This is a genomic window from Streptomyces sp. NPDC042336, from assembly GCF_055581985.1.
In genome coordinates this window covers 242,676-298,106 of record NZ_JBVJEA010000003.1, presented here as the reverse complement: position 1 = coordinate 298,106, position 55,431 = coordinate 242,676, and the positions used below count along the sequence as shown (strand labels likewise).

Below are 55,431 nucleotides of genomic sequence, written 5' to 3'. Positions count from 1 at the left end.
GCTGGAGGATCACGAGGTCGATGTCCTCGTCCCGCAGCCGCTGCGGCGGTACTTCCACGACGGAGTCTGGCCAGTCCCAGGTGCGGGCGCGGCCGAGGCCGTCGGGGCCGCGGTCCTCGGTGACGGGGACGAGGTAGGTGTGCGGGCCCTGCACGAAGGCCGTGGTCCACGACCCGTGCACGTGCCAGATGAGGATCCTCATGCATCCCCCAGCAGTTTCTCGACGGCGGCGGCCACGTCGGTGGCCGTGACGGTGTTCAGGCAGGGGTGGCCGGGGACGGGGCAGTCCCGGGCCCTGCTGTCGGCGCAGGGCGCGTCCTGGTCGCCCAGCAGGACGTAGGGGACGCCGTACGGCCGCCAGCGCTCGGCGGGGACGACGGGGGCGAACAGGGAGACGACGGGGGTGCCGACGGCGGCGGCGAGGTGGGCGGGCGCGGTGTTGCCGGTGACGACGACGGCCGCGCCCGCGAGGACGCCGGCCAGTTCGGGGGCGTCGGTGCGGCCGCCGAGGTCGGTGCCGTGCCGGCCTGCGACGTGTGCGGTGAGGTCGCGCTCGTCGGGGCCGCCGGTGACCAGCACGCGGTGTCCGGCGGCGGCGAGTTCGCGTACGGCCTCGGCGGCGCGCTCGGGGCTCCAGGCGCGGGCGGGGACGCTGGCGCCCGGGTGCAGCACGACGTAGGGGCCGGGGCCGGTGAGGGCGTCGGCGCGCGGCGGCGTGCGCACGCGCAGCCGTCCGTCGTCGGGCGCGGGGAACCCTGCCGCCTCGGCGAGGTGCAGCGCGGCCTCGGCCTCGTGGTCGTGCGGGGCGCGGTGGTGGCGCAGGTCGAGGAGCGAGCCGGGGTAGTCCACGCTGTCGGCGGCGATGTACCGGACGCCGGCGAGGCGCAGCACCAGGGCGGTGGGCAGCGGGGACTGGTGGAAGGAGGTGAGGATCAGCGCGGTGTCGGCGTCGATCCGGTCCACGAGCGCGTCGATGTCCTCCCGCCGCACCTCGGGCGGTGCGAAGCCGCCCCACGGCGCGTCCCACACGACCACCTCGTCGACGCCGGGCAGCAGCCGGGCGGCGGGCGCGCCGCGGGACCCGCACAGCAGGGTGACGTGGTCGGCCCGCGCGGCGACGGCCCGCACGGCGGGCCCGGCGAGCAGTACGTCGCCGAAGCTGTCGAGCCGGGTGACGAGCGCCTTCATGACGACCTCCCACGACTGTCGCCGGCGCCGGAGTCGCGCACCGGCCCGGTGTCCGGCACGGCATGCGTCCGCGCCACCTCGACGTCCGGCACCGCACGGCTGCGTGCCGCCTCGGCGGGGTCCGGGGCGCGGGTCTCGCCCGCGGCGGCGATCCGTCGGCCGGGCTCGTGCCCGCCCGGCTCGGCGTCACCGGGAGCGCGGCCGTCGCTCCGGTCGCGGCCGTCGCCGTGGGCACGGCCGTCGCCGGGAGCGCCGCCGCCGGAGTCGGTGGGCTGCTTCGCACCGCGTCCCGTGGGCCCGGCACAGAGGCCGTCCCGGCCGGAGCCGGCCCCGTCCGGGTGGTGTCCGGGGGGCGGCCGGTGGGCGGCGTGACCGGCGCGGAAGACGCCCCGTCCGGGGGCCGTGGCGAACGACGTCGCCACGGGACCGTGCCGGTCGTCGTGGTCGGCGACGGCGGTCCGCGGACCGGTGCTCTCCGGGCCCGGCCCGTACGCCGCCTCGATGGGCCGCTCGTTCGCCAGGACACGGCCCGTGGGCGGGCCGTCGAGCAGGGCCCGTACGGCGGTGAGGAGGTCCGGGGCGACGTGGGCCGCGGCGGCCGTCTCCTGCGGGCGGGTGCGGTCGTTGGGGACCAGGACGCCGTGGGCGCCGGCGCGTTCGGCGGCCTCCATGTCCGCGCCGATGTCACCGATGACGACGCAGTCGGCGGGAGGGGCGCAGACGCGTCCGGCGGCCCACAGGACCATGCCGGGCTGCGGTTTGCGGCAGTGGCAGCCGTCGTCGGGGCCGTGCGGGCAGACGGCCCAGACGTCGAAGGGGCCGATCAGGTCGTCGATGCGGCGGTTGACGCGCCGGACGTCGCCGTCGCTGATCAGGCCCCGGGCCACGCCGGACTGGTTGGTGACGACACCGACGCGGATGCCGTGTTCGCGCAGCAGCGCCACCGCCTCGCGGGCGCCGTCGACGGGGCGGACGCGTTCCGGGTCGCCGTTGTAGGGGACGTCGTGGACCAGGGTGCCGTCGCGGTCGAAGAGGACGGCCTTCACCGGGCTGCCGCCGGGGCTCATGCCGCCACCTCCCGCCAGGCGGGGGCGTTCCGGTGCCGCCACAGTCCGCTGAGCCGGTGCCAGGTCGCGGCGGGCGGGATGAGCGCGCTGGTGACCAGCATGGTCGTGACCTCGTACCGGGTCCGCGGTCCGGGCGCGATGCGGGCCCAGGCGAACTCGGCGGTGCCCGCGGCCCAGCCGGCCCCGGCGACCGCGGCGGCCCGGGGGCGTCCGGCCGCCGCGAGGGCGAGGGCGGCGGCACCGGCGGCGGTGATCGCCGCGTGGCGCCGGATCCGGCCCCGGGGCGCGACCGCCTTGGCCCACCAGTCGGGGCCGTGCAGCCGTCGCATCAGGGCGTCGTCGGCGTTGCCGCGCTGCTGCTTCAGGGACACCCAGCGTGCGGCGGGGCGTACGGGGTGGCGGGTGGTGCGGCGGCCCCGCCGGATGCGCCAGCCCGCGTCGAGGACGCGCAGCGCGAGGTCGGCGTCCTCGCGGAAGGCGCGGGTGAAGCGTTCGTCGAAGCCGCCGACGTGTTTGAGCACGTCGGTCCGGTAGGCCATGTCGGCGGTGATCCACCGGGCCTGCGCGAGACCGGCGGTGCCGCGTTCCCAGTCGGTGGGGCGGCGCTCCCCCGGCAGCGGCACGGCGATCACGCCCTGCACGGCGCCGGTGTCGGGTGCCGCCTCGGCGAGGTCCTGGATCAGCTGGTCGCACCAGTGCGGGCCGACCTGGACGTCGTCGTCGAGGAACGCGGTCCAGGGCGAGGTGACCGCGCGGACGCCGGTGTTGCGGGCGGCGGCGGGCCCGCGGCCCCCGCTGCGCAGCACCACCGTGCGCTCGCGCAGGTCGCCGAGGACGGTCAGGGCGTGCTCCAGCGCGTCCGGGTCGGCGTCCGGGTCGGGCCGGTCGTCGACCAGGACGATCTCGTCGGGGTCGGGACCGTGCGCGGCGACCAGCGCGGCCAGGCAGTCGGCCAGCGTGTCGCGCACGAGGGTGGGGACGACGACGGCGTAGCCGGTGCGCGGGCCGCCGGTTCCGGGGGCGGTGCTCATGCGAACGCCCGTCCCCGGCGCACCGCGAAGGGGCCGATGGCCAGCAGGTCGACGGGCGCCGAGCCGAAGCACTCCAGTGCGTCGCGCGGGTCGTCGACCATGGGGCGGCCGGCGGTGTTGAGGCTGGTGTTGACGACGACCGGCAGCCCGGTGCGCCGTTCGAAGGCGGCCAGCATCCGCGCAACCAGCGGCTCGCGCCGCTCTTCGACGGTCTGGATGCGGGCGGTGCCGTCGACGTGGACGACGGCCGGGATCCGGTCGCGCCAGGCGGGGTCGACGTCGTGCACGAAGAGCATGTACGGGCTGGGGACCGGCCCGGTGAAGATGCCGGCGGCCCGGTCGGCGAGCACCATGGGCGCGACCGGGCGGAACTCCTCGCGGCCCTTGACGTGGTTGAGGCGTTCGAGGTTCTCCGCGCGGCCGGGGTGGGCCATCAGGGAGCGGTGTCCGAGGGCGCGCGGCCCGAACTCGCTGCGGCCCTGGAACCAGGCGACGACGCCGTCGCGGGCCAGTTCCTCGGCGACGGTCTCGGCGATGTCGTCCGGCTCCTCGTAGGGGATGGCGGCGGTCTCCAGCCAGGCGCGGATCTCGTCGTCGCCCCAGCCGCGGCCGAGGTCGGCGCCGGGCATCGGCTCGGGTGCGGCGCCCTCCTGGGCGGCGGCCACGTGCAGGGCGCCGCCGAGGGCCGTGCCCGCGTCACCGGCGGCGGGCTGCACCCACACGTGCCGGTACGGGCCGCGGGCGGCGATCTTGGAGTTGGCGACGCAGTTCAGCGCGACGCCGCCCGCCATGGTCAGGGCCTCGCCCCCGGCCTCGCCGTGCAGCCAGTGGACGAGTTCGAGGAGCAGTTCCTCCAGGACGGCCTGGGTGCTCGCGGCCAGGTCCGCGTGGTCGCGCGTCCAGTCCTCGCCCTTGGCGCGCGGCGGGGCCAGGGCCGCCCAGTCGACGCCGTGGGCGCGGAAGCCGCCGTCGCCGGTGGCGTGGACGTGCTCGCGCAGCCGGTCCACGAAGCGGGGGGTGCCGTAGGAGGCGAGGGCCATCACCTTGTACTCGTCGCTGCTGCGCAGGAAGCCGAGGTGTTCGGTGAGTTCCTCGTAGACGAGGCCGAGCGAGTGCGGCAGCGCCTGGGTGGCGAGGACGTCGAGCTTGCCGTCGCGGTAGCGGCCGGCCAGGTGGGAGGCGGACTCGCCGCGGCCGTCGAGGACGAGGACGTCGTTGTCCGGGTGCGGTGAGGCCGGTCCCGCGGAGGCGGCGTGCGCCACGTGGTGCGGCACGAAGACGACCTGGTCCGGGTCGAGTCCGGGCAGCGCCTCGGCGAGGAACTCGGGGGCCCGGCGGGCGTACTCGAGCCGCAGCGGGTCCCATGGGTCGTCCAGGCCCAGGTCGCGGGCGGGCCGGGCGAGCTTGGGGTCGAAGGAGTAGGCGACGGCGTCCAGGTCGCCGGGCCCTATCCCGGCGTGCTCCAGGCACCAGCGCGCGGACAGTTCGGGGACCTCCCACGCGGAGAACGGCACCGGGCGCTTGCCGTGCTTGCGCCGGCTGAACCGCTCTTCCTCGGCGGCCGCAACGGTCCGGCCGTCGACGACGAGCGCGGCGGCCGGGTCGTGGAACAGGGCGTTGATACCAAGGATGCGCATGGGGCGGACTCCTCTCTCGGCGTGGCGGGTGCCGCGGGCCAGTTGCCTCAAACACTTGGAGACAGGTCACTTCCGGAGATAAGCCGGATTGTCACCGTAAGTAACCTTTTCGGCCCGCCTCAGGCGGCGATGGCGTGCGCGAACCAGCCGATGGTCCGCTCCAGCCCCTCGTTCCAGCCCACGCTCGGCCGCCAGCCGAGCCGTTCCCGGGCCAGGGTGGTGTCCGGCTTGCGCCGGCCGGGGTCGTCGACGGGGCGTTCGACGAAGCGGATGCGGGAGCCGGAGCCGGTGAGGTCGACCACCCGGCGGGCCAGTTCCAGCATGGTGATCTCGTCGTCGCCGCCGATGTTCATCGGCCCGGTCTCCCCGGAGGCGGCGAGGGCCAGGACGCCCGCCACGGTGTCGTCGACGTAGCACAGGGAGCGGGTCTGGCCGCCGTCGCCGGCGACGGTGAGCGGCATGCCGTCCAGCGCCTGCGCGATGAAGGTGGGGACGGCCCGGCCGTCGCCGGTGCGCATCCGGGGGCCGTACGTGTTGAAGATCCTCACGATGGCGGTGTCGGTGCCGTGCACCTGGCGGTGGGCGGTGACCAGGGCCTCGGCGAAGCGCTTGGACTCGTCGTAGACGCTGCGCGGGCCGACCGGGTTGACGTTGCCCCAGTAGGTCTCGCGCTGCGGGTGCTCCAGCGGGTCGCCGTAGACCTCGGAGGTGGAGGCGAGCAGGAAGCGGGCGCCGTCGGCGTGGGCCCGCTCCAGGGCGTTGCGGGTGCCGGTGCTGCCGACGTCGAGGGTCTCCAGCGGCAGCCGGAGGTAGTCGGCGGGCGAGGCGGGGCAGGCGAAGTGCAGGACCAGGTCGAACCGGCCGGGCAGGCCGCGCAGGGCCGCCGGGTCGGTGGCGTCGGCCCGGACGAACCGGAATCCGCGCCGGCGTTCCAGGTCGGCCACGTTGGCGCGGGAGCCGGTGGCCAGGTTGTCGAGGCAGACGACGTCGGTGCCGCCGTCGAGCAGGCGGCCGCACAGGTGGGAACCGACGAACCCGGCTCCGCCGGTCACCAGGGCCCGGCGCCAGGTGCGTCCGTTTCGGGGGCCGGTGGTGGCCCCGGGGCTCTCGCTCACAGGCTTCTCCTCTCACCGTCACGTGTGTGCCGGTGTGAGTAGCCCGGTCGCCGCGCCACTATCTCGAACGGTCATTCGAGGGGCCGCTATGAACCGCGTATATACTCGCAGCGTATAGTCCTCGCATGCCTTCGCTGACCAGGAAGATGACGAAAACGGGGACCAGGTTGCGTGTGTTCGCGACCTTCGCGGCCGCGGCCTCGCTGACCCTCGCGCTGAGCGGCTGCACGAAGCTGGAGACGCACTCCCCCAGCTCCGTCCGCAACGCCGCCGACACCCAGGCCGACGCGGCCGGCACCGGGACCGGCACCGCCGGCACGGCCGGCACCCAGGCCCGCGCGGGCGGGCTCGGCACCGTGGACTGCGCGCACGCCAAGTGCATCGCGCTGACCTTCGACGCCGGACCGAGCGAGAACTCCGCCCGGCTGCTCGACATCCTCAAGGAGAAGCGGGTCCCGGCGACCTTCTTCCTGCTCGGCAAACGGCACATCGACACGTATCCCGAGCTTGTCAGGCGCATGGCCGACGAGGGCCACGAGGTGGCCAGCCACACCTGGACCCACAAGATCCTCACGGACGCCGAACCGGACCAGATACGCGAGGAGCTGGAGCGCCCCAACAAGGAGATAGAGCGCCTCACGGGCGAGCGCCCCACGCTGATGCGCCCGCCGCAGGGCCGCACGGACGACACGGTGCACGACATCTGCCGTGAGCTGGGGCTGGCGGAGGTGCTGTGGACCGTGACCGCCAAGGACTACAAGACGAACGACTCCGACCTGATCACCGAGCGGGTCCTGGACCAGTCGTCCCGGGACGGCATCATCCTGCTGCACGACATCTACGACGGCACCGTGCCCGCCGTGCCCGGCATCATCGACGCGCTCAAGAAGCGGGGCTACGTCTTCGTGACGGTCCCCCAGCTGCTGGCCCCGGGGAAGGCCGAGCCGGGCAAGGTCTACCGGTAGGACCGGCACGACCGGCACCGGCAGGACCGGCGGGCGCGTCGCCCGTTGCCTACGATCGTCCGGTGGCCGTCTTCTCGCTCGAACGCACCGTTCCGCTCGTCCCGGACGAGGCCTGGCGTCGCCTCACCCGGTGGGAGCGGCACGGCGACACCGTGCCGCTGACCCGGGTCACCGCCGAACCGCCCGGCCCCACCCGCCGGGGCACGGTGGTCGTGGCCCGCACGGGAGCCGGACCGGTCGTCTTCGCCGACCCGATGGAGGTGACGGTCTGGCAGCCCCCGCGGGAGGACGCCCCCGGCCGGTGCCGGCTGGTCAAGCGCGGCCGGGTGGTCCGGGGCTGGGCGGAGATCGAGGTCGGGACGGGCCCCGACGGCCGGGCACGCGTCGGGTGGCGCGAGGAGCTGGACGTCCGGCTGCTGCCGCCCCTCCTCGACGGCCTCCTCGGCCGCGCGGGGCGCCATGTCTTCGGCCGCACGGTCGACCACCTGCTCCGACAGCCGTGAACCGTGGGTTGCGGGCAGGGGACGGCTCGCGGACGAGATCGCGCCGCGCGCCGCGCGGACGCCGTTTCCCGCGTACCGTGCCGGCATGTCTCCCAAAGCGCGCACCTTGACCCAACTGTCCCTCGCGGGTGCTTTGTTGACCCTGGCCGTGGCGGCACCGCCCGCCTCCGCCACCGCCGGCCGGGGGCACTCGGTCCCGTTGCGCATCGCCACCTACAACATCCACGCCGGGGCGGGCTCGGACGGCGTCTTCGACCTCGACCGGCAGGCCGCCGCGCTGCGCGCCCTCGACGCGGACGTGATCGGCCTCCAGGAGGTCGACGTGCACTGGGGAGCCCGCAGCCAGGGACTCGACGTGGCCGGGGAGCTGGCCCGGCGGCTGGGCATGCGGGTGTCCCTCGCGCCGATCTACAGCCTCGATCCCGTGACGGCGGGCGGACCCCGGCGCGAGTACGGCGTGGCGGTGCTGTCCCGCTTCCCGGTCCGTTCCGCGGCGAACCACGAGATCACGCGCCTGTCCACGCAGGACGAGAACCCGGTACCGGCCCCCGCGCCGGGATTCGGCGAGGTGACGCTCAAGGTGCGCGGGGTGCCGGTGCAGGTCTTCGTGACCCACCTCGACTACCGGGCGGACCCGGCGGTGCGCGAGGCCCAGGTCGCCGACACCCGGCGGATCATGGCTCGGGAGCGGGCCGAACTGCCAGGCGCGCGCCAGTTCCTGCTGGGCGACTTCAACGCCGAGCCCTCGGCACCCGAGCTGGCGCCGCTGTGGAAGGAGCTGCGCGACGCGGGGCCCGGGACCCCCGCAACGTATCCGGCCGAGGCCCCCGTGAAGCGGATCGACTACGTGGCCGCTGACAAGGACGTACGGGTACGGAACGCCACGGTCCCGGCCGAGCCCACGGCCTCCGACCACCGCCCGGTCGTCGCGGACGTGTCCCTGCCCAGGAGGACCCCCGGCCGGGACTGAGGCACGGCGACGACGGACCCCGTGACTGGACCCCAGGGCTTCGGGCCACTCGACGGTGCCCCGGCCCGGACCACCTGACCGGACTCGCCCGAAAGCGGCGCGTACGACGGGGCACGGGACGCCCGAGCGGCCGGCGGACGGCGGACGGCGAGCCCGATGCCCTGGACCGGGCCCTCTCCGGCGCGGGCCCACGCCCGGGCCCGCGCCCGTCGCGGGATGCGTACCAGTCGGCGCCCCCTGGTCCTCCGGTCGCTACGCCACCGAGCCGATGCGTCCCGGCGGGGTCGTCGGCGCCGTCGGCTCGTCGTGGTGGATGGGGGTGTGGGCCCCGGTCAGGGAGGTGCCCGTGCCGCCGTGGCGGGTCGCGACGATCTCGGCGGCGATGGACAGGGCCGTCTCCTCCGGAGTGCGGGCGCCGAGGTCGAGGCCGATCGGCGACCTGAGGCGGGCCAGCTCCAGGTCGCTCGCCCCGGCCTCGCGCAGGCGGGCCTCGCGGTCGAGGTGGGTGCGGCGGGAGCCCATCGCGCCGACGTACGCCACCGGGAGGCGCAGCGCCAGCCGGAGCAGCGGGATGTCGAACTTGGCGTCGTGGGTCAGGACGCACAGCACCGTACGGGCGTCCACGGCGGTGCGCGCCAGGTACTCGTGGGGCCACTCGGTGACGATCTCGTCCGCCTCCGGGAAGCGGGCCGGGGTGGCGAAGACGGGGCGGGCGTCGCACACCGTGACGTGGTAGCCGAGGAACTTGCCGGCCCGGACCAGCGCCGAGGCGAAGTCGATCGCGCCGAAGACGATCATGCGGGGCGCCGGGACCGAGGACTCGACCAGCAGGGTGAGCGGTGCTCCGCAGCGCGAGCCCTGCTCGCCGATCTCCAGTGTGCCGGTGCGCCCGGCGGCCAGGAAGGCGCCCGCCTCGGCGGCGGCCGTGCGGTCCAGCTCGGGATGGCCGCCGAAGCCGCCGGTGCGGGAGCCGTCCGCGCGGACCACGAGCGCGCGGCCCACCAGCTCGGCCGGGCCGCTCACGATCCGGGCCACGGCCGTCGTCCGTCCGTGCGCGGCGGCGGCGAGCGCGGCGGCCACGGCCGTACGGACGGGATCGCCCGTCCGTACCGGGGTGACGAGGACGTCGATGACCCCGCCGCAGGTCAGCCCCACGGCGAAGGCGTCCTCGTCGCTGTAGCCGAAGCGCTCCAGCACGGTTTCGCCGTCCTGGAGCGCCTGTCGGCACAGCTCGTACACGGCGCCCTCCACGCACCCGCCGGAGACCGAACCGACCACCGTGCCGTCGGCGTCCACCGCGAGGGCGGCGCCGGCCGGCCGGGGGGCGCTGCCGCCGACGGCCACCACGGTGGCCACGGCGAAGTCGCGCCCCTGCTCGACCCACCGGTGCAGCTCTTCGGCGATGTCCAGCATCTTCCGGTCCTCCTCGGGCGACGGGTACGTGAAGGGTTCCCGTCGTGGCGCCTAGTGCACGCCCAGCCAGCTCTCGATCGGGTTGAGGGCGAAGTAGACGACGAAGATCACCGTCAGGGCCCACATGAACGCGCCGATCTCCCGCGCCTTGCCCTGCGCGACCTTGATGGCGACGTAGGAGATGACACCGGCGGCGACCCCGGCCGTGATGGAGTACGTGAACGGCATCAGGACGACGGTCAGGAAGACCGGGATCGCGGTGGCCCGTTCGGCCCAGTCCACGTGCCGGGCGTTCATCATCATCATCGCGCCGATGACCACCAGGGCCGCCGAGGCGACCTCCTGCGGCACGATCGCGGTGATCGGTGTGAAGAAGAGGCAGGCCGCGAAGAACGCGCCGGTGACGACCGAGGCCAGCCCGGTACGGGCCCCCTCGCCGACGCCGGTCGCGGACTCGACGAAGACGGTCTGGCCGGAGCCGCCCGCCACGCCGCCGATGGCACCGCCGGCGCCGTCGATGAACAGCGCCTTCGACAGGCCCGGCATGCGGCCCTTGTCGTCGGCGAGCTTCGCCTCGGTGCCGACGCCGATGATGGTGGCCATCGCGTCGAAGAACCCGGCGAGCACCAGCGTGAAGACGATCATGCCGACCGTCATCGCGCCGACCTCGCCCCAGCCGCCGAACTCCAGGTCGCCGAAGAGCGAGAAGTCCGGCATGGAGACCGCGCTGCCGTGCAGTTCGGGCGCGCCGTTGGCCCACTGCTCGGGATCGATGACCCCGGTGGCGTTGAGGATCGCCGCGACGATCGTGCCGGTGACGATGCCGATCAGGATGGCCCCGGGCATGTTGCGGGCCTGGAGCATGAAGATCAGCAGCAGGGTGCCCGCGAAGAGCAGGACCGGCCAGCCCGCGAGTTCCCCGGCCGGGCCGAGGGTGAGCGGGGTCGCCTTGCCCGCGTGGACGAAGCCGCCCTTGACCAGGCCGATGATGGCGATGAACAGACCGATGCCCATGGTGATGCCGTGCTTGAGGGCGAGCGGGATCGCGTTCATGATCATCTCGCGGAGCCCGGTGACCACGAGCAGCATGATCACCACGCCGTACATCACACACATGCCCATGGCCTGCGGCCAGGTCATCTGCGGGACGACCTGCCCGGCGATCACGCCGGACACCGAGAGCCCGGCGGCCAGGGCGAGCGGCACCTTGCCGACGAAGCCCATCAGGAGCGTGGTGACCGCCGCGGCGAGCGCCGTCGCGGTGATCAGGGCCTTCTGGCCCAGGGTGTCCCCGGCGGCGTCCTTGCCGGAGAGGATCACGGGGTTGAGCAGGACGATGTACGCCATCGCCATGAAGGTGGTGATGCCGCCGCGCACCTCACGCGCGACCGTGGATCCCCGGTGGGATATGTGAAAGTACCGGTCGAGCCAAGACCGTCCGCCGGGGACGCGGGAACCCGCGCCCGCGTCTTCCGCGGTGATCTTGGGCTCCACTGACTGCTGGGTCATGGGGCCGTCTCCCAAGGTTCATAGGTGCACCCGGCCGGCCGCTGGGGCGGCCGCGGGATTTGGGATATGCACGACCCGGGGGACGGCCCGAGACGAACGCATCTGTGGTGGCACTGGTTGTACTGGTGGTACTTCAAGTACCGCGAGCGGAGCGGGACTTGGTCGGTGCTCCGGGCGGCGCGGAGGGTGTGACGTTCCGTGCGCCGCCCGGAGGGTCCTGGGGGTGCCGATCGGAGCCCGCCGTGCCGGTGAGGTGTTCCGGCCGTACCGGCGTGCGGTCGAGCGCCAGCCCCGTCGCGTCCCGGATGGCCGCGAGGACCGCCGGGGTGGACGACAGGGTGGGGGCCTCGCCGGCGCCGCGCAGCCCGTAGGGCGCGTGGTCGTCGGCGAGTTCGAGCACGTCGACCGGTAGGGCCGGCGTGTCGAGAATCGTGGGGAGCAGGTAGTCCGTGAAGGACGGGTTGCGGACCTTGGCGGTCACGGGATCGACGACGATCTCCTCCATCACCGCGATGCCCAGGCCCTGGACGGTGCCGCCCTGGATCTGGCCGATCACGCTGAGCGGGTTCAGCGCCTTGCCGACGTCCTGGGCGCAGGCCAGCTCGATCACCTTGACCAGGCCCAGTTCGGTGTCGACCTCGACGACGGCGCGGTGCGCGGCGAAGGAGTACTGGACGTGGCCTTTGCCCTGGCCGGTGCGCGGGTCGAAGGGTTCGGTCGGCCGGTGCCGCCACTCCTCCTCGACCTCGACCGCCTCGTCCTCCAGGACGTCCACGAGGTCGGCGAGCACCTCGCCGCCGTCGGTGACGACCTTGCCGTCCTCCAGCAGCAGTCCGGCGGTGGCCCAGGCCGGGTGGTGGGAGCCGAACTTGCGGCGCCCGGTCTCCAGGACCCGCGCGCGCACCAGCTCGCAGGCGTTCCTCACGGCGCCGCCGGTGACGTAGGTCTGCCGGGAGGCCGAGGTGGAGCCGGCCGAGCCCACCCGCGTGTCGGCGGGCTGGATGGTGACCTGGGCGACGCCCAGCTCGGTGCGGGCGATCTGCGCGTGGACGGTGACACCGCCCTGGCCGACCTCCGCCATCGCCGTGTGCACGGTGACGACGGGCCGGCCGCCGGCGACCTCCATGCGGACCTTCGCGGTGGAGTAGTCGTCGAAGCCCTCGGAGAAGCCGACGTTCTTGATGCCGACCGCGTAACCGACGCCCCGCACGACGCCCTCGCCGTGGGTGGTGTTGGACAGGCCGCCGGGCAGCTGCCGTACGTCGGCGCCCTCGCTGGACTCCCACTGCCGCTCCGGCGGCATCGGCATCGCCTTGACGCGGCGCAGGAGTTCGGCGACCGGCGCCGGGGAGTCGACGGGCTGTCCCGTGGGCATGAGCGTGCCCTGCTCCATGGCGTTGATCCGGCGGAACTCCACCGGGTCCAGGCCGAGTTCCGCGGCCACCTTGTCCATCTGCGCCTCGTAGGCGAAGCACGCCTGGACCGCGCCGAAGCCGCGCATGGCACCGCAGGGCGGGTTGTTGGAGTAGAGGGCGAGGGCCTCGATCTCGACGTCGTCACACACGTACGGTCCGACCGACAGCGAGGCGGCGTTGCCGACGACCGCCGGGGAGGCGGAGGCGTAGGCGCCGCCGTCCAGGACGATGCGGCACTTCACGTGGGTGAGCCGGCCGTCCCGGGTGGCGCCGTGCTCGTAGTGGAGCCGGGCCGGGTGGCGGTGGACGTGGCCGAAGAAGGACTCGAAGCGGTTGTAGACCATCTTGACGGGCTTGCCGGTGCGCAACGCGAGGAGGCAGGCGTGGATCTGCATCGACAGGTCCTCGCGTCCGCCGAAGGCGCCGCCGACGCCGGACAGGGTCATCCGCACCTTGTCCTCGGGCAGGCCGAGCACGGGGGCGATCTGGCGCAGGTCGGAGTGGAGCCACTGGGTGGCGATGTAGAGGTCGACGCCGCCGTCCTCGCCGGGCACGGCGAGTCCGGACTCGGGGCCGAGGAAGGCCTGATCCTGCATGCCGAAGGAGTAGTCGCCCGTGACGATCACGTCGGCGCGCGCGGCGGCCGCCCCGGCGTCGCCGCGCACGATCGGCTGTCGGTGCACGATGTTGGGGTGCGGGACGTGGGGGGCATGGTGGTCGTCGCGGTGCTCGTGGAGGAGGACCGCGCCGGGGGCGGTCGCGGACGCCTCGTCGGTGACGAGGGGCAGCTCCCGGTACTCCACCTTGATCTTCGCGGCGGCGCGGCGCGCGGTCTCCGGGTGGTCGGCGGCGACGATCGCGACCGGCTCCCCGTGGTGGCGGACCTTGCCGTGGGCGAGGACCGGGGTGTCCCGGATCTCCAGTCCGTAGTGGCGTACGTCGGTGGGCAGGTCGTCGTAGGTCATGACGGCGTACACGCCCGCCGTGGCCAGCGCCTCGCTCGTGTCGACGGAGACGATCTCGGCGTGGGCGACGGTGGAGCGCAGGATCTGGCCCCAGAGCATGTCCTCGTGCCACATGTCGGACGAGTACGCGAACTCTCCGGTGACCTTGAGGACGCCGTCCGGGCGGAGCGTGGACTCGCCGATGCCGCCCTTGGTCCGGGTGCCCTGGGTGAGGCCGGTGGGTGCGCCGTTGGCGGTCATGTCCGCTCCCCCTCGGACCGGCGGGCCGCGGCCAGGCGGACGGCGTCCATGATCGTCTCGTAGCCGGTGCAGCGGCACAGGTTGCCCGACAGCGCCTCGCGGATGTCCTCGTCGGCCGGGTCCGGGTGGCGCTCCAGCATCTCGTCGGCGGCGACCAGCAGCCCGGGCGTGCAGAAGCCGCACTGGACGGCGCCGGCGTCGATGAACGCCTGCTGGATCGGCGCCAGTTCGATGCTCCCGCCGGTCTGGGAGTCGGTGCCCCCGGCCTGCCACCGCTTGGCCGCGTCCAGCGAGGCGCTCTCGCCGCGGCGGACGCCGGTGGTGGCGCCGCCCTCGGCGCGTCGCCGGGCGAACTCCGCCAGGCCCTCGACCGTGACGACCTCGCGGCCCTCGGCCTGTCCGGCCGCGACCAGGCAGGAGCACACCGGCACGCCGTCCAGGCGGACCGTGCAGGAGCCGCACTCGCCCTGCTCGCAGGCGTTCTTGGAGCCCGGCAGGCCCATCCGCTCGCGCAGCACGTACAGCAGGGACTCGCCCTCCCACACGTCGTCGGCCTCCTGCGGACGTCCGTTGACGGTGAAGTTGACGCGCATCACGCGGCTCCTTCCGTGGTGCGGCGGGCGCCGCGGTACGACTCCCAGGTCCAGGTGAGCGTCCGGCGGGCCATGACCCCTACCGCGTGGCGGCGGTAGCTCGCGGTGCCCCGGACGTCGTCGATCGGGTCGCAGGCGGCGGAGCACAGGTCGGCGAACCGCTTGACGGCGGACGGGGTGATGATCTTCCCGTTCTCCCAGAAGCCGCCCTCGTCGAGCGCCGCGTTCAGGAACTCCTCGGCGGTCGTGGCCCGGACCGGGGTGGGCGCGGCCGAGCCGATGCCGGTGCGGACGGTACGGGTGCCGGGGTGCAGGGCGAGGCCGAAGGCGCACACGGCGATGACCATGGCGTTGCGGGTGCCGACCTTGGAGAACTGCTGAGGTCCGTCGGCCTTCGCGACGTGCACGGCGCGGATCAGCTCGTCGGGCTCCAGCGCGTTGCGCTTCACGCCGGTGTAGAAGGCGTCGATCGGGATGCGGCGCGTGCCGCGCACCGACTCGGCCTCGACCTCGGCGCCGGCCGCCAGCAGCGCCGGGTGGGCGTCGCCGGCCGGGGACGCGGTGCCGAGGTTCCCGCCCACGCCGCCGCGGTTACGGATCTGCGGGGAGGCGACCGTGTGCGAGGCGAGGGCGAGACCCGGCAGCTCGGTGCTCAGGTTCTCCATGATCCGGGTGTAGGACACGGAGGCACCGAGCCGTACGGTGTCCGCTCCGACCTCCCATTCGGCCAGGTCGCCGATGCGGCCCAGGTCCATGAGGTACTCGGGCCTGCGGTGATCGAAGTTGATCTCGACCATCACGTCGGTGCCGCCCGCGATCGGCACGGCGGTGGGGTGCTCGGCCTTGGCGGCGAGCGCCTCCTCCCAGCTGGCGGGGCGAAGGAAGTCCATGCCCGGCTCTCTTCCTCGTGTGCGTGCGGCGGTGTCGGCGGGCGGCGGTCGTGGAGATCGAGCCAATCCCGTGGTCCGGGGTCCGGCTCGTTCATGTGTTGTTCACGTGGAATGGCCTCAGTACACCGTCGTGTGCTCCACCAGGGTCAGTCGCAGAAACCATGAAGGAGTTGGCTGGCCAGGGCGGGCATCTTGTAGATTCGTATGAACGGAGGTGCTCAATTGCCTCCCTGTTCTCCTCTGGAATCGGGCGACACAGCCGCGTGACCTGGAACACTTCGAGACAAAGAACGGCGGCGACGAGAATGCGGCTGCGCGCACTGCTGGACACCGACGCGCTGGGCCTCAAGCTGCTCGGCGGCGAGGACGAGCTGGACCGCACGGTCCGGGGCGTGATGACCACCGACCTGCGGGACCCCAGCCGCTACCTCTCCGGCGGCGAGCTGGTGCTCACCGGCCTGGCCTGGCGCCGCGACGCCGCCGACTCCGAACCTTTCGTCCGCCTGCTGGTGCAGGCCCAGGTGGCCGCGCTGGCCGCCGGCGAGGCGGAGCTGGGGAGCGTGCCGGAGGATCTGGTGGTGGCGTGCGCGCGGCACCGGCTGCCGCTGTTCGCGGTGCACGAGTCGGTGGCCTTCGCGACGATCACCGAGCACGTCGTGCGCCAGGTCTCCGGCGAGCGGGCGGGTGACCTCGCGGCCGTGGTGGACCGGCACCGCCGGATGATGACCTCGGGACCGGCGGGCGGCGGCCCCGACGTGGTCCTGGACCTGCTCGGCTCGGATCTCGACCTGCGGGCCTGGGTGCTCTCCCCCACCGGACGGCAGGTCGCCGGGCCGAAGGACGCGGAGCCCGCGCTGTCCGCCGAGGTCCGCGCCAAGCTGGCGGCCGAGCACCTCGCGGCCACCCGCACGGGCCGGCGCGCGCCGCACCGGGTGCCCCTGGGCTCCACGACGTACAGCCTCTTCCCGGTGCGCGGCCGGGGGCAGCCCCCGGTGACGCCCCCGGGGGCGCGGGCATCCCAGGGCGCGGGTGCGGGGCGGGACGTGCGCGAGACGGTGCTGTCCGACTGGCTGCTGGTGGTGGAGGCGGACGCCGGGGACTGGGCCGAGGAGCGCCTCGACCTGCTGTACGGCGTCACCCAGCTGATCGCGGTCGAGCGGGACCGGCGGGACGCGGCACGCACGGTACGGCGGCGCCTCGCCCATGAGGTCCTGGAGCTGGTGCAGACGGGCGCCGCGCCGGCCGAGATCGCGGCCCGGCTGCGGGTGGCGGCGCCGGTGCTGCTGCCGGGCCTCGGCGCGGCACCGCACTGGCAGGTCGTGGTGGCCCGGGTGGAGTGGGAGGACGGCGACGAGCAGACCGGCCGCGTCGCACAGACCCTGCTGGAGGAGATGCTCGTCGACCCGCACGCCACCGGACCCGAGCAGTCGGACCGCATCGCCGTGGCACACACCGGCGAGGAGGCGGTCGCCCTCGTACCGCTGCCGGCGGTCTCCAGCGAGCACGACGGCTCCGAGGCCGGAGTCCTCGCGGAAACGCTGCTGGAGTCCGTACGGGAGCCGCTGTCGGCGGGGCTTGACGGCGACGGGCGGGTCACGCTCGGCGTCAGCGCGGCCGTGCACTCGGCGGAGGGCCTGCGCGGGGCACTGGAGGAGGCCCGGCACGCGCGCCGGGTCGCCGCGGCGCGCCCCGGCCGGGTCTGCGCGGCCGGCCACCAGGAGCTGGCCTCGCACGTGCTGCTGCTCCCCTTCGTCCCCGACGACGTGCGGCGCGCGTTCACCGCCCGGCTGCTCGACCCGCTGCGGGACTACGACCGCCGCCACCGCGCCGAGCTGATCCCGACGCTGGAGGCGTTCCTCGACAGCGACGGCTCCTGGACGCGCTGTGCGAACCGGCTGCACCTGCACGTCAACACGCTGCGCTACCGCGTCGGGCGGATCGAGCAGTTGACGGGGCGTGATCTGTCGCGCCTGGAGGACAAGCTGGACTTCTTCCTTGCCCTGCGGATGAGCTGAGGCCCGGGGCGCGCGGAGGCCCCGGGCGGGCCCGGGGCGCTCCCAAACCTCGACGGTACGAAGTCCACGACTTTGTGAAATCTTTCACCCATCCCCTTGGCCGGGCCGCCGGATCCGTGCTGAGATGCGGCCACCACTCGAGAGCTCGATGGCGTGCTAAGGGGAGGGCGACGTGGCGCATTCCGCCATGGCTGGTTCTGGCTGGGGAACGACCGAAGGTGACGATCCGCTCCAGACCGCGGTATGGCGGTTGCGCTCGCGCGGCTGCTGGGCCGACGCGGCTGCCCTGCTGGAGCCGGTCACCGCGGACACCGCCCTGCAGCGGACCGCGCTGCTGGTGGAGCGGTGCCTGTACACGGAGCAGGGCTGGGCCGAGGCCGAGGACGCGCTGCGCACCGCGGAGGCCCTGGCGCACACCGACGACGAGCGCGGGGCCGCCGCCTGTGAACGGGGCCAGCTCGCCTACGCCGCCACGGTGCACGGGGTGCGCGACCGGGCCGACGAGGCGCGGGCCGCGCTGGGCCGGGCGGCGGCGCTGATCGCGCCGGGCGCCGGGGGGCGGGCGCTGCTGGACTTCCGGCGCGGGCTGCTCGCGGAGAACCTGACCCGCTCACCGCAGGCCGCCCGCGCGGCGTACCGGCGGGCCCACGCCGGCGCCACCGCGCACGCCGACCCGCTGCTGCAGTCCTTCACCTGGCGGCATCTGGCCGGACTCGCCCTGCGGGAGGGTGAACTGGCCGAGGCGCGGCACGGTTTCACCGAGTCGCTGCGGATCCGTGAGGAGCTGGGGTACCTCGTCGGTACGGCCCCGGCGCTGGCCTCGCTCGCGGACGCCGAGTCGGAGCCGGAGGCGTCCCGGCTGCGGGAGGAGGCGCGGCGGCTGTTCCGGCTGCTGGGCGGCGTACCGACGTGGCTGGCACGGCAGTTGGCGCCGCCGGCGGCGGGCGCGGCGACGGCGTGAGGGGCCCGCACCCGGCGGGCGTCACGGGAATCTGCTCCAGCGCGGGGCCGTGTTGGCCCAGGCCGCGTCCCACTGGGCGAGGTTGCGACGGTGCAGCACGAGGCCGGTGGCGGCGTGGGCCGCGAGGCCGGTGAGGACGACGCCCAGGAAGGCGAGGATCGCCCAGCCCATGGTGCGGCTGCGGATCTGCTCGGTGGTCAGCGGCGGCCCGGTGATCCGGCCCTGCGCGTCGACCCAGACCAGGACGGTGCTGTCGGCCGGCAGCCCCGGTGCGACCTCGGTCGTCACGGTTCTGCTCACCCCGTCGGGGCCGGTGTAGCGGACCGGGGCGGGATAGCGGGCCTTCCTCGCCTCGTCCGACCCCGGCTCGGGGTGGCGCGGGGCGTCGTGGGTCAGCACCGCGGGACGCTGGTCCCGGCTCCGCGCCTCGTGCTCGGCGGTGTTCCGGTAGTGCCGGTAGGCGCTGTCGCCGACCCCGAACATCGCCGCCGGCGCCGCCACCAGCACGGCCAGCACGATCCCGAGCGAGAGCCACGCCCCCAGCCGGTCGCTCGGCCGCCGCAAGGGGTTGCGCCGCCACCGCCACAGCAGGAGATACGGGTGCCGCACGGGCTCGGGATCGGGAACGGCGGGTGGCGGCTGGGCCCGGGGAACCTCTCCGGCCACGGGGGGCCTCCTTTCGGCGGATCGGGTGGGGACGGGGGTGGGTAGGGGGCGCGGGGGTACGGCCGGCACCGGGGCGGGCGCCGGCCGACGGGGCGGGCGGGCACCGGCCGTACGAGCGGGGCCGGGGGCCGGTGCGGGGCTGGGGCGGGCGACGCCGGGCCGCCGGACACCGGAGTGACGGCGCCGCGCCCGCCCGGCCGGCATCCCGCGCCGGTGCCCGGCCCGACAGACCCCGGGCCCGGCACCGTACGGCGGCCGGGACGGGCCCGTCCGCCCCGGCGAGGGACCGTCCCGGAACACCCGGCCCGACCACCACCGCACCGAACAGCACGACCGCACCCGGCCGACCGGACATCCCGAGCAGCCGTCCGGACGAGCGGTACCCATCCGCCCCGGCGAGGAACGGCACCGGAACACCCGGCCCGCCCACTACCGGACCGAACGGCACGACCGCACCCCGCACCCGTGCCGGCCCCGGAGACCCGAAGCGGCGGTCGGGACGCGTGGTGCCCGTCCGCCCGGGTGGAGGCCGGCGCCGGGCACCCGAGTCCCGCCGCGCCGAACAGCCCGAACAGCGGGCGCGGGCATGCCCGTGCCGGGGACCGGCATCGTGGCCGTCGGGACGAGCGGTGTCCGTCCGGCCCGTCGGGGGATGCTGCCGGGCCCGGGGTTCCGCCGGCGGCCCGGCACCGGGTCAGTGCGGGTGGCCGGACGGGGGGTCCGTGCCCGTGGTCGACGGGTGGGTGTGCGCGGCCTCCAGGAGCTTGGCTGCGCCGCGTACGGCCGCCGTGTGCGGTGCCGGCACCGCGCGCAGCGGCACGTGCAGGCGGTCGGCGAGGTGGCAGGTGATCTCGGGGCGCAGCGCGCCGCCGCCCGCCAGCAGCGGCCCCCGGGCGAGCGCGTCGACCGTGAGGGACGTGCCGTCCTGCCGCAGCATCGAGGTCGTCATCTCGGCCAGCGCCTCACCGATCCGCGCGGGCGGGGTCGTGTCGTCGATGTCCCCGGTGCCCAGCGCGGTGCGGCGGGCGTCGAAGACCGCGCCGTCCACCAGCAGCACCACCTCCGTGAGATGGGCGCCGATGTCCATCACGAGCAGCGGCCGGGACAGGTCGGCGCCCGCCGCCAGGGCCACCGCCCGCGCGCTGGGAACGGTCAGCACACTGCGCGGGCGCAGCACCTGAACGGCCGTACGGGCTTCGGTCCGGTAGGCCAGCCCGTCCAGCACCGGCGCGGTCACCACGACCACGGGCCGGGCGAAGCGGGGCAGCCGGTGCCCCAGCAGCCGCTCCAGCATCCGGGCCGTGCCCTGGGTGTCGACGATGGAACCGCGCTGGATCGGGTACACCGCGCCCGCGCCGGGGAAGGTCACCGTCGGCACGTCGAGGATCATCCCCCGCCCGGCGACCCAGGCGCGGGTGCGGGCGCTGCCCATGTCGAGGGCGACGCCGCTGCACTGCCGGCACAGCGGCCAGGGCCGGTGCCGGGACAGGGCGGCACGGGGCCGCCGGAGCAGGGTCATCGTCCGGCCTCCCGCATCTGCTGGCAGCGGGCGCAGTAGCGGGCCTGCGGCACGATCATCAGCCGGTCGCGGTCGATGGCGCGCCGGCACAGCTGGCAACGGCCGTAGCGGCCCTCGGCGATGCGGTCGAGTGCCGCTTCCACGTCGGCGAGGACCATGCGCGCGGAGGCTGCCAGCTTGACCCTGACCTCGGTCTGCGCGGCGGACCGCCGCTGGACCGGCTCGTCGGTGCGGGCCGGGGCCGCGGCGATCTGCCGCAGCTGGTCCTCGCGGAACAGCCGCTGCTCCCGGAGGTCCTCCCGGAGCGCGGCGAGGTCCTCGGGCGACAGGGGCGCCGGACGCGTGTCGCGGTCGCCGATGGTCTGGTTGTTCACCACTTCACCCCTTGGTCAGGGCGGGAGGGACGAGTTACGGGACTTGAAGGCGCGCGGTCAGGCGGCGGCGCGGCGCTGGCAGGCGACGCAGTACCGCGTGTAGGGGAGGATTTCCAGGCGCTCCCCCGGGACGGGCTTGCCGCAGCCCAGGCAGGCGCCGTAGGTGCCGGCCTCGACCCGGGCGAAGGCCTCGTCGATCTCCTTGAGCACCCGTTCGATCGCTGCCTTCTGCGCGGACATCAGCTGGTCGTCCGCCTGGCCGCTCTCGTCGAGGGCCTGCAGCTGGGTGATGCGGGTGTTGCGGGCGTGTTCGAGGCGCTGGCGCGCCTCGTGAGCGGTCAGCCGCTCGGGGCGGGGTTCGATGCGGGAGGCGTCGAGCGACACGGTGACTGGTCCTTTTCTCGGAAGGTGCTGCGGGTATGCCGAGCGCCGGGCCGATCGGGCCCGGTCGTCCTCAACCCTGGCCGGGCCGCCCGGGGAAACCCATCGGGCTCAGGACCCATTTGCCCGGGGGCGCGGGATCCACTCGGGGGTGTGCCGGGGCGGCCGTATGGGTGCGCCGCGAGCCGGAAATGGGGGTCGGGCCCCATCGACCGGACGGGTCCGGGAGGGGCACGCTGGTCGCTTGCTCGGTCGCTACCTGGGCCGCAGCTCCCACCGAGGGTGCGCGATGACCGACAGTAGAGGCGTACCAAGTCGACACGTCGCCGAAGGAGGCGTACCCCCGGTGTCCCTGTTCTGGCGGATCTTCGGGCTCAACGCGGTGGTGCTGGGCTTCGCCACGGCGCTGCTGCTGTGGGCTCCGGTGACCGTCTCCGTGCCGATCCTGCTGACCGAGGCGGTCGTCCTCGTGGTCGGCATGGGCGTCATGCTGGTGGCCAACGGCGCCCTGCTGCGCTGGGGGCTGGCACCGCTGGAGCGGCTCACCCGGCTGATGACCACCGTCGACCTGCTGCGCCCCGGCCAGCGGCTGCCGGTGTCCGGGGGCGGCGAGGTCCCGGAGCTGATCCGCACGTTCAACGCGATGCTGGACCGCCTGGAGAACGAGCGGGCCACGAGCAGTGCCCGCGTCCTGCTCGCCCAGGAGGCGGAGCGGCGCCGTATCGCGCAGGAGCTGCACGACGAGGTCGGGCAGAGCATGACCGCGATCCTGCTGGTCCTGGGACGGGCGGCGGACGACGCCCACGAGCCGCTGCGCGAGGAGCTGCACCAGGCGCAGGAGATCACCCGGGAGAGCCTGGACGAGGTCCGCCGCCTGGTGCGCCGGCTGCGGCCCGGCGTCCTGGACGACCTCGGTCTGATCAGCGCGCTGTCCTCGCCCACGCACGACTTCGCCACCCACACCGGTCTGCGGGTGGTGCGCCGCTTCGACGCCGACCTGCCGGCCCTGGACCACGAGACCGAACTGGTCCTCTACCGGGTGGCGCAGGAGAGCCTGACCAACGCCGCCCGCCACGCGGACGCCGAACGCCTCGAGGTGGGTCTGGCCCGCGCCGACGACGCGGTGACGCTCACCATCGCCGACGACGGCCGCGGCATCGAGGCGGCGCACGAGGGCGCCGGCATCCGCGGCATGCGGGAGCGGGCCCTGCTCATCGGGGCCGCCCTCGACATCAGCTCGGCACCCGGCGCCGGCACCCGCATCCGGCTCACCGCACCCCTTCCCAGGAAGTAGCCCCGACCATGTCCGACCCGTCCCTGTCCGAGCCGTCCCAGCCGTCCGCACCGGCCGGACCTCCGGCGTACGGCCGGTCCGCGCTGCCCGCCTCCGGCCCGTCCCCGGCGTCCGCCCCGGCGAAGATCCGCATCCTGCTCGCCGACGACCACGCGCTGGTGCGCCGCGGTGTGCGCCTCATCCTCGACCGGGAACCTGACCTGGAGGTGGTGGCCGAGGCCGGGGACGGCGCGGAGGCCATCGACATGGCACGGGCCCACGAGGCCGACCTCGCGGTCCTGGACATCGCGATGCCCCGCCTCACCGGTCTCCAGGCGGCCCGTGAACTGGCCGCGCTGAAACCGGGGTTGCGCATCCTGATGCTGACGATGCACGACAACGAGCAGTACCTGTTCCAGGCGCTGAAGTCGGGTGCCTGCGGATACGTGCTCAAGTCGGTCGCCGACCGGGACCTCGTCGCCGCCTGCCGGGCCGCGATGCGCGACGAGCCCTTCCTGTACCCGGGTGCGGTGACGGCGCTCATCCGCAACTACCTCGACCGGGTACGGCACGGCGAGGAGACCTCCGACCACATCCTCACCCCGCGCGAGGAGGAGGTCCTCAAGCTCGTCGCCGAGGGCCACTCCTCGAAGGAGATTGCCGAGATCCTCTTCATCAGCATCAAGACCGTCCAGCGGCACCGGGCGAACCTGCTGCAGAAGCTCGGCCTGCGCGACCGCCTGGAGCTGACCCGGTACGCCATCCGCGCCGGGCTCATCGAGCCCTGACGGTCCCCACCAACCGCCCGTGGCTTCGGCCGCCCACTCCCCGGCCGGAGCCCCGGGCTCTCCTCTCGGCCCGCTCACCCACCTCGGAAGGGAACGGTGCATGCGCCACCGCCTGGCGACGGTGCTCACGGTGCTGCTGGCCGTTCTGCTGCCCCTGGTCCCGGCCTGGCCCGCGGCCGGCGTCCAGGTGGGCCCCGGCGGCCCCCTCGCGGCGGCCGCCGCCACGGCCGTTCCCCATCCGGCCCTCGACCTCCACGCGGACGACGGCTGTACGCCGGTGTGCGCCGCCCAGCTCCGGGCCCGCCACGACCAGGTGGGCGAGCGCCCGGCGGCCCCCGACCAGCACGCGGCCACCGCGGCGCGCCACGCGGGTACCGTCCCCGGTGCCCGCGCACGGACCTCGGCCGCGCCCGGTCCGGTGCCGGTCTCCCCCGGCCGCGCGAGCCACGACAGCGGCCGGGCGCCGCCCGTCTCCTCCGGCAGCTGAGACGCACACCCCGACCCCTGTCATCTTCTTCCGCCGCGGCCGCGCTCGGCCGCCGCCGCGGCGTGCCCGCCGGAGGCCCGTGTTGAAACGCACCCGTCCCCCTTCCCGCACCCGTCCCCCTTCCCGCAACCGTCCCCCGTCCCGCAACCGTTCGCGGTCCCGCTCCCGTGCTCTGCCCGTCCGTGCGCTCGTCGCACTCGCGGTGCTGGCCGCGTCCGTGGCCATAGCCCTGACCATGCCGGTCCGCCTCGGGCTCGACCTGCGCGGCGGTACCCAGATCGTGCTGGAGACCAAGTCCACCGAGACCACCGAGGCCGACCGGGAGGCCACCGACCGCACCGTGGAGGTGCTGCGCGGCCGCATCGACGCCCTCGGTGTCGCCGAGCCGACCATCGTCCGCTCCGGCGAGAACCGCGTCGTCGTCGAGCTGCCGGGCGTACAGGACCCGGAGAAGGCCGCCGCCGTGCTGGGGCGCACCGCGCAGCTCACCGTCCACTCGGTGCTCGGCCCGGCGGAGAACGCCGGTGACGGGGCCGGGGGCGAGGACCGGCAGGCGTCCGGCGCGGACGGCGAGCGGGTGCTGCCCGACGAGTCCGGGCAGTCGCTGCGGCTGAAGGCGGCCACGCTGACCGGGCAGGACGTCAAGGGCGCCGACGCCCGCTTCGACCAGCAGGGCGGCGCGGGCTGGCACGTCACCGTCGACTTCGAGGACGCCGGCAGCGACCGCTGGGCCCGGGTGACCGGCGAGGCGGCCTGCCACCCGGCCGGCGATCCCCAGCGCCGGGTCGCCATCGTGCTCGACGACAAGATCATCTCCTCGCCGCAGGTCGACCCCTCCGTGTCCTGCGGGGCGGGCATCACCGGCGGCTCCACGCAGATCACCGGCTCCTTCGACGACGCCGAGGCCCGCGAACTGGCCCTGCTCGTCAAGGGCGGCGCCCTGCCCGTGCCGGTCGAGACGATCGAGCAGCGCACCATCGGCGCCACCCTGGGCGACGAGGCCATCTCGGCCGGGGCCTGGGCCGCCGTCATCGGCACCGCGCTGACCGCGCTGTTCATCATCGTCGTCTACCGGCTGATGGGCGCCCTGGCGACCGTGGCCCTGCTCTGCTACGGCCTGATCTCCTACGCCGCCCTGGCCGCGGTCGGCGCGACGCTGACCCTGCCGGGCCTCGCGGGCTTCGTGCTGGCGATCGGCATGGCGGTGGACGCCAACGTCCTCGTCTTCGAGCGGGCCCGCGAGGAACAGGCGGCCCGCACCCGTCCGAGCACGCGGTCGGCGCTGACCGCCGGTTTCCGCAGCGCGTTCAGCGCGATCGCCGACTCCAACATCACCACGCTGATCGCGGCCGCCCTGCTCTTCTTCCTGGCCTCAGGACCGGTGAAGGGCTTCGGCGTCACCCTCGGCATCGGTGTGCTGGCGTCGATGGTCAGCGCCCTGGTGATCACACGGGTGCTCGCCGAGTTCGCCGCGAGCCGCCCGGCGGTCTTCCGCCGCCCCCGCATCACCGGCATCTCGTCCACCGGCCCGGTCCGGGACGCGCTGCTGCGCCGCGATCCGTTCCTGATGCGCCGGCCGCGCCGCTGGCTGGCGGCCTCGCTGGCCGTCCTCGTGGTGGCGGGCTCCGGGATCCTGGTGCGCGGCCTGAACTTCGGCATCGAGTTCACCGGCGGCCGGCTCATCGAGTACTCGACCGCCACGCAGGTCGATCCCGAGCGGGCCCGGGACGCGCTCGCCGACGCGGGCTTCCCGCGCGCCGTCGTCCAGTCCTCCGGCGACGGCGACCTCACGGTGCGCACGGAGGAGCTGTCCGACGCCGAGGCGGCGACCGTCACGAAGGCCGTCGCCGGGCTGGGCGGCGAGACGGAGAAGGTCCGCGACGAGCTGATCGGCCCGAGCCTCGGCGAGGAGCTGCGCCGGGACGCCCTGATCGCCCTCGGCCTGGCGCTGGCCGCCCAGCTGGCGTACCTGGCGGCCCGGTTCCGCCTGCTGTTCGGCACCGCCGCGGTCGGCGCGCTCGCCCACGACGTGGTCATCCTGGTGGGCGTGTTCGCCTGGCTGGGGAAGCCGATCGACGGGGTGTTCCTGGCCGCGCTGCTCACCGTGATCGGCTACTCGGTCAACGACTCGGTGGTCCTCTTCGACCGGGTCCGGGAACTGCTGGGCAAGGAGCGGAAGACGCCGTTCGACCGGCTCACCAACGACGCGATCCTTCAGACCCTGCCGCGCACGGTCAACACGGGCATGGGCGCGGTGCTCATCCTCGCCTCGCTGGCGGTCCTGGCCGACGACTCGCTCACCGACTTCGCACTCGCGCTGCTGATCGGCGTGGCGGTCGGCACGTACTCCTCGGTCTTCACCGCCTCCCCTCTGGCCATCGAGTTGCACAACCGCGGCACCGGGTCCCGCCCCGGGCGTCGCGCGGGCGCCAAGGGCCAGGGCACGGGGAAGACCGGGCCCCCCGGAAAGCAGTCGCCCGCGAGCCGCACGGAACGACAGGAGGTCCCGTGACGGAGAAAGCCCCGTAGCGGAGGAAGGTCCCGTTAGCGGGGGAAGGTCCGCACGGCGTCGGCCCGGCGTCGGCGGGCACCCCGCCGGGCGGGCGGACCGGTGACGGCGGGTGATCCCACCGGGCACGGCCCCGCGACCGCGAGCAGCCCCGCCGGACGGGCAGCCCGCGGCAACGGCGGCTCCGCGCGGCAGGCAACCCCGCATCGGCAGGTGCGTCCCGCCGGGACAGGAGGAGGTGGCGGCGAACGGCCCCAGCCCGCGGCCGGCCCGCGAGGCGGACCCGCCAGGCGCCCTCGCGCAGGGGAACGCCCTCGGTCAGAGGGTGACCGTGAAGTGTTCCCCCACCAGGGTCCGCACCACGTCCGGGTCGCCGGCGATCAGCGCGTCCAGAAGGGCCGTGTGCTGGTGGGCGTCGGCGACCAGGTCGGCCCGGCCGCGCACGGGGGGCGAGCCGGCCGGCGGCCACTGGGCGCGGCGGTGCACGTCACCGGCGATCCGAATGAGCTGTTCGTTGCCGGCCAGCGCGAGCACCGCGCGGTGGAAGGCGCGGTCGGCCTCGGCGTAGGTGGCCGGACAGCCGGACGACGCGGCCCGGACGGTGGCCTCGGCGAGGGGGCGCAGCTCGGCCCAGCGCCCGGCGGGCACCGTACGGCCCAGCCGGAGCCACACCGGGGCCTCGATCAGGGCCCGGACCTCGGCCAGCTCGGCCAGCTCGCGGTCGCCGCGCTCGACGACGCGGAAGCCGCGGTTGGGGACGACCTCGACGGCGCCCTCCAGGGCGAGCTGCTGCATGGCCTCCCGCACCGGAGTGGCCGAGACGCCGAACCGCTCGCCGAGCACCGGCGCCGAGTACACCTCGCCGGGCCGCAACTCACCGGTGACCAGCGCGGAGCGCAGGGCGTCGAGGATCTGCCCGCGCACCGAGGAACGCTGGACCGGGGTCCGCGGGCGGGATACGGAGGGGTCGGGTACGGCGGGGCCGGGTACGGAGGGACCCGGCGCGGGCGGTTCGCCGTGGGTGTGCTCGCCGCGTGCCCCGCCGTCCGGCTCCCCGGCACCGCGCGCCCGGCCCCGGGCGATGTCCGCCGCTCGGGGCTGCACCGGGATCCGCACCGACTCGGCCGCCGCGGCCGTGACCGTCCCCGTTCCTGCGGCGCCCTGCGCGCGGTGCTTCACGGGTCCTCCTGCGGGACGTGTCGGTACTTGGGGTCATTACGACGGGTTGTCACCTGTCCGTCAAGCACCATAAGCGCAGGGGCCGCCAGTTCAAATCCCCGACAGCATGGGTAAGGTAAGGCTTACCTTTAAGCAGCCCGTTGTCCCGACGTGGATCGGTGGTCCCGCATGCCTGTCGCCCGTACGGCCTTCACGGACGCCTACACGCGCCTGACCGAGGTCCTCCCCGGGCTGGGCGTCACTGAACTGTCCCCGGCCGACGAGGTGCCGAGCGGCGGCGGCTGGGTCACGGCCGCCTCGCTCGCCGACGGCGGCGACGAGCTGGCGTCGTTCCTCGCCTGGGACGAGGCCCAGGTGCTGCGGGACTACGGACAGCGGGCCCGGCCCGACGTGATCGCGAGCTTCGGCCTGCACCGGTACGCGTGGCCGGCCTGTCTGCTGATCACCGTGCCGTGGTTCCTGCACCGCCGGGTGCCCCGCCACCCCGCGGCCCACGTGGCCTACGACCGCACGGCCGCCGGGCTCCCCCTCGGCCGGATGGCCGTACGCGCCACCTCCTTCGCCTGCCTCCCCGGCGACCCCGCCGCCGGTCTGCCCGGTGCCCGGGTGGTCGCCGACGAGGAGGCGCTGCGCGCCGAGGTGCGGGCCTCGGTCGCCGAGCACCTGGAGCCGGTCCTGGCCGGATTCGGCCCCCGGATGCGGCGGCGCGGGCGCGCCCTGTGGGGCATGGCGACCGACGAGGTCGTCGAGGGCCTGTGGTACGTCGCCCATCTGCTCGACGAGCAGGAGCGGGCACGGCACGAGCTGGAGCTGCTGCTGCCGGGCGCGACCAAGCCGTACGTCGGGGACGCGGCGTTCCGCGAGCTGAAGGGACCGGACGGCGAACCGCTGCACACCCGGGACCGGGCGAGCTGCTGCATGTTCTACACCCTGCGCCCCGAGGACACCTGCGCCACCTGCCCGCGGACCTGCGACGCGGACCGCGTCGGCAAGCTGCTCGCCACGGCGGGCTGAGCCTCCCCGGCCGCCGGCGTGCGGCCGGCCGGGTGCTGACGGGTGGTCAGCCGGGCCAAGATCGTCGACTAGGATCGTCGGCGGCGTTTCACAACTTCCCCACCCGTCGCGGGAACTTTCCGTGGAACCACTCGTACGGGTAGTCTTATTCGAACTCAACTCCCGCCCCTCATGCGGCAGTTCGAGCAGAACGCCGCCTGGGCACCCCCTCTGCACTCCCTTGGCGGCCTCTTGCCCCGAAACCCCCTGAGGGCCGCTGGGTTTGGGCCACCATGGCGGGCGTTACGCCCTATCCCACTGCAAGGGACCCCTGATGAGATTGACCGACATATCGCTGAACTGGCTGCTTCCGGGCGCCGTGCTGCTCCTGGGCATGCTGGCGGCGGTGGCGGTGCTCGCGCGCGGCAAGCGTTCCCCGGGGAAGGACGCGGGCGCGGACGACTCGTGGGAGCGCATGGAGGAGCGCCGCCGGCGCAAGGAGGCCCTCTACGGCACCTTCTCCTACGTCCTGCTCTTCTGCTGTGCGGCGGTCGCCGCGGCGCTCTCCTTCCACGGTCTGGTCGGCTTCGGCGAGCAGAACCTCGGCCTGAGCGGCGGCTGGCAGTACCTGGTCCCGTTCGGGCTCGACGGCGCGGCGATGTTCTGCTCCGTCCTCGCGGTGCGCGAGGCCAGCCACGGTGACGCGGCGCTCGGCTCGCGGATACTGGTGTGGGCCTTCGCCTTCGCCGCCGCTTGGTTCAACTGGGTGCACGCGCCCCGCGGCCTGGGACACGCGGGTGCCCCGCACTTCTTCGCGGGCATGTCCCTGTCGGCGGCGGTGCTGTTCGACCGGGCGCTGAAGCAGACCCGCCGGGCCGCGCTGCGCGAGCAGGGTCTGGTGCCGCGTCCGCTGCCGCAGATCCGCATGGTCCGCTGGCTGCGCGCGCCCCGGGAGACGTACCGCGCCTGGTCGCTGATGCTCCTGGAGGGCGTGCGCAGCCTGGACGAGGCGGTCGAGGAGGTGCGCGACGACCGGCGCCAGAAGGAGGAGAAGAAGCTGCGGCGGCGCGAGCAGGAGCGGCTGGAGCGGGCGCAGCTCAAGGCGATCAGCCGAGGCCACGGCCCCCGCGGCTTCCCCGGGCGCGGCGGCCGTCAGGTCGAGGTCGAGGTGCAGCAGGTCGAGCGCGGCTCGGAACACGCCACCGCGGAGCCTGCCATATCGGCCCCGGAGCAACTGCCCGCGGCGAGCCGGCGGCCCTCCCTGCAGCCCGTGCGCAGCGGGTCTGACCAGATGTCGGTAGAGACCGTCGACCTCACGGCGGAGGACGACACCCAGGCCCTCCCCCGCCTGGACTCCCTGGAGCGCAAGCTCAAGGACCTGGAGCAGCAGTTCGGCTAGGCCGACCACGGTGCACGCGACCGACTGATGATCTGAGGCGCCGGGCTCCCCGGCGCCTCAGGCCGCTTCCGCGCCCAGTTCGAACCAGACCGACTTGCCCGCCTCGCAGGGCCGCACCCCCCAGTCGTCGGCGAGTGACTCGACCAGGACCAGTCCCCTGCCGTTGGTGCTCTCCTCGCCCTGGGGTGGGCGCGGCCGGGGCTGCCGCCCGTGGCCCGCGAAGTCCCGTACCTCGACCCGCAGGGCGCGCGGTCCGACCGTCGCGGTCAGGACGGCGCCCTCCTCGGTGTGCACGAGCGCGTTGGTGACCAGCTCACTGGTGAGCAGCTCCGCGACCTCCGACCGGCCGGGCCCGCCCCAGTGCCGCAGCAGTTCACGCAGCGCCCGCCGGGCCTCGGGCACCGCCCGCAGGTCCGCCCGGCCGAGCCGTCGCCTGAGCTGTGGCACCGTCTGCTCCTTCATGTCCCCCGTCGGCGCGCTGATGTCGTCTCCCCCTGTCTGTCCCGCTACGGTCGAACATCTTCACGGGGAGAGCCTTGCCCGTTCGGACCCTCGGCAGTCATCCGGTTTCGGACCGGCTGCCCGTACGGTCACGGCCGGGGGACGTTGCGCAGGTTCGAACGGGCCATCTGGACCATGCGTCCGACGCCGCCGTCCAGGACGATCTTCGAGGCGGAAAGGGCGAAGCCGGTGACCATGTCGGCGCTGATCTTCGGCGGGATGGACAGGGCGTTGGGGTCGGTGACGACGTCGACGAGGGCGGGTCCCTTGTGCTTGAACGCCGCCTTCAGCGCCCCCGCGAGGTCCTTGGGCTTCTCCACCCGCACGCCGAAGGCGCCGCAGGCCTCGGCGACGGCGGCGAAGTCGGGGTTCTTGTTGGCCACCCCGTGCGAGGGCAGGCCCGCGACCAGCATCTCCAACTCCACCATGCCGAGCGAGGAGTTGTTGAAGAGCACCACCTTCACCGGCAGGTCGTGCTGGACGAGGGTGAGGAAGTCGCCCATCAGCATCGTGAACCCGCCGTCGCCGGACATCGACACGACCTGCCGGCGCCGGTCGGTGAACTGGGCGCCGATCGCCATCGGCAGGGCGTTCGCCATCGATCCGTGCGAGAAGGAGCCGATGATGCGGCGGCGGCCGTTGGGCGAGATGTAGCGGGCGGCCCAGACGTTGCACATTCCGGTGTCGACGGTGAACACCGCGTCGTCGTCGGCCATTTCGTCCAGCAGGGCGGCCACGTACTCGGGATGGATCGGGACGTGCTTGTCGACCTTGCGGGTGTACGCCTTGACGACGCCCTCCAGGGCGTCCGCGTGCTTCTTCAGCATCCGGTCGAGGAATCGGCGGCTCTTCTTCTCCCGCACGCGCGGGATCAGGCAGCGCAGTGTCTCCCGCGCGTCGCCCCACACCGCGAGGTCCAGCTTGGAGCGCCGCCCCAGGTGCTCGGGCCGGACGTCGATCTGGGCGATCTTCACGTCGTCCGGCAGGAAGGCGTTGTACGGGAAGTCGGTGCCGATCAGGAGCAGCAGGTCGCACTCGTGAGTGGCCTCGTAGGCGGCGCCGTAGCCGAGGAGTCCGCTCATGCCGACGTCGTACGGGTTGTCGTACTGGATGAACTCCTTGCCCCGCAGGGCGTGCCCGACCGGTGCCTTGAGCTTGCCTGCGAACTCCATGACCTCGGCGTGCGCGCCCGCGGTGCCGCTGCCGCAGAACAGGGTGACCTTGTCGGCGTCGTCGATCATCCGCACCAGCCGGTCGATCTCCTCGTCGCCGGGCCGGACGGTCGGCCGGGAGGTGACGAGTGCGGTCTGGGCGGCCTTGTCCGGGGCGGGCTCGTCGGCGATGTCGCCGGGCAGCGAGACGACGCTGACACCGCCCTGGCCGATGGCGTGCTGGATGGCGGTCTGGAGCAGCCGGGGCATCTGCTTCGGGCTGGAGATCAGCTCGCTGTAGTGGCTGCACTCGCGGAACAGCTGGTCGGGGTGGGTCTCCTGGAAGAAGCCGAGGCCGATCTCGCTGGACGGGATCTGGGAGGCGAGGGCGAGGACGGGGGCCATGGAGCGGTGGGCGTCGTAGAGCCCGTTGATGAGGTGGAGGTTGCCGGGGCCGCAGGAGCCTGCGCACGCCGTCAGCTTCCCGGTGATCTGCGCCTCCGCCCCGGCGGCGAAGGCGGCGGTCTCCTCGTGCCGCACGTGCACCCATTCGATGCCGGAGTGGCGGCGCACGGCGTCCACGACCGGGTTGAGGCTGTCCCCGACGACTCCGTAGAGGCGCTCGACCCCGGCACGGGTGAGGATGTCGACGAACTGTTCCGCGACGTTCTGTTTGGCCATGGCTCCAGCTATGCCACAGCGAGCGGTCTCACGCCTCCCAAACGGCGGCGGCCGTACGGTCGTCCGCGTATCCCTTGACCCGGACGCCGCTGTCGGCGAGGAACTCCCCCGGCCCGGGCGCCGGGCGGTCCGCCCATCGCCGCGCGAGGAGTTCGCCCAGCTCGGGCTCGTTCAGCAGTGGCTCGGCGAGGCCCGCGGTGCACATCAGGAGCACATCACCCGGGCGGGCTACGGAGGCCCGGAAGCGGAAGGGTTCGCGGGGCGGCTCGGCGGGCGGGCCGTCGTACGGGCCCGGTGGCGTGGTGATGCCGAGGTCCATGGTGAGCCGGTCGCCCTCGGGCGTCTCGCTCGGCGTGTCCGCGGGCGCGGAGCCGAAGCCGAGGACGGGCGCACCGGAGACCTCACCGGCGTCCGGCTCCATGTCCTGCCAGGCACCGTCGCGCAGCCGGAGCAGTCCGCCCGCGCCGACGCCGAAGAACACGCGCGTGCGGCACTCGGGGTCGGCGGGCAGCAGCAGACAGCGCAGGGTGGCCGCGTACTCGTCCGGGGCGAGGCCCTGTTCGGCGGCGCCCGCCCGGAGCCGGCCGAGGCTGCGGTCGGTGAGGCGGTGCAGGCCGGACTTCAGATCGCCGCGCCGGGCAGCCCGCAGGTCCTCGGCGAGCCGGGCGTGGCTGCGGCCCACGGCACGTCCGATCCACCGGCACACCTCGGCCGCCGCCCGGTGCGCCCCGGCGGTGGCGCGGGCGCCGGTCGCCATGGCCACCAGGACCAGCGCCTGCTCACCGGCGCCGAACCGGGCGACGAGCAGCGCGTCGCGCCGTGGCTCGCCCCGGTAACGTGCGGAGTCCCCGCGCACGGAGACGGCCCGCAGCGTGCAGGTCCCGTAGCGGGCGCCCTCCAGCACGGTGTCCGGGACCAGCCCGTCCAGCCCGTCGGGATCGGCGGGCGGCAGCGCGGTGGGCTCGGCGTCGTAGGTGGGCGGCCCGCTGCCGACGTAGTCGCGGTCGTCGCCGTCCGGCGCGCCCGACGAGGGCAGGAACGGCGGCGGCAGCGGGGGCAGGTCGGCCACGGTCCGGGGCGGCGGTCCCGCCTCGGGCGGCTCGCTGAGGTCGGCGGGCCCGATCCCCGAGGTGGTCAGCCCGCGCGGGCCACCGCCCTTGCGCCGGCCACCGGACCACGGAGCCGACGCGGGCGGGACGACACCGGGCCGCTCGCCGTCCGGCGACGGGCCGGCGGTCCCGTCCTTCCCGTCCTGCGACGAGGCGGCGCCGGGCCGCCCCGGCCGCCCCGGCGGAAAGCTCACCGGCCCCGTCGGTGTCGCGGGTGGCGGCTGCCAGGGTGCCCTGGGCGGGGGCGGCCCCGCGGGACGCGAGGGGCCGTCGCCGCGCGGGGCGTCGTCCCGACGTCCCCCGGAGCGCGGGGGCGACGCGAGCCCCTCCGCACCGGAGGTCCGCCCGGCCGCCCCGGCACCGGGCCGTTCGCCCCCGGGCGACGCGGCGCCGGACCGCCCCGGCGGAAAGCTCACCGGCCCGGTCGGCCCCGCGGTCGGCGGCTCCCAGGGGGGCCCGGGCCGGGACGGGGTGCCAGCCCTCGGGATGTCGTCCTCGGCGGGCGGCGGGACGACCGCGGGACCCGGAGTGACGTTGCCGGGCGGGGCATCCTCGGCACGTGACGGGCGCGCGGGACGCGACCCGTCGCCACCGGGCGGGCCGTGGTCCTCAGCCTCCGGCAAGCGCTCGGGCCTCGCCGGGGCGCCGGCGCGCGGGGCGTCGTCGTCGGTTCCAGCGGTGCGGGGGCCGGGGAAGGCGGGCGGTTCCGTCCGGGACCACCAGGGCTGCCCGGGTGCGGGCCGGGCGGGGTCCGGGTGGGGCGGGGCCGTCGCGTCGCCGGTCCCGGGGGCCGGTCCGCGGGCCACCGTGCCGGACGCCGAGGCGAAGCGGTCGTCCAGGGAATCGGGTGCGGCCGTGGGGCCGGTGTCGTCGGTGGAGTCGTCGTACAGCTGCCCCCACCAGTCGTCCTCAGGATCAGTGGGACCGGTGGGCCTTCCCCCCTGCTGACTCATGCTCCTGATTGTCCACCGAGGGGGCCGGATGAAAACGGGGCATCGGGAAATTCGGGCGGACCCGCGTGCGCCGGGCGGCGTGTCGGGGGACGCGTCGAACAGTCCTCCGAGGTGGGTGGCCGAGCGGCCCCACCCCCCACGGGAGGACCGCTCGGCGACGCCACCTTGGCAGAGTGACCGCCGGTACGGCGATGATGTCCGGAGGCGGGTTTACGCCGTGGCCGTTTTCCGCCATGGACGTCCCCGTGACTGGAGATGATCATGGTTCTCGGGGAGGGGCGACGCCTGATGCTGGGAGTGCTGGGGCTGGAGGACACGCACGAGGCGGCGTACCGGGCGCTGGTGTCGGTCGGCGCGGCCGACGTACCCGACCTGGCGCGGCGGCTGGCGCTCGGCGAGCCGGACACCGAGCGCGCGCTGCGCCACCTGGAGCAGAACGGGCTCGCCGCTCAGTCCTCGGCCCGCCCGGGACGCTGGGTCGCGGCCCCGCCGGGCGTGGCGCTGGGCGCCCTGCTCACCCAGCAGCGGCACGAGCTGGAGCGGGCGGAGCTGGCGGCGGCGCTCCTCGCGGAGGAGTACCGGGCGGCGGCGGCCGAGCCGGCGGTGCACGACCTGGTGGAGGTGGTGACCGGCGCCGCGGCCGTCGCCCAGCGCTTCCTCCAGCTCCAGCTCGGCGCGAGCGAGGAGGTGTGCGCGCTGGTCACCGACAAGCCGGTGGCCGTGACCGGCATGGAGAACGACGCGGAGGAGCAGGCCACCGGGCGAGGTGTCCGCTACCGGGTGGTGGTCGAGCGGCCGGTCCTCGACCTGCCGACCGGCATCACCGAGCTGACCGCCGCGCTCGGCCGCGACGAGCAGGTGAGGGTCGTGGACCGGGTGCCGACCAAGCTGATCGTCGCCGACCGCTCCCTGGCCCTGGTGCCGCTCACCGCGCACTCCTCCGAGCCCGCGGCGCTGGTCGTGCACGCCAGCGGCCTGCTGGAGCTGCTGTCGGGACTGTTCGAGGCCGTGTGGCGGGACGCCCTCCCGCTGCGGCTGGGCGGTTCCGGAGTGACCGAGCACGGCCCGGACGCCCCCGACGGCACCGACCTGGAGATCCTCTCCCTGCTGCTGGCCGGACTGACCGACGCGAGCGTGGCCAAGCAGCTCGACCTGGGCCTGCGGACCGTGCAGCGGCGGGTGAAGCGTCTGATGGAGCTGACCGGGGTCACCACCCGGCTCCAACTGGGCTGGCACGCCTACGAAAGGGACTGGGTGGCCAGAAAGCCCTGAGAAGCCCCGCTGCGGGGGCCGTCCCGGGCCGCCTCCGGGCCGGACTTCTGCGGAGTGGGCCGGACTCCTGCACCCTGGACAGATGGGAGCGGGAGACCTCCTGCTGGCCGGCCTGGTCATCGTGCTCGGGCTGTGCGGCGTCCTGCTGCCCGGCGTGCCCGGGTCGTGGCTGGTGTGGGCCGGGGTCCTGTGGTGGGCGCTGAAGGACCCGCAGCCGCTCGCGTGGGCGGTCCTGGTCGGCGCCTCGGTCACGCTGCTGCTGTCCCGGGCGGTGCGCTGGGCGCTGCCGACCCGCAGGAGACGCCGGGACCAGGCCATGCGCCGGCTGACGGCCTACGCGGGCGCGGGCGCCGTCCTCGGCTTCGTCCTGGTCCCCGTGCTCGGCGCGATCCCTGGGTTCATGGGCGGCATCTACCTCGCCGAGCGGCTGCGGCTCGGGCGGCACGGCGAGGCGATGGCGTCCCTGCGGACGGCGATGCGGCACGGCGGCGCCGACCTGCTGACCGAGCTGTTCGCCTGCCTGCTGATCACCGGGGCATGGCTGGGAGCGGTGCTGGCCGGCTGAGTGGGGCGCCCTCCAGCGACAGCAGCCGCGTCTTGCGTTCCAGCCCGCCCGCGTACCCGGTCAGGGAGCCGTCGGCACCGATCACCCGGTGGCAGGGCCGCAGGATCAGCAGCGGGTTGGCGCCGATCGCGCCGCCGACCGCGCGCACCGCCGGTCGCGAGGCCCCGATGCGCGCGGCGATCTCGCCGTACGTCGTCGTCACCCCGTAGGGCACCTCGTCCAGTGCGGCCCACACCCGCTCCCGGAAGGGGGTGCCCTCGGCGCGCAGCGGCAGCCGGAACCTGGTCAGTTCCCCGGCGAAGTAGGCGCCGAGCTGTTCCTCGGCCGTCCGGAAGGGCCCGGCGTCGTGCCGCCAGCCGTCCTGGACGCTCCGGCCGCCCTTCTGCCCGGGCACGGAGAGGGAGGTGAGCGCGCCGTCGGGGGCGGCGGTGAGGAGCAGCCGCCCGACGGAGCTGTCCACCTCGTACCAGTACGTCATGGTCGTCATCGGTCGTTCTCCCACTCTCCTGCTGCGCGCAGGTGGTTCAGTGCGTACGAGCGCCAGGGGCGCCAGGTGTCGGGGACGGCGGCGCCGGGCGGGGCGACGTCCGGGTCGCCGAGGGCGCGGGTGCGCACGACGGCGGCGGTACGGGCGTCCACGCCGGGCACGGCGAGCAGGGCACGCTCGGCGTCGTCCCGGTCGGCGCCCGGGTCCAGGCGTACGGCGCCGTCGGCCAGGGCGACGGCGAGCCCGCCCGGGGTGCCGTCCGGGGCGGCCTCGGCGAGGACGGCCGGTTCGGGGAAGAGGTGGGTGAGGGTGCCGCAGGGCGCGTCGAGCGCCTTGCCGTACCGCTGGACGAGCCGCTCGGCCTTGGCGCGTCCCACCAGCGCCCGCACCGCGAACTCCTCCGGATCGGCGGTGCCCGGTGAGCGCAGCCCGGGGCGGGCGGCGACCAGCGGAGCGAGCCGGGAATCGGCGCCGAGCCGCTCGTCGACGGCGTACGGATCGGCGTCGAGGTCGAACAGCCGCCGCAGCCGCTGCACGGAGGTGGTCAGGTCGCGCAGGTCGGTGAGGTGCAGGCGGGCCTCAAGCCAGCCGCCGCTGCCGGTGTCCGGCGAGCCCGGCCGTTCCTGGACGGCGACGATCCCGGTGCCGTACGGCAGGCGCAGGGTGCGCCGGTAGACGCGGCGGCCCGGCTCGCCGCCCACCTCCTCGATACCGGCGACGGCCTCCCGCTGGAGCAGGTCGAAGACGGGGCCGGGCTGGTAGGGGCCGCGGTGGGCGAGGCGCAGCGGGACACCGGCGGAGGGGGTGGCCGCGCGCCGGGCGGCCCGGTCCCGGGCCGGGGCGGCGGCGCGCAGTTCGCTGGGGGTGGCCGCGTACACGGCCCGGATGGTGTCGTTGAACTGCCGCACGCTGGCGAACCCGGACGCGAAGGCGATCTCGGTGACCGGCAGGCCGGTGGTCTGCAGCAGGACCCGGGCGGTGTGCGCCCGCTGGGCGCGGGCGAGGGCCACGGGTCCGGCGCCCACTTCCGCGGTGAGCTGGCGCTGCACCTGGCGGGCGCTGTAGCCGAGCCGGTCGGCGAGCCCGGCGACGCCCTCGCGGTCGACGACGCCGTCGCCGATCAGCCGCATGGCCCGGCCGACGACGTCGGCGCGCACGTTCCAGTCCGCGGAGCCCGGCACGGCGTCGGGACGGCACCGCCGGCAGGCCCGGAAGCCCGAGCCCTGCGCGGCGGCGGCCGTCGGGAAGAACCGCACGTTGCGCCGCTTCGGTGTGACCGCGGGGCAGCTGGGCCGGCAGTAGATGCCGGTCGTCTCGACGGCGAAGAAGAACGCGCCGTCGAACCGGGCGTCCCGGCTGCGCACGGCCTCGTACCTGACGTCCTCGTGCGGGTTCGCGTGTTCCGCGGTCCGCGCTGTCTGTGGTGTCACGCTGTCCAGTCTCCGCCAGCCCGGCGGACCGGGCTGGCGGAAATCGGACATCGCGTCGGAACGACCGGCCCTAGCGCAGGCCGCCCCTCTTGGCCTCCATCGCCGCCTTGCCGATGGCGCCCCGGCGCTTGTACTCCTTGCGGATCTCGGCCCGCACCCGGGCGTCGGTCTTGGCGACGATGCGCTGGTTCTCCCGCATCAGCTTGCGGTAGCTCTCCAGCCGCCGCTCGGGCAGTTCACCGCTGTCGATGGCGGCGAGGACGGCACAGCCCGGCTCGCTCTCGTGGGCGCAGTCGTGGAACCGGCACTCCTCGGCCAGCTCCGCGATCTCGGCGAACACCTGGTCCACCCCGCTGCCCGCGTCCCAGAGCCCGACGCCCCGCAGCCCCGGGGTGTCGATCAGGACGCCCCCGCCGGGCACGGCGAGGAGGTTGCGGGTGGTGGTGGTGTGCCGGCCCTTGCCGTCGACGTCCCGGGTGGCCTGCACGTCCATGGCGTCCTCGCCGAGCAGTGCGTTGGCGAGGGTGGACTTGCCGGCGCCGGACTGTCCGAGCAGCACGGCGGTGCCGTCGGAGACGACGGCGGCGAGCACGTCGAGCCCTTCGCCCCGCTCGGCGCTGACGGGCAGCACCGGCACGCCGGGCGCGGCGGTCTCGACGTCCCGGACGAGGTGGGCCAGGGTCACCGGGTCGGGCACGAGGTCGGCCTTGGTGAGGACGACCAGGGGCTGGGCCCCCGATTCCCAGGCGAGGGCGAGGAACCGTTCGATCCGGGCGAGGTCCAGCTCGACCGCGAGCGACACGGCGACGATCGCGTGGTCGACGTTGGCGGCGAGGATCTGCCCCTCGGACCGCTTGGAGGAGGTGGAGCGCACGAAGGCCGTACGGCGGGGCAGATACGTGCGTACGTAGCGCGGGTTGCCGTCCGGTTCGACGGCGACCCAGTCGCCGGTGCAGACGACGCGCAGGGGGTCGTGCGGCGTGACGAACGCGGTGTCGGCACGCAGGACGCCGTCCGCGGTGACGACGTCGCACTGCCCGCGGTCGACCCGGACGACCCGGCCGGGCACACAGCCCTGCTCGGCGTACGGAGCGAACTCCTCCTCCCACTGCGCGTCCCAGCCGTACGGGGCGAGCGGGTGCGAGGAGGAGGAAGAAGAAGAGGAGAAGGAGGAGGAAGCGAGATTCAAGGGGGACCCTTCACAGGGCGGCCCCGGCGTCCGCGTGTCGTACGCGGGAAGAATGAGGTGTCAGCCGGAGGCCACGGAGGTGGACTTGACGAACTTCCGGATACGGGCAGCACCCGTCGCAATGACAGTCATCAGTCACACCTCCTGCTCTCCGCTCGGCTGTGGCCACATCCTAGGAGCACCCGCGTCCCGGACGCCACTGAATATCGCTCACCCGCGGGCACTCCTGGGAGTGCGCCGGGTTCAGACCTCCACCGGCGCGTCCTCCGGCAGGCTGTCCATGAAGGAGCTGACCGAGAAGACCGCGTTGCCGGCGCCGGGCGGGCCGTAGCCGGGGGGCGAGGAGAGGCCGAAGTCCTCCATGGTCTGGCGGTAGGCCTGGAGCAGGCGGATGTGGTACTCCAGCGGGGCGCCGTCGGGGTTGGTCTTGCCGAGCGGGGTGGTGGGCTCGGGGCACCAGGTGGTGAAGCGGGGCGTGATGCCGTGCGACATGAAGAAGCGCAGGCCCTCGGTGGTGGACGCGATGGCCTCGTCGACGGTCTTGAAGCCGAAGGGCTCGGCCATCTCCACGCCCGCGACGAAGTTGGGGATGACGTTGCGGGCGCCGAAGACCTCGGTGGAGTCGAGGATGCGCCTGTGCCACTCGTCGCGGCCGACGTAGCGCTCCTTGCCGGGGCAGTACATCTTGAACAGGTACTCGTCCCACACCTCGAAGTTGGGGTGGTAGATCTGCACGCCGTAGTCCTTGAAGCGCTGGACGTCCGGCTTGGGCAGGGCCTGGGCGACGACCTTGCCGATCCAGCGGCCGGGGAAGTGCTCCTCGATGGCCTTGGCGTACCGCCCGTAGAAGTCCGCCTCGTCCAGGCCCTGGACCTTCGACGTGATCGCGCCGCCGGTGAGCGTGTACGCGGTGGAGATCTTGGCGGTGTCGTACTTGTCGATGATCTCCAGCGCCTCGAGGACCTCGTCGACGTCCTTCACGCCGGTGTACGGCCGCCCGGCCGCCTTGTGCTGCCGCCAGTTGTGGTTGATGTCGCAGTACTGGCACTCCTCCTTGGCGCCGAAGTACTGGCAGACGCGGAACGCGGTCAGGTAGATCAGGTAGCCCCACTGGATGGTCGGGGCCACCTCCATGACCGACTTCCCGTTGGAGAGCTTGTGCCGGTAGTACTCGGGCATGGGCGGCACGCCGACGTCGGCGATGCGCTTGCCGTCGAGGTAGAGACCGAGCTGGTTGTGCTCGTCGGCCGCCACGCGGTAGGGCGAGGCCGGGTTCACGCGCACCGAGACGACGGTGCGGCGCAGGTCGTAGGGGCCGCCGGTGAGGATGATCTCCTCGGGCGGGCGGCGCAGGGCGGCCTCGCCCAGCTCCGGCAGTGTGCCGTGGTCGAAGGAGAAGATGAAGTACGACTTCGGCTTGACCTCGCCGTCCTCGTTGTCACTGAGGGCGGAGGGGTCGAAGGCGACACCGCCGCGCAGCAGGTCCTCCTTGAAGACGGCCTCGCGCGGTACGTGCGGGAACCGCTCCATCAGATCCTCGACCAGCGCGGTACGGCTGTCCATCCCGTGTCTCCTCCCGGGTCCGGCGTTCGACTTCTCACGGTATGCCCCCGCCGGAGCGGCTTCCCGCGCGGGGCCCCTCCAGGCGCGCCGGGTAGGTTTCCGCGCTATGAGCGACATCACGGTGACCAACTGGGCCGGCAACATCACGTACACCGCCAAGGAGCTGCTGCGGCCGCGCTCCCTGGACGCCCTGCGGGCCCTGGTGGCCGACAGTGCCAGGGTGCGGGTGCTGGGCAGCGGGCACTCCTTCAACGAGATCGCCGAGCCGGGCGACGGGGGTGTCCTGCTGTCGCTGGCGGACCTGCCGTCCGAGGTGGACGTGGACACGGCGGGCCGTACGGTGCGGGTCGGCGGCGGTGTGCGGTACGCCGAGCTGGCCCGGCTGGTGCACGCGCGGGGCCTGGCGCTGCCGAACATGGCCTCGCTGCCGCACATCTCGGTCGCCGGGTCGGTGGCGACCGGCACGCACGGCTCCGGGGTGGCCAACGGTTCGCTGGCGTCGGTGGTGCGCGAGGTGGAACTGGTCACGGCGGACGGTGCGACCGTGGTGATCGCGCGGGGCGACGAGCGGTTCGGCGGGGCGGTGACCTCGCTCGGCGCGCTGGGCGTGGTGACCAGGCTCACCCTCGACCTGGAGCCGGCCTACGAGGTGGAGCAGCACGTCTTCACCGAGCTGCCGCTGGCCGGGCTGGACACGGCGACGTTCGAGACGGTGATGGCGGCGGCGTACAGCGTGAGCCTGTTCACCGACTGGCGGGCGCCCGGTTTCCGGCAGGTGTGGCTCAAGCGCCGTACCGACCGGCCGCTGGACGGCTTCCCGTACGCGGCGCCGGCCGCCGAGAAGATGCACCCGGTGCCGGGCATGCCCGCGGTCAACTGCACGGAGCAGTTCGGGGTGCCGGGGCCCTGGCACGAGCGGCTGCCGCACTTCCGCGCCGAGTTCACGCCCAGCAGCGGCGCCGAGCTGCAGTCGGAGTACCTGATGCCCCGGGAGCACGCCGTGGCCGCCCTGCACGCGATGGACGCGATACGGGAGACGCTCGCGCCGGTGCTGCAGACCTGTGAGATCCGCACGGTCGCCGCCGACGAGCAGTGGCTGAGCCCCTCCTACGGCCGGGACACCGTGGCCGCGCACTTCACCTGGGTCGAGGACACGGCGGCGGTGCTGCCGGTGGTGCGGCGGCTGGAGGAGGCCCTCGCCCCGTTCGCGGCCCGCCCGCACTGGGGGAAGGTGTTCACCGTCCCGGCGGGCGGGCTGCGTGCGCTGTATCCGCGGCTGGCCGACTTCGGGGCGCTGGCCGGGGCGCTGGACCCGGCGGGGAAGTTCTCCAACGCGTTCGTGCGCGGGGTGCTCGCGGGTTAGGCGGCCCTGAGCACCCCGCACGCCCTGCGGGTCCGGGCCGGGTCAGTGGTCGGCGCAGCAGGGGGTCGGGGCGGGGTCCTCGAACGGTACGAGGGTGCCGCCGGCCGCGGGCATGGCGGCCAGGACGAGGCGGCCGTCCCGCCAGTGCGGACGGACGTGGTTCCTGGTGACCAGCCGGGTGTCCGGGCCCGGCGCGTCCGGCGTGCCGAGGACGGTCACCCGGTCGATCGCTGAGCGGGCGAGCAGCTCGGCGAGTGTCAGGGTGCCGGTGAGACCGGCCGCGCCCGGGTAGAGGACGGCGCGGCCGGTCTCGTCCCAGGCTCCGTCGCGGACCTGGTACCCGCGGGCGGTGAGCCGGTCCCGGGCGGTGCGCAGGACCGGCTCCGCCCCGGCGGCGAGGGACAGGGCGACGCGCGGGCGGCCGTCCCGCACCAGGTGCGTGCAGCCGAAGACACCCTCGGGGAGGGCGAGTTCGGCCGCCAGTGCCTGGAGCAGGTGGTCCGCCTCGCGCAGGGTCGTCGCCTCGGTGTCGACGCCGAGGACGTGGGGCGCGGCGGGCGTTGTCACGAGGGCAGGACCCATACGGGGTTGGAGTAGAACCACAGGTCGCGCCACGGGTCGGCGTCGCCCACGACGTCGATGGCGGGACCGGCCGGGTCGACCTTGGCGCCCAGCGAGCCGACGGCCGACCGGTTGCCGTCGGTGCCGCGGGTGCGGAGGTAGACGGGGCGGTCGACGCGGCCGAGGTCGTAGGTGAGGCGGACGGTGCCGCGGTCCTTGTTCACCTCGTACGACTTGACGACCCGGGCGGTCGGCGCGGTGAAGGTGTCCTTGTCGGCGGCCGGGCCGGTCACGTCGCCCTGGATGACGTCCACGCGGGCCAGCTTGGGGACGAAGCCCGCCCAGTTGGGGCCGCCGGCCAGGGCGACGTCGATGGACAGGGTGACCCGGGTGCCCTTGCGGACGTGCAGGGCGCCGCCGAGCGTGGCCCAGCGGCCGCCGCCCGAGACGCGGACGTCGAGGCCGCTGACGAGCTGCCCGTGGTCGACCCAGACGCGTCCGGCGCGGATGCCGTCCATGACGGCGGCGTACGAGAAGCCGTCGGAGCCGACGTGGGTGCGGCTGTACTGGCCGGGCCAGAAGTCGTTCTGGGTGATGTCGATCTGCCCGGCGTAGACCGGGTCGTCGTAACGGCCGTTGGCGTTGAAGTCGCCGCCGCCGCGGGCGCCGGTGTCGGCGTAGACCTGGTGGGAGTCGGAGTTGGCGGTGATCCACCAGGGGCGGCCCTCGGCGATGAGGCTGTCCCACAGGCCGCCGACGGTGGCGGTCATCCAGTCGAAGCCGCCCCAGGTGCGGTAGCTCTCCAGGGGGTATCCGGCGAAGGAGTTGGCGCTCGGGCTGCCGTCGTAGATGCCGCGGGCGCCGCCCGGACCGAGGGGCTTCGGCAGACCGCCCGCCTGATGGCCCGGGGCGCCCTCGAAGCCGACGGCGATCTGGTGGCCGCGGGAGGTGGCGTCGCGCCAGGCGCGGATCTCGTGCGGGGAGTCGATGCCCTTGCGCGCCGGGTGGTTGGCGAGCATCAGGGCGTCCTTGACCTTGCGCCGCTTGACCTGGTCGGCGAGGAAGGAGAGTCCGGCGATGGCGAGGGCCTCGTTGGCGGGGGTGGAGTCGCCCGCGCCCTTGACGCTGCCGTCGTAGTCGGTCTCGAACTGCTTGAGGACGGAGACCTCGTGCTGGCCGGGGTGGACGAAGACGGTGCCGTGCTCGGCGGCCGGGATGTTCCACTCCAGGCCCTGGAAGACGAGGGTGTCCTCGTGGGCGTCGCGGGCCTCGCGGATGTCCGGGTTGACCTTCTCCACACCGATCCTGGCGTGGGTGGCGCTGCCGTGGTCGGTGATGACCAGCCAGTCCATGCCGTGCCGGGCGCCCTGGCGGACCTGGTCGACGACGCGGTACTTGCCGTCGCTGCTGTACTGGGTGTGGATGTGGTGGTCGCCGGCCAGCCAGAGGAAGCCCTTGCCGCGGCGGCCGTTGCCCGCTGCCCGCGCGGGGGCGGCGGTGGCGGTCTGGGCGAGGACGGTGCCGGCGGCCAGTCCGGCGCCGAGCAGACCCGCGCGGCGCAGCAGGCCGCGGCGCGACTGCTGTTCGGGGCTCAGGGCCTCGTCGGGGACGCTGGTGTCGAAGGCGGCGGGCAGGTCCGGCGCGCTGTCGTGCCCGTGGTCGTGCGGGTGCCCGTGGTGGTGGCCGTGCGGGTGTCCGTGTCCGTGCCCCATGCGTGTCCTCCTGGATACCGCCGCCGTGCGCGGCTCCGAGGAGAATCGGCGTGGAAGATGAACGTTGAACGTCTTGCGGGTGATCCGCGACTGCCGCCCGTCCTGACCTAGCATGAAACCTAGGAATCCTAGGTTCTAGAGTGCGGGAAGGCGGCCCATGCCCCGAGCGGGTCTCAGCACGGAGCGCGTCGTCGCCGCTGCCGCCGACCTCGCGGACGAGTCCGGGTTCGACGCGGTCACCGTCTCCGCCCTCGCCCGGCGCTTCGGGGTGAAGGACGCCAGCCTGTACACGCACGTGCGCAACCTCCAGGACCTGCGCGTCCGGGTCGCGCTGCTGGCCGGCGGCGAGCTGATCGAGGAGATCGCCGGGGCGGTGGCCGGCCGGGCCGGGAAGGAGGCGCTGGCCGCCTTCGCGGGGGCCTACCGGGCGTACGCCCTGCGCCACCCGGGACGCTACGCCGCCACCCAGATCCGCGTCGACCAGTCCCTCGTCGCCGGCTCCCCCGCCCTGCGCCGCACCGCCGAGATCACCCACGGCATGCTGCGCGCCTACGGCCTGGCCGAGCCCGACCTGACCGACGCGGTGCGTCTGCTGCGCTCCACCTTCCACGGATACTGCGCGCTGGAGGCCTCCGGCGGCTTCGGCGCCCCGCGCGACGTGCAGGCGTCCTGGGACAAGGTGGTAGACGCCCTGCACGTGGCCCTGGAGAACTGGCCGCGCGCCTAGGGCAACGCGGCCGGGCAGCCGTCAGCTCAGTGCGCGTACCTCGTCGTACGTGGGTGTCGTACCGTCCGGTGACCGGCCCGCCCGGATGCCGGCGGCCGTCTCCAGGGCGGCGCCCAGCGCGCGCCGGTAGAGCAGCGAGCCGAGGCTGACGCGGCGGACGCCGAGGTCGGCGAGGTGCGCGAGGGTGGGTCCCGCGGGCGAGTACAGGACGTTGAGGGGCACGTCGAAGTGGGCGGCGAGGGACGCGATGCGGGCGGGGTCGGTGAGTCCGGGGACGAAGACGCCGTCGGCACCGGCCTCGCGGTACGTCTCCAGGCGCCGCATGGTCTCCGCGGGGTCGCCGTCGCCCGACCAGTAGGTGTCCGTACGGGCGTTGACGAACAGGCCGGGGGCGGCCGAGCGGACGGCGGCGATCTTCGCGGCGTGCCGGTCGGCGGGGCCGAGGGCGTCCTCCAGGTTGATCCCGACGGCGCCGACCGCCGCCAGCTCCCGCGCGAACTCCCCCACCTCGTCGGGGTCGTCGCTGAAGCCGCCCTCCGCGTCGACGGAGAGCAGGAAGGGGGCCGAGCCGAGCGTGAGGGCCAGGCGCAGGGTCTCGTCGCGGGTCGCGGACGCCCCGTCGGGCAGCCCGCCCGCCGCCGCGACGCCGAGGCTGGTCGTACCGACGGCGCGAAAACCCTGTCCCGCGAGGGCGAAGGCGGAGGCGTGGTCCCAGGCGCAGGGCAGCAGCAGGGGGTCACCGGCGCGGTGCAGGGCGGCGAAGGCGGTCCGGGTCACCGTCACGAGAGGTCACCCACCGCGTCGGCGTAGTACGCGGACTCCGCGAGGTGCGCGGCGAGTTCGCGGAAGCTCCAGCCCTCGCCGGGCGAGTGGTCGAGCTGCTCGTCGGTGAGCGCGTCGAGGCGGTTGGCCCAGATCCGGGCGAGCCGGGTGAGGCGGCTGCGGGCCTCGTCGAGGTCTTCGGCGGTGAAGCGGGCGTGGTCCGCGTCCGTGGTGACCAGGGAGGCGTGCCAGTGGTCGGGCTGCGTCTGTTCGCCCGCCAGGCGGGCCTCCAGCTCCGCGAGGTGGTCGACCATGTGGTCGGCGACCCGCCGGACCGCCTTGTGCGGGGTGTAGACGCGGCCGTCGACGTGTGCGGGCGTCCCGTCCCAGCGGGTCCAGGTGGCGGCCAGGGCCAGGACGTGGTCGACCATGCCGGTGACGGCGTCGGCGGGTGCGGGTGCGGTGACGGTGTTCGTGTCGTTCATGTCCCGCACGCTATGGGCCGGTTGTTTCGGCCTCGGCCGAAGTGTTCCGGAGGTTCGGGGGTATCCGGTCCGCACCGGAACTTCCCCGTCTTCCTCAGGAGAGGTGACATGGCGAGCGCAGGCAGAGGCGACGACCGTCCGCGGCCGCGGTGGCAGGACAGGCTCTGGGCCATCGGGGCGATCGCGCTGGTCGTGGGCGTCGGGATACGGCTGCTCATGAACGGCGCGTCGGCGTGGCCGTCGGCCGTGGTGGGCGCGGTGCCGGCCGCCGCCTGGATCGTGTGGTGGGTGCGCCGTCGGCGGGTGCGCGACGCGGGGGCGGCCGGTGCGGAACCGGCGGACGTGCCCGGCATGGAGCGGCAGATCCTCAAGGGCGGAGCGGCGCCCCGGGACCCCGAACGGCGGCGGGCGATGGCGGCGCTGGTCGACTCGCGCCAGGAGCGGCTGCGGCGCCACCGCTGGTGGGCGTTTCCGATGCTGGCCCTCATCTTCTTCGGTACGTCGGCCCTGTGGTTCGCCTCGGGTTCGGTCGCCGCCGGGAGCCTGATGCTCGCCCTGGCCGTCGTGTTCATGGGCTGGCTGGCCTGGTACAACCTGCGTTTCGACCGGCGTCTGTCGCAGATGCGCAGCCGGTTGCAGGGCTGAGCGGCCAGAAGCCGGGCGTCAGGTCACCAGCCCGTGGCGGTAGGCGAAGACGACGGCCTGGACGCGGTCGCGCAGGTCGAGTTTGGTGAGGATGCGGGAGACGAAGGTCTTGACGGTCTCGGGGCTGATCACCAGGGCCGCGGCGATCTCGCTGTTGGAGAGGCCGTCCGCGATCAGGCGCAGGACCTCCATCTCCCGGGGGGTCAGCGGGATGTCCCGCGCGGTGCCCTCGGCGGGGCGGATGCGGGCCGCGTACCGGCCGACGAGGCGGCGGGTCACGTCGGGGTCGAGCAGGGCCGCGCCCATGGCCACGGTGCGGATGCCGTGCAGCAGCCGGTCCGGCGGCGCGTCCTTGAGCAGGAAGCCGCTGGCGCCCGCGCGCAGTGCCTCGTAGACGTACTCGTCGAGGTTGAACGTCGTCACCACGAGCACCTTGACCGGGTTCTCCACCCCGGCGCCGGCCAGCAGACGGGTGGCCTCCAAGCCGTCGAGCACGGGCATGCGGATGTCCATCACCACGACGTCCGGGCGCAGTTCGCGGGCGAGGTCGACCCCGGTGCGCCCGTCCCCGCACTCGCCGACCACCTCCAGGTCGGGCTGGGCGTCGACGATGGTCGTCAGACCGGTGCGGATCAGTGCCTGGTCGTCGCAGATCACGACCCGGACCGGTGCGCTCATGACGTGCTGCCCCCGCTTCCCCCGGGTATCCGGGCCCGGACGACGAAGCCGCCGCCCGCCGGGCGTTCGGTGCTGAACTCGCCGCCCAGCACGTCGACCCGCTCCTGCAGACCGGCCAGCCCCCGCCCGCTGCCGCCGGGGGACGCGGCCCCCGTGCCGGAGCCGTCCGTGCCCACCTCCACCGTGATCTCCCGTTCTCCGTGACGCACCAGCACCGAGGTCCGGCCGCCGTGGTCGTACTTGAGGGCGTTGGTCAGGGCCTCCTGGACGACACGGTAGGCCACGAGGTCGGAGCTGCCGGTCGCCGCCGCCGGGGTGCCCTCCTCGGTGAACTCCACCGGCTGCCCGGCCCGGCGGGTCTGCTCGACCAGCGTGAGCACCCGGCCGACGGGCGGCGTCCTGGGCTCGGCGGTGCCGTGGTCGGGGTTGAGGAGGTCGAGCAGGTGCCGCAGGTCGGTGATGGCCCGCCGCCCGGTGTCGCTGACGGCGGCCAGGGTCTCGTCGAGCCGCTGGGGTGAGGCGGTCAGGTACCGGGCCGCCTCCGACTGCACGACCATCGCCGTCACGTGGTGGGTCACGACGTCGTGCAACTCGCGGGCGATGCGGGTGCGTTCGGCGTTGCGGGCGTCCTCGGCGACCCGGCTGCGGCGTTCCGCCTCCGCGGCGCGCGCCGAGCGCATCCAGGCCCCGACGCCCCACGCCAGGGCGAGGATCAGGTAGAACGTCACGTACTCGACCAGCGTCTCGTCGCCGCCGCGCGCGTTGAGCCCGACGGCCATGGCCACGTACGCCAGGGTGGCGGCGACCTGCGTGGCACGCCGGTACTTCTCCTGGTGGGAGCCCGCGTTGATCAGCACGATGGGGAGCGCGGCGCCCGCGAACAGGTGGTAGCCGCGCAGTTGGTCCAGGGCGAAGCCGAGCGAGACCAGGGCGAGGCAGACGAGGGTCCACCGCCGGCGCACGGCCAGGGGGAGGGACTGCAGGACTGCCGCCACCCCGGCCAGCGCGTCGGCGGAACGGGTCGGCAGGCCGCCGATCTCCGTGCCCTGGCCACGCAGCGACGGCAGCAGCGAAGCGACGAGGAGCAGCACCCCGAACGGGAGGTCCCGGACCGTGACGTCGAGCCGACGCCACTGCTCCAGGACCCGTCGGCGATCGATCACCGGGGAAGTGTAGCGGCGGAGTTGACGCCCGCGGCACGCCGCCGTGCGCCGAACCGCACGATGTTGCCGCGCCGGTGCGCCAGCCACAGGAACACCAGCGTCAGCAGCACCCCGAAGCCCACCGAGTACACGCTGCCCTCCGGACCGAAGTCGCCGCCGGTGAGCAGCTTGGGACCCGACATGGTGGCGTCCAGCAGGCCCTCGCTGTCGCCGTTGCCGGAGACGACGGTGCTGAACACGCCGCCCGCGGCGAAGTTCCAGCCGAAGTGCACGCCGATGGTCAGCCACAGGTTGCGGGTGGCGGCGTACGCGGCGGCGAGCATGAACCCGGCCTCGATGGCGATGGCGACGGCGCCCCACAGGGTGGCGTCCTCGTTGAGCAGGTGCGAGAGCCCGAACACCAGGCCGGTCAGCGCCAGCGCGAGGTAGGTGCCGATGTGCTCCTCGATGATCCGGAACAGCACCCCGCGGTACACGACCTCCTCCGTCGCGGCGGCCCCGGCCATGAAGCCGACCATCCCGATCGCGCCCTGCACCGAGCCCAGTCCGTCGACCTCGTAGTGCCCGGAGGTGTAGAGGTTCACGATGACGGCCGAGAACATCCCCACGCCGATCAGCGTTCCCCAGCCGAGCTTGGCGCCCGCGCCCTCCAGGGCCACGTCCAGGGCCTGCCGGCGTTCGGTCCGCCGCACCACCCACCCGTACACGAACAGAATCAGCGCCGCCGCCGTGAGGCCGACGACCAGGGTGAGCCAGTCGTTGTCCTTCACCGCGTTGATGGCGGCGCCGCCGACGGCGTACGCCGCCAGCACGGCCAGGAACTGCCAGACGAACCTCACGGGAACTCCCTCCTAGGGCCCGGGACCTGAGTGCCGCGGGCTGCACCGGACGCTACGGATCCGGCGGCCGGAGATCGTCACCTCACGGTGGACACCTGCGTGTAGCTCGCTCGGGGGACAAGGCCCCGGAGCGGCTGGGTACGTCGTAGCCTCGGAGGCGTGACCAGCGACGTGACCAGCGACTTCGCCGACGCCCTCGCCTCCGGCCCGCTCGTGCTCGACGGCGGGCTGTCCAACCAGCTGGAGGCGGCCGGGCACGACCTGGGCGACGCCCTGTGGTCGGCCCGGCTGCTCGCCGAGGACCCCGAGGCGATCACGCGGGCCCACCTCGCCTACTTCGAGGCGGGCGCGGAGGTGGCGATCACCGCCAGCTACCAGGCCACCTTCGAGGGCTTCGCCCGGCGCGGCATCGGACGGGAGCGGACGGCCGAACTGCTCGCCCTCAGTGTCGAGTCGGCGCGGGAGGCCGCCCGCCGGGTGCAGGTGGAACGCCCGGACCGGGTCCTGTGGGTGGCGGCGTCGGCCGGTCCGTACGGGGCGATGCTCGCGGACGGCTCCGAGTACCGCGGACGGTACGGCCTCGACGTGGCCGAGCTGGAGCGGTTCCACCGCCCCCGCCTGGAGGTGCTGGCCGCCGCGCGGCCCGACGTGCTCGCGCTGGAGACCGTCCCGGACACCGACGAGGCGGCGGCCCTGCTGCGGGCGGTGCGCGGACTGGGCGTGCCCGCCTGGCTGTCGTACACCGTCGCGGGGGACCGCACGCGCGCCGGTCAGCCGCTGGAGGACGCCTTCGCCCTGGCCACCGACGCGGCGGAGGTGGTCGCGGTGGGCGTCAACTGCTGTGCCCCCGAGGACGTGTCGGGCGCGGTGGAGACCGCGGCGCGCGTCACCGGCAAACCGGTCGTCGCCTATCCCAACAGCGGAGAGACGTGGGACGCGGCCTCCCGGAGCTGGCGGGGGCGTTCGTCGTTCGCGACCGAGCGGGTGCGGCGGTGGCGGGAGCGCGGGGCCCGACTGGTCGGCGGGTGCTGCCGGGTGGGGCCGGAGGCGATCGCGTCGATCGCCCGGGACCTGTCCCCGGAGTGACCGGACGGCTTGTGCCAAGATGGCCGTGAACAGGCGTTCGGGGGCGGCGACGGGTTCGGCGGGGGGGGCACGGCATGGAACGCGGGGAGCGGACGGCACTCCGGGCGGCGCCGGGAGTGTGGCTCGCCGCCGGGGTGGTCGGGGCACTGGCCCTCGCGGCGCTCGCGCTGCGGCCCGCTCAGGGGTTGCTGCACTCCGGCAGGGGTCCGCTCGGACACTGGGGCCTCGTGGCGATCGGGGCGTCCGCCGTCTGGACGTTCGGTGTGTGGACGGCCGTGCAGAACCTGCGCCACCGCTTCGGCGCCGACCGCACGGCGCTGCCACCGGGTGAGGAGCGGCTGCGGGAGGCCGCCGCGCCCCTGCTGCTCGCGGCGACGGGAGTCATCGGTGTCCTGGCCCTGGTGCTGCACCGGTTCTCCACCGGCGACAGCACGTCAGGGCCTCCTCCGCCGCTCGCGACCGACCCGGTGCCCACGCCGACCCTCGTCCCTCCCCCGCCCCGGCAGCGCCACGGTTCGGGCGAGCACTCCTCCCTGCCGCTGAACCTGGTACTCGCGCTGCTGGCCGCGGTCGCCGTCGTGCTCGTCGTGGTGGCCGTCGTGCGGCGGCTGCGGCGGTTCGGACTGCGGCTGCCGCAGCACCGCGGCCTCGCGGGCTCCGCGACGCGGGACGACGACGCGCGGCTGCTCCTGTCCGCCGTGCACTCGGGCCGCCGCGCCCTGGCCGACACCGGCGAGGACGCCCGGGCGGCCGTCATCGCCTGTTACGCCGCCATGGAGGACGCCCTCGCCGCGTCCGGCGTGCCCCGGCACGCCTCCGACAGCCCCGCCGACCTGCTCTCCCGTGCCGCCGCCGCGGGCTTCACGCCGGGCCCGGCCGCGCCGCGCCTGACCGCCCTCTTCCGCGAGGCCCGCTACTCCTCGCACCCCATGGACGCCTCGCACCGCAAGGCCGCGGCGGACTCCCTGGAGGCGATCGCGGCCCTGCTCGGGGACCGCGACGACGACCGCGACAGGGACAGCGGCAGCGCCCCGCGCCCGAATCCGGAGGCCGGGCGATGAACCGTTCCGCGGCGGGGACCTCGGAAGAGGACGTGTTCACGCTGCGCCGGCTCGGGCTGCTCGGCGGCGCGGTCGCCGGCTCGGGCGTCCTGCTCGTCCTGCTGCTCGACGGCGCCGAGGCGGCCGGTGCCCTGGTGGCCCTGCTCGTCGCCGTGGCCCTGCTCGCCGCCCGGTACGCCGCCGGGGCGGGCGCCCTGGACTCCGCGTACCGGGACGAGGTGCGACTGCTGCGGACGCGGGCCCCGGGCATGGGCGAATGGCGGCGGAACGTGGGCACGTCCACCGGACCCGACGGCGCCCTCTACTACCGCGCGGTACTCCGCACCGAGCTGCGCCACCTGTACGCCGCCGCGCTCGCCGAGCACCACCACGTGTCCCTGGAGCACCAGAGCGAGCGGGCCGCCGAGTTGATCGGTCCCGAGCTGTGGCCGTGGCTCGGCCCCGTACCACCGGGCACCGGACCCGACGGCGAGGTGCCCGTCGACGTGCTGCGCCGCCTCGTCGACCGGCTCGAAGCACTCGGCGCGCCCCGCACCCCCAGTACTAGTACCCGCACCCGCACCCGCAGCCCCCGTACCGGTAAGGACCAAGCGACGTGACGACTCCCTCCACGAACCGGCTCCGCACCGCCGAGCAGGTCGGCGAGCAGGCCGGTGCCGTACTGCGCGAGATCGGCCGAGCCGTCGTCGGCAAGCCGGACGCCCTCGAACTCGTGATGCTGGGCGTGCTGGCCGGCGGCCACGTCCTCGTCGAGGACCTGCCGGGGCTCGGCAAGACGCTCCTGGCGCGGTCCTTCGCCACCACGCTCGGCCTGGACTTCCGCCGGATCCAGTTCACGCCCGACCTGCTGCCCTCCGACGTCACCGGGACGCCGCTGTACGACCAGCGCACCGGCGAGATGGTGTTCCACCCCGGCCCCGTCTTCACGCACCTGCTGCTCGCCGACGAGATCAACCGGACGCCGCCGAAGACCCAGGCCGCGCTGCTGGAGGCGATGGCCGAGTCGCAGGTGACCGTGGACGGCGAGACGCGGCCGCTCGCCGACCCGTTCCTGGTGATCGCGACGGCCAACCCGGTGGAGTACGAAGGCACGTACTCGCTGCCCGAGGCCCAGCTCGACCGGTTCCAGCTGCGGGTGCGGATGGGGTACCTGGCCGCCGAGGAGGAGCTGGCGATGCTGCGCGCCCGGATCGACCGGGCCGCGCCGGAGGCCGTGCTCGAACGGCTCGCGGGGCCGGACGACGTGGTGGCGTGGCGGGCCGTCGTGGAGCGGGTGGAGATCGACGACGACCTGCTGGAGTACGCCGTCGCGCTGGTCGGCGCGACCCGCGGGCACCCCCAGATCAGCATCGGCGCCTCACCGCGCGGCGGACTCGCCCTGGTCCAGCTCGCCCGCGCCCGTGCCGTGCTGGACGGCCGCGACTACGTCGTCCCGGAGGACGTCAAGGACCTGGCGGTGCCCGCCCTCGCCCACCGGGTGTCGCTGCGGCCGGAGTTGTGGGTGCGCGAGATGTCCACGGACGACGTGCTGCGCGAGATAGTCGACGCCGTCGGTACGCCCACGACGCGGCGTACGGCCGCCGTCTCGTCGTGACCGCGCCCGCGCCCCGGCCGGAACCCGTGCCCCGGCCGAGCGCGGCGGTGGTCCGCGCCCTGGAGGGGCGCACCTCCCCGACGCAGCCACCGCCACCGCCGCCCGGCGGCCCGCGGCCGGGCGAGCGCACGCTGCGCCTGCTGACCGTCGCCGTCGTGGCGCTGGCCGCCGCGCTGCTCACCGGCCGGGCGTGGCTGCTGGCGCTCGCGGCGGCACCGCTGGTGCTGCTCACCCTGGCCCTGCCCCGCGCCCACGCCCGCCGCGTCGAGACGTCGACGACCGTCGAGCCGGGGCGCTGCTTCGAGGGCGACACGGTCACCGTACGCATCGCGGTGGCCCACGACGGCGAGGCCGTGCGCCTCGACCCCGGGGTCACGCTGGGGCCCGGCCTGCGCCTCGACGAGGTCGTCGTCGGCACGTCCACGGTGACGCTGCGCCACACGGCGCTGCACTGGGGCCGCTGGTCGCTCGGTCCGGTGGACGTCGACGTGTACGACCCGGGCGGCACCGTGCGCCGCACCGTGCGCGTCGAGGCGGCCGAGGTGTCCGTGTTCCCGCGCGCCACGCAGGCCCGCTTCACCTCGATCCCGGTAAGGCTGCCGCAGCGGCTCGGCGAGCACGCCTCGCCGCAGGCCGGCGAGGGCGTCGAGGTCATCGGGGTGGGTCCCTGGGTCCCCGGGGAGCGGCAGCGGCGCATCCACTGGCCGTCGACGACCCGGCGCGGGTCCGTGCAGCTGCACCGGTTCGCGGCCGAGCGGGCCGCCGACACGGTGATGCTGATCGACGCCTTCGGTGACGTGGTCGACCCGGCGACCGGGCTGTCGTCGCTGGACGAGACCGTACGGGCCGCCGCCGGGCTCACCCGGGCCTATCTGCGCACCCACGACCGGGTGGGGGTCGTCTCGACCGGCGGCACCACCCGGTGGCTGGCGCCGGGCACCGGGAACGCGGCGTTCTACCGCATCGTGGAGAGCGTCCTCGACGTCCGCAAGGACCGTTCCTTCGGCGGCGACGGGCTGGAGCGGCTCCCGCCGCCCGCGCTGCCGGAGGGTGCCCTGGTGTACGTGTTCACCCCGCTCAGCGACGCACGGATCCTTCAGGTGCTGCGGGATCTCCAGGCGCGGGGGCGCCGCCCGGTCGTCGTGGAGATACCGAGCGGCGACCCGGTGGTGGAACCGGGCGACACGGCGGGCGAGTTGGGGCTGCGCCTGTGGCGCGCGGAGCGGGACGCGATGCGGTTCGCCCTGCGGGACAGCGGGGTGCCGGTCCTGCGGCACACCGAGGGCGAGTCACTGGATCTGGCGCTGGCGCCGCTGCTGGCGGGGCGGGTCGGCGGAAGGGGGCGGGCGCGATGACGGCGCCGGACACGCGGGTCGGCCTGGGCGAGTACCTCGGCTACTGGATCGGCACCGTGCCGGTGCGGGTGCTCGGGGTGGCGGCCGTGGTGATGGCGTGGCGGCCGTGGGCGACGGTGGGCACGGCCGGGGAGGCGGTGCCCTTCGTGTGCGCGCTCGTCCTCGCGGTGTGGGCGGCGCCCTCGCTGGACCGGCGGCCTTCGGTGGAGGCCGTCCGGTGGTCCTACCGGCTGCTCCGCCACCGGACGACGCTGCTGGCGTCGGGCGTCGTGGTGATCGCGGCCTTCGGGGAACCGGCCCGGTGGGAGGGCGCCTGTGTGGCCGGGCTGCTCGTCGCCTACCTGGTGACCAGTGAGACGTGGCCGTGGCGGTGGGGCCGCGGGACCGCCCGGGTGTGGGGCGAGGCGGTCGCGGCCTGCGCGGGTGCGGGTGTGGTGGCGGCCGCCGCGGCGGT

At 74.5% G+C, this 55,431-nt stretch carries 50 protein-coding genes and 2 pseudogenes (2 of these 52 running past the window's edge); 22 read left to right on the top strand and 30 right to left on the bottom strand.

Features of this window, described 5'->3' with window-relative positions; genetic code table 11:
- The 6 genes and pseudogenes from ACZ6IM_RS10005 to ACZ6IM_RS09980 all read right to left on the bottom strand — a co-directional run.
- Nucleotides 1-202, bottom strand: partial view of a glycosyltransferase gene (locus ACZ6IM_RS10005; RefSeq protein ID WP_052837532.1) — the 5' end (the start) only. It extends 749 nt beyond the left edge of the window; the window shows 202 of its 951 coding nt (coding positions 1-202); it begins with the start codon at nt 200-202; its stop codon lies off the left edge, out of view.
- A complete protein-coding gene (locus ACZ6IM_RS10000) occupies nt 199-1,188 on the bottom strand; it encodes a glycosyltransferase family 9 protein (RefSeq protein ID WP_469555667.1) in 990 nt (329 codons plus the stop codon). The genes ACZ6IM_RS10005 and ACZ6IM_RS10000 overlap by 4 nt, the downstream gene beginning before the upstream one ends.
- A gap of 524 nt (nt 1,189-1,712) precedes the next feature.
- Nucleotides 1,713-2,255 (bottom strand): annotated as a pseudogene (locus tag ACZ6IM_RS09995) (D-glycero-alpha-D-manno-heptose-1,7-bisphosphate 7-phosphatase); the annotation flags it as partial.
- Nucleotides 2,252-3,286 carry a glycosyltransferase family 2 protein gene (locus ACZ6IM_RS09990; RefSeq protein WP_052837530.1) on the bottom strand — a complete coding sequence of 345 codons (1,035 nt, stop codon included), beginning with the start codon at nt 3,284-3,286 and terminating at the stop codon, nt 2,252-2,254. The gene ACZ6IM_RS09990 and the pseudogene ACZ6IM_RS09995, both read right to left, overlap by 4 nt.
- Nucleotides 3,283-4,923 (bottom strand): carbamoyltransferase family protein, encoded by a 1,641-nt coding sequence (locus tag ACZ6IM_RS09985; RefSeq protein ID WP_469555664.1) that lies wholly within the window; start codon nt 4,921-4,923, stop codon nt 3,283-3,285. Before ACZ6IM_RS09985 ends, ACZ6IM_RS09990 begins: the two co-directional genes overlap by 4 nt.
- Nucleotides 4,924-5,042: 119 nt before the next feature.
- Nucleotides 5,043-6,038, bottom strand: coding sequence for an NAD-dependent epimerase/dehydratase family protein (locus ACZ6IM_RS09980; protein ID WP_052837528.1), 996 nt, complete (start codon nt 6,036-6,038; stop codon nt 5,043-5,045).
- A 125-nt stretch (nt 6,039-6,163) separates the two neighbouring features.
- On the opposite strand from ACZ6IM_RS09980, the gene ACZ6IM_RS09975 reads away from it, so the two are divergent.
- The 3 genes from ACZ6IM_RS09975 to ACZ6IM_RS09965 all read left to right on the top strand — a co-directional run bounded on the left by ACZ6IM_RS09975 (nt 6,164) and on the right by ACZ6IM_RS09965 (nt 8,476).
- Nucleotides 6,164-7,003 (top strand): polysaccharide deacetylase family protein, encoded by an 840-nt coding sequence (locus ACZ6IM_RS09975; protein WP_052837527.1) that lies wholly within the window; start codon nt 6,164-6,166, stop codon nt 7,001-7,003.
- A 62-nt stretch (nt 7,004-7,065) separates the two neighbouring features.
- Nucleotides 7,066-7,506: a hypothetical protein gene (locus ACZ6IM_RS09970; RefSeq protein ID WP_052837526.1), complete on the top strand. Its 441-nt coding sequence runs from the start codon at nt 7,066-7,068 to the stop codon at nt 7,504-7,506.
- Nucleotides 7,507-7,591: 85 nt separating this feature from the next.
- On the top strand, nt 7,592-8,476 hold the full coding sequence (locus ACZ6IM_RS09965; protein ID WP_469555660.1) for an endonuclease/exonuclease/phosphatase family protein: 885 nt from the start codon (nt 7,592-7,594) through the stop codon (nt 8,474-8,476).
- 252 nt (nt 8,477-8,728) lie between these two features.
- Here the strand turns inward: ACZ6IM_RS09965 and ACZ6IM_RS09960 are convergent, their stop codons facing one another.
- The 5 genes from ACZ6IM_RS09960 to ACZ6IM_RS09940 form a co-directional block, all read right to left on the bottom strand.
- Entirely contained in the window at nt 8,729-9,889 is a 1,161-nt protein-coding gene (locus tag ACZ6IM_RS09960; RefSeq protein ID WP_052837524.1) for an XdhC family protein, read from the bottom strand.
- Between the two features lie 51 nt (nt 9,890-9,940).
- A complete protein-coding gene (locus ACZ6IM_RS09955; protein ID WP_052837523.1) occupies nt 9,941-11,398 on the bottom strand; it encodes an NCS2 family permease in 1,458 nt (485 codons plus the stop codon).
- Nucleotides 11,399-11,531: 133 nt separating this feature from the next.
- Nucleotides 11,532-14,018 (bottom strand): xanthine dehydrogenase family protein molybdopterin-binding subunit, encoded by a 2,487-nt coding sequence (locus tag ACZ6IM_RS09950; RefSeq protein ID WP_469555658.1) that lies wholly within the window; start codon nt 14,016-14,018, stop codon nt 11,532-11,534.
- Nucleotides 14,015-14,611 (bottom strand): (2Fe-2S)-binding protein, encoded by a 597-nt coding sequence (locus tag ACZ6IM_RS09945; RefSeq protein ID WP_052837521.1) that lies wholly within the window; start codon nt 14,609-14,611, stop codon nt 14,015-14,017. Before ACZ6IM_RS09945 ends, ACZ6IM_RS09950 begins: the two co-directional genes overlap by 4 nt.
- On the bottom strand, nt 14,611-15,501 hold the full coding sequence (locus tag ACZ6IM_RS09940; RefSeq protein ID WP_052837520.1) for an FAD binding domain-containing protein: 891 nt from the start codon (nt 15,499-15,501) through the stop codon (nt 14,611-14,613). The genes ACZ6IM_RS09945 and ACZ6IM_RS09940 overlap by 1 nt, the downstream gene beginning before the upstream one ends.
- 305 nt (nt 15,502-15,806) lie before the next feature.
- Between ACZ6IM_RS09940 and ACZ6IM_RS09935 the strand changes: the two genes are divergently transcribed.
- Together ACZ6IM_RS09935 and ACZ6IM_RS09930 are read left to right on the top strand one after the other, a co-directional pair.
- Complete coding sequence (locus tag ACZ6IM_RS09935; RefSeq protein ID WP_052837519.1) at nt 15,807-17,516, top strand: PucR family transcriptional regulator; 1,710 nt, start codon at nt 15,807-15,809, stop codon at nt 17,514-17,516.
- A gap of 172 nt (nt 17,517-17,688) precedes the next feature.
- Nucleotides 17,689-18,477, top strand: a complete 789-nt coding sequence (locus ACZ6IM_RS09930) for a hypothetical protein (RefSeq protein ID WP_052837518.1) — start codon at nt 17,689-17,691, stop codon at nt 18,475-18,477.
- Nucleotides 18,478-18,498: 21 nt separating this feature from the next.
- Here the strand turns inward: ACZ6IM_RS09930 and ACZ6IM_RS09925 are convergent, their stop codons facing one another.
- From ACZ6IM_RS09925 to ACZ6IM_RS09910, 4 genes are all read right to left on the bottom strand, one after another.
- Complete coding sequence (locus tag ACZ6IM_RS09925) at nt 18,499-19,143, bottom strand: Rv1733c family protein (RefSeq protein WP_469555652.1); 645 nt, start codon at nt 19,141-19,143, stop codon at nt 18,499-18,501.
- Between the two features lie 694 nt (nt 19,144-19,837).
- Nucleotides 19,838-20,662 (bottom strand): rod shape-determining protein, encoded by an 825-nt coding sequence (locus ACZ6IM_RS09920; RefSeq protein WP_469555651.1) that lies wholly within the window; start codon nt 20,660-20,662, stop codon nt 19,838-19,840.
- Nucleotides 20,659-21,039, bottom strand: coding sequence for a TraR/DksA family transcriptional regulator (locus ACZ6IM_RS09915; protein ID WP_469555648.1), 381 nt, complete (start codon nt 21,037-21,039; stop codon nt 20,659-20,661). The genes ACZ6IM_RS09920 and ACZ6IM_RS09915 overlap by 4 nt, the downstream gene beginning before the upstream one ends.
- A 54-nt stretch (nt 21,040-21,093) precedes the next feature.
- Nucleotides 21,094-21,420, bottom strand: coding sequence for a TraR/DksA C4-type zinc finger protein (locus tag ACZ6IM_RS09910; RefSeq protein ID WP_052837514.1), 327 nt, complete (start codon nt 21,418-21,420; stop codon nt 21,094-21,096).
- 343 nt (nt 21,421-21,763) lie between these two features.
- Between ACZ6IM_RS09910 and ACZ6IM_RS09905 the strand changes: the two genes are divergently transcribed.
- From ACZ6IM_RS09905 to secD, 4 genes are all read left to right on the top strand, one after another.
- Nucleotides 21,764-22,711: a HAMP domain-containing sensor histidine kinase gene (locus ACZ6IM_RS09905; protein WP_469555644.1), complete on the top strand. Its 948-nt coding sequence runs from the start codon at nt 21,764-21,766 to the stop codon at nt 22,709-22,711.
- Between the two features lie 8 nt (nt 22,712-22,719).
- On the top strand, nt 22,720-23,478 hold the full coding sequence (locus ACZ6IM_RS09900) for a response regulator (RefSeq protein WP_469555641.1): 759 nt from the start codon (nt 22,720-22,722) through the stop codon (nt 23,476-23,478).
- 100 nt (nt 23,479-23,578) lie between these two features.
- Complete coding sequence (locus ACZ6IM_RS09895; protein ID WP_469555640.1) at nt 23,579-23,965, top strand: hypothetical protein; 387 nt, start codon at nt 23,579-23,581, stop codon at nt 23,963-23,965.
- 172 nt (nt 23,966-24,137) lie between these two features.
- Nucleotides 24,138-26,477, top strand: coding sequence for a protein translocase subunit SecD (gene secD / locus ACZ6IM_RS09890; protein WP_469555917.1), 2,340 nt, complete (start codon nt 24,138-24,140; stop codon nt 26,475-26,477).
- 315 nt (nt 26,478-26,792) lie between these two features.
- Here the strand turns inward: secD and ACZ6IM_RS09885 are convergent, their stop codons facing one another.
- Nucleotides 26,793-27,653 carry a GntR family transcriptional regulator gene (locus ACZ6IM_RS09885; protein WP_052837507.1) on the bottom strand — a complete coding sequence of 287 codons (861 nt, stop codon included), beginning with the start codon at nt 27,651-27,653 and terminating at the stop codon, nt 26,793-26,795.
- A gap of 168 nt (nt 27,654-27,821) precedes the next feature.
- Here ACZ6IM_RS09885 and ACZ6IM_RS09880 point away from each other — a divergent pair, with 168 nt between their 5' ends.
- Both ACZ6IM_RS09880 and ACZ6IM_RS09875 read left to right on the top strand, forming a co-directional pair.
- Nucleotides 27,822-28,667 (top strand): (2Fe-2S)-binding protein, encoded by an 846-nt coding sequence (locus ACZ6IM_RS09880; RefSeq protein WP_052837506.1) that lies wholly within the window; start codon nt 27,822-27,824, stop codon nt 28,665-28,667.
- A gap of 313 nt (nt 28,668-28,980) precedes the next feature.
- On the top strand, nt 28,981-30,045 hold the full coding sequence (locus ACZ6IM_RS09875) for a DUF2637 domain-containing protein (RefSeq protein ID WP_469555636.1): 1,065 nt from the start codon (nt 28,981-28,983) through the stop codon (nt 30,043-30,045).
- A 57-nt stretch (nt 30,046-30,102) separates the two neighbouring features.
- Here ACZ6IM_RS09875 and ACZ6IM_RS09870 read toward each other — a convergent pair whose 3' ends face one another.
- The 3 genes and pseudogenes from ACZ6IM_RS09870 to ACZ6IM_RS09860 form a co-directional block, all read right to left on the bottom strand.
- Nucleotides 30,103-30,507, bottom strand: coding sequence for an ATP-binding protein (locus ACZ6IM_RS09870; RefSeq protein WP_052837502.1), 405 nt, complete (start codon nt 30,505-30,507; stop codon nt 30,103-30,105).
- Nucleotides 30,508-30,635: 128 nt separating this feature from the next.
- Nucleotides 30,636-32,378 carry a pyruvate dehydrogenase gene (locus ACZ6IM_RS09865; RefSeq protein WP_469555633.1) on the bottom strand — a complete coding sequence of 581 codons (1,743 nt, stop codon included), beginning with the start codon at nt 32,376-32,378 and terminating at the stop codon, nt 30,636-30,638.
- Between the two features lie 142 nt (nt 32,379-32,520).
- Nucleotides 32,521-34,440: pseudogene (locus ACZ6IM_RS09860) on the bottom strand (protein phosphatase 2C domain-containing protein); the annotation flags it as partial.
- 288 nt (nt 34,441-34,728) lie between these two features.
- Between ACZ6IM_RS09860 and ACZ6IM_RS09855 the strand changes: the two are divergent.
- Nucleotides 34,729-35,712 carry a helix-turn-helix transcriptional regulator gene (locus tag ACZ6IM_RS09855; protein WP_052837694.1) on the top strand — a complete coding sequence of 328 codons (984 nt, stop codon included), beginning with the start codon at nt 34,729-34,731 and terminating at the stop codon, nt 35,710-35,712.
- 82 nt (nt 35,713-35,794) lie between these two features.
- Complete coding sequence (locus tag ACZ6IM_RS09850) at nt 35,795-36,277, top strand: DUF456 domain-containing protein (RefSeq protein WP_052837499.1); 483 nt, start codon at nt 35,795-35,797, stop codon at nt 36,275-36,277.
- Here the strand turns inward: ACZ6IM_RS09850 and ACZ6IM_RS09845 are convergent.
- From ACZ6IM_RS09845 to ACZ6IM_RS09830, 4 genes are all read right to left on the bottom strand, one after another.
- Nucleotides 36,240-36,764: a methylated-DNA--[protein]-cysteine S-methyltransferase gene (locus tag ACZ6IM_RS09845; RefSeq protein WP_052837498.1), complete on the bottom strand. Its 525-nt coding sequence runs from the start codon at nt 36,762-36,764 to the stop codon at nt 36,240-36,242. The genes ACZ6IM_RS09850 and ACZ6IM_RS09845 overlap by 38 nt on opposite strands.
- The gene (locus ACZ6IM_RS09840; RefSeq protein WP_469555630.1) at nt 36,761-38,245 is read right to left on the bottom strand and encodes a DNA-3-methyladenine glycosylase 2 family protein; all 1,485 of its coding nucleotides are present in this window, start codon (nt 38,243-38,245) and stop codon (nt 36,761-36,763) included. Before ACZ6IM_RS09840 ends, ACZ6IM_RS09845 begins: the two co-directional genes overlap by 4 nt.
- Before the next feature lie 19 nt (nt 38,246-38,264).
- A complete protein-coding gene (gene rsgA, locus ACZ6IM_RS09835) occupies nt 38,265-39,383 on the bottom strand; it encodes a ribosome small subunit-dependent GTPase A (protein WP_469555627.1) in 1,119 nt (372 codons plus the stop codon).
- Nucleotides 39,384-39,626: 243 nt separating this feature from the next.
- Nucleotides 39,627-40,946, bottom strand: a complete 1,320-nt coding sequence (locus ACZ6IM_RS09830; RefSeq protein ID WP_052837494.1) for a radical SAM protein — start codon at nt 40,944-40,946, stop codon at nt 39,627-39,629.
- A 106-nt stretch (nt 40,947-41,052) separates the two neighbouring features.
- Here ACZ6IM_RS09830 and aldO point away from each other — a divergent pair, with 106 nt between their 5' ends.
- Nucleotides 41,053-42,309, top strand: coding sequence for an alditol oxidase (gene aldO / locus ACZ6IM_RS09825; protein WP_052837492.1), 1,257 nt, complete (start codon nt 41,053-41,055; stop codon nt 42,307-42,309).
- A gap of 42 nt (nt 42,310-42,351) precedes the next feature.
- Here the strand turns inward: aldO and ACZ6IM_RS09820 are convergent, their stop codons facing one another.
- Both ACZ6IM_RS09820 and ACZ6IM_RS09815 read right to left on the bottom strand, forming a co-directional pair.
- The gene (locus ACZ6IM_RS09820) at nt 42,352-42,876 is read right to left on the bottom strand and encodes a hypothetical protein (protein WP_469555624.1); all 525 of its coding nucleotides are present in this window, start codon (nt 42,874-42,876) and stop codon (nt 42,352-42,354) included.
- Nucleotides 42,873-44,582 carry a PHP domain-containing protein gene (locus ACZ6IM_RS09815; protein WP_469555620.1) on the bottom strand — a complete coding sequence of 570 codons (1,710 nt, stop codon included), beginning with the start codon at nt 44,580-44,582 and terminating at the stop codon, nt 42,873-42,875. The genes ACZ6IM_RS09820 and ACZ6IM_RS09815 overlap by 4 nt, the downstream gene beginning before the upstream one ends.
- Nucleotides 44,583-44,739: 157 nt before the next feature.
- Here ACZ6IM_RS09815 and ACZ6IM_RS09810 point away from each other — a divergent pair, with 157 nt between their 5' ends.
- Nucleotides 44,740-45,309, top strand: coding sequence for a TetR-like C-terminal domain-containing protein (locus ACZ6IM_RS09810; RefSeq protein WP_469555617.1), 570 nt, complete (start codon nt 44,740-44,742; stop codon nt 45,307-45,309).
- A gap of 21 nt (nt 45,310-45,330) precedes the next feature.
- On the opposite strand, the gene ACZ6IM_RS09805 is transcribed toward ACZ6IM_RS09810, so the two are convergent.
- Both ACZ6IM_RS09805 and ACZ6IM_RS09800 read right to left on the bottom strand, forming a co-directional pair.
- Complete coding sequence (locus tag ACZ6IM_RS09805; RefSeq protein WP_469555913.1) at nt 45,331-46,086, bottom strand: isocitrate lyase/PEP mutase family protein; 756 nt, start codon at nt 46,084-46,086, stop codon at nt 45,331-45,333.
- 2 nt (nt 46,087-46,088) lie between these two features.
- The gene (locus ACZ6IM_RS09800) at nt 46,089-46,556 is read right to left on the bottom strand and encodes a hypothetical protein (protein WP_052837487.1); all 468 of its coding nucleotides are present in this window, start codon (nt 46,554-46,556) and stop codon (nt 46,089-46,091) included.
- 108 nt (nt 46,557-46,664) lie between these two features.
- Here ACZ6IM_RS09800 and ACZ6IM_RS09795 point away from each other — a divergent pair, with 108 nt between their 5' ends.
- Nucleotides 46,665-47,201, top strand: a complete 537-nt coding sequence (locus ACZ6IM_RS09795; protein WP_469555615.1) for a hypothetical protein — start codon at nt 46,665-46,667, stop codon at nt 47,199-47,201.
- 18 nt (nt 47,202-47,219) lie between these two features.
- On the opposite strand, the gene ACZ6IM_RS09790 is transcribed toward ACZ6IM_RS09795, so the two are convergent.
- Genes ACZ6IM_RS09790 through ACZ6IM_RS09780 form a run of 3 tightly spaced genes read right to left on the bottom strand, consistent with a single transcriptional unit; the run spans nt 47,220 to nt 49,881 of the window.
- Nucleotides 47,220-47,879, bottom strand: a complete 660-nt coding sequence (locus ACZ6IM_RS09790) for a response regulator (protein WP_052837486.1) — start codon at nt 47,877-47,879, stop codon at nt 47,220-47,222.
- Nucleotides 47,876-49,042, bottom strand: a complete 1,167-nt coding sequence (locus ACZ6IM_RS09785; protein ID WP_469555612.1) for a sensor histidine kinase — start codon at nt 49,040-49,042, stop codon at nt 47,876-47,878. Before ACZ6IM_RS09785 ends, ACZ6IM_RS09790 begins: the two co-directional genes overlap by 4 nt.
- Nucleotides 49,039-49,881, bottom strand: coding sequence for a lysostaphin resistance A-like protein (locus ACZ6IM_RS09780; protein WP_469555610.1), 843 nt, complete (start codon nt 49,879-49,881; stop codon nt 49,039-49,041). Before ACZ6IM_RS09780 ends, ACZ6IM_RS09785 begins: the two co-directional genes overlap by 4 nt.
- Before the next feature lie 171 nt (nt 49,882-50,052).
- On the opposite strand from ACZ6IM_RS09780, the gene mmuM reads away from it, so the two are divergent.
- From mmuM to ACZ6IM_RS09750, 6 genes are all read left to right on the top strand, one after another.
- The gene (gene mmuM / locus ACZ6IM_RS09775) at nt 50,053-50,967 is read left to right on the top strand and encodes a homocysteine S-methyltransferase (RefSeq protein WP_469555910.1); all 915 of its coding nucleotides are present in this window, start codon (nt 50,053-50,055) and stop codon (nt 50,965-50,967) included.
- Between the two features lie 74 nt (nt 50,968-51,041).
- Nucleotides 51,042-52,028, top strand: a complete 987-nt coding sequence (locus ACZ6IM_RS09770) for a DUF4129 domain-containing protein (RefSeq protein ID WP_469555608.1) — start codon at nt 51,042-51,044, stop codon at nt 52,026-52,028.
- Nucleotides 52,025-52,627, top strand: coding sequence for a hypothetical protein (locus ACZ6IM_RS09765; protein WP_052837483.1), 603 nt, complete (start codon nt 52,025-52,027; stop codon nt 52,625-52,627). Before ACZ6IM_RS09770 ends, ACZ6IM_RS09765 begins: the two co-directional genes overlap by 4 nt.
- Nucleotides 52,624-53,622, top strand: a complete 999-nt coding sequence (locus ACZ6IM_RS09760; protein WP_052837482.1) for an AAA family ATPase — start codon at nt 52,624-52,626, stop codon at nt 53,620-53,622. The genes ACZ6IM_RS09765 and ACZ6IM_RS09760 overlap by 4 nt, the downstream gene beginning before the upstream one ends.
- Nucleotides 53,619-54,977, top strand: coding sequence for a DUF58 domain-containing protein (locus ACZ6IM_RS09755; RefSeq protein WP_469555605.1), 1,359 nt, complete (start codon nt 53,619-53,621; stop codon nt 54,975-54,977). The genes ACZ6IM_RS09760 and ACZ6IM_RS09755 overlap by 4 nt, the downstream gene beginning before the upstream one ends.
- Nucleotides 54,974-55,431, top strand: partial view of a hypothetical protein gene (locus ACZ6IM_RS09750; protein ID WP_052837480.1) — the 5' portion only. 139 nt of this gene lie beyond the right edge of the window; 458 of the gene's 597 nt are visible here — the first part of the coding sequence; its start codon is at nt 54,974-54,976; its stop codon lies off the right edge, out of view. The genes ACZ6IM_RS09755 and ACZ6IM_RS09750 overlap by 4 nt, the downstream gene beginning before the upstream one ends.

What these genes read in the sequence shown, in the direction of transcription:
- ACZ6IM_RS10000 (WP_469555667.1), bottom strand. Translation starts at nt 1,188, where the DNA reads ATGAAGGCGCTCGTCACCCGGCTCGACAGCTTCGGCGACGTACTGCTC.
- ACZ6IM_RS09990 (WP_052837530.1), bottom strand. Translation starts at nt 3,286, where the DNA reads ATGAGCACCGCCCCCGGAACCGGCGGCCCGCGCACCGGCTACGCCGTC.
- ACZ6IM_RS09985 (WP_469555664.1), bottom strand. Translation starts at nt 4,923, where the DNA reads ATGCGCATCCTTGGTATCAACGCCCTGTTCCACGACCCGGCCGCCGCG.
- ACZ6IM_RS09975 (WP_052837527.1), top strand. Translation starts at nt 6,164, where the DNA reads ATGCCTTCGCTGACCAGGAAGATGACGAAAACGGGGACCAGGTTGCGT.
- ACZ6IM_RS09965 (WP_469555660.1), top strand. Translation starts at nt 7,592, where the DNA reads ATGTCTCCCAAAGCGCGCACCTTGACCCAACTGTCCCTCGCGGGTGCT.
- ACZ6IM_RS09960 (WP_052837524.1), bottom strand. Translation starts at nt 9,889, where the DNA reads ATGCTGGACATCGCCGAAGAGCTGCACCGGTGGGTCGAGCAGGGGCGC.
- ACZ6IM_RS09955 (WP_052837523.1), bottom strand. Translation starts at nt 11,398, where the DNA reads ATGACCCAGCAGTCAGTGGAGCCCAAGATCACCGCGGAAGACGCGGGC.
- ACZ6IM_RS09950 (WP_469555658.1), bottom strand. Translation starts at nt 14,018, where the DNA reads ATGACCGCCAACGGCGCACCCACCGGCCTCACCCAGGGCACCCGGACC.
- ACZ6IM_RS09945 (WP_052837521.1), bottom strand. Translation starts at nt 14,611, where the DNA reads ATGCGCGTCAACTTCACCGTCAACGGACGTCCGCAGGAGGCCGACGAC.
- ACZ6IM_RS09940 (WP_052837520.1), bottom strand. Translation starts at nt 15,501, where the DNA reads ATGGACTTCCTTCGCCCCGCCAGCTGGGAGGAGGCGCTCGCCGCCAAG.
- ACZ6IM_RS09935 (WP_052837519.1), top strand. Translation starts at nt 15,807, where the DNA reads ATGCGGCTGCGCGCACTGCTGGACACCGACGCGCTGGGCCTCAAGCTG.
- ACZ6IM_RS09920 (WP_469555651.1), bottom strand. Translation starts at nt 20,662, where the DNA reads ATGACCCTGCTCCGGCGGCCCCGTGCCGCCCTGTCCCGGCACCGGCCC.
- ACZ6IM_RS09900 (WP_469555641.1), top strand. Translation starts at nt 22,720, where the DNA reads ATGTCCGACCCGTCCCTGTCCGAGCCGTCCCAGCCGTCCGCACCGGCC.
- ACZ6IM_RS09895 (WP_469555640.1), top strand. Translation starts at nt 23,579, where the DNA reads ATGCGCCACCGCCTGGCGACGGTGCTCACGGTGCTGCTGGCCGTTCTG.
- ACZ6IM_RS09880 (WP_052837506.1), top strand. Translation starts at nt 27,822, where the DNA reads ATGCCTGTCGCCCGTACGGCCTTCACGGACGCCTACACGCGCCTGACC.
- ACZ6IM_RS09875 (WP_469555636.1), top strand. Translation starts at nt 28,981, where the DNA reads ATGAGATTGACCGACATATCGCTGAACTGGCTGCTTCCGGGCGCCGTG.
- ACZ6IM_RS09870 (WP_052837502.1), bottom strand. Translation starts at nt 30,507, where the DNA reads ATGAAGGAGCAGACGGTGCCACAGCTCAGGCGACGGCTCGGCCGGGCG.
- ACZ6IM_RS09865 (WP_469555633.1), bottom strand. Translation starts at nt 32,378, where the DNA reads ATGGCCAAACAGAACGTCGCGGAACAGTTCGTCGACATCCTCACCCGT.
- ACZ6IM_RS09855 (WP_052837694.1), top strand. Translation starts at nt 34,729, where the DNA reads ATGCTGGGAGTGCTGGGGCTGGAGGACACGCACGAGGCGGCGTACCGG.
- ACZ6IM_RS09850 (WP_052837499.1), top strand. Translation starts at nt 35,795, where the DNA reads ATGGGAGCGGGAGACCTCCTGCTGGCCGGCCTGGTCATCGTGCTCGGG.
- ACZ6IM_RS09845 (WP_052837498.1), bottom strand. Translation starts at nt 36,764, where the DNA reads ATGACGACCATGACGTACTGGTACGAGGTGGACAGCTCCGTCGGGCGG.
- ACZ6IM_RS09840 (WP_469555630.1), bottom strand. Translation starts at nt 38,245, where the DNA reads ATGTCCGATTTCCGCCAGCCCGGTCCGCCGGGCTGGCGGAGACTGGAC.
- ACZ6IM_RS09830 (WP_052837494.1), bottom strand. Translation starts at nt 40,946, where the DNA reads ATGGACAGCCGTACCGCGCTGGTCGAGGATCTGATGGAGCGGTTCCCG.
- aldO (WP_052837492.1), top strand. Translation starts at nt 41,053, where the DNA reads ATGAGCGACATCACGGTGACCAACTGGGCCGGCAACATCACGTACACC.
- ACZ6IM_RS09815 (WP_469555620.1), bottom strand. Translation starts at nt 44,582, where the DNA reads ATGGGGCACGGACACGGACACCCGCACGGCCACCACCACGGGCACCCG.
- ACZ6IM_RS09810 (WP_469555617.1), top strand. Translation starts at nt 44,740, where the DNA reads ATGCCCCGAGCGGGTCTCAGCACGGAGCGCGTCGTCGCCGCTGCCGCC.
- ACZ6IM_RS09800 (WP_052837487.1), bottom strand. Translation starts at nt 46,556, where the DNA reads ATGAACGACACGAACACCGTCACCGCACCCGCACCCGCCGACGCCGTC.
- ACZ6IM_RS09795 (WP_469555615.1), top strand. Translation starts at nt 46,665, where the DNA reads ATGGCGAGCGCAGGCAGAGGCGACGACCGTCCGCGGCCGCGGTGGCAG.
- ACZ6IM_RS09790 (WP_052837486.1), bottom strand. Translation starts at nt 47,879, where the DNA reads ATGAGCGCACCGGTCCGGGTCGTGATCTGCGACGACCAGGCACTGATC.
- ACZ6IM_RS09770 (WP_469555608.1), top strand. Translation starts at nt 51,042, where the DNA reads ATGGAACGCGGGGAGCGGACGGCACTCCGGGCGGCGCCGGGAGTGTGG.
- ACZ6IM_RS09765 (WP_052837483.1), top strand. Translation starts at nt 52,025, where the DNA reads ATGAACCGTTCCGCGGCGGGGACCTCGGAAGAGGACGTGTTCACGCTG.